This is a genomic window from Corallococcus sp. Z5C101001, assembly GCF_007352635.1.
GTDB lineage: Bacteria > Myxococcota > Myxococcia > Myxococcales > Myxococcaceae > Corallococcus > Corallococcus silvisoli.
In genome coordinates this window covers 1-57,209 of record NZ_VKLU01000002.1, presented here as the reverse complement: position 1 = coordinate 57,209, position 57,209 = coordinate 1, and the positions used below count along the sequence as shown (strand labels likewise).

The window sequence follows — 57,209 nt, the reverse complement described above, 5'->3', positions numbered from 1 at the left end:
CGCGAAGCTCCAGGGCCTGCACGTCGAGGCGCGCTACGTGCTGGCCAAGGCGCTCTACCGCATGGGGCTGTACCACTCGTCGCTGGGCGAGTTCTCGAAGATCCTCGCGGCGGGCCCGTCCACGAAGTTCTTCAAGTCGAGCCTGGAGTGGCTGTTCTTCATCAGCCGCAAGACGCAGAACGAGACGGTCATCCTGGATGAGATCGCCCGGTACGCGAACTACGAGTTCCCGGAGAAGTTCCGCAACGAGTTCCGCTACCTGCTGGCGCGCTACCACTTCGTGCGTGGCCGCGCGCTGGACCAGGTGGGCCAGATGGACAACGCGGACAAGTCCTTCGAGGAAGTGAAGCGCCTGGCGCTGACCATCCCGCGCACGGATGTGTTCTACCCGCGCGCGAAGTACCTGGAGGGCCTGGCCTTCTTCCGCAACGGCACGCGCAACAAGGACGCGGCGCTCAAGCGCGGCAACACGGACGTGCTGGCGTCGGTGGAGGCGATGAAGGAGGTGGTGCGCCTCACCCGTCCCATGGTGGGCCGCACCGGCGAGCAGGCGAAGCTGGACAAGTCGCTGCGCGAGCTGGCCTTCATGCAGCTGGCGCGCACGCACTACGGCATGCAGCAGAACCGCTTCTCCATCTTCTATCTGAACAAGGTGGAGCGCGGGAACACGCAGTGGCTGGAGGCCCTCTTCGAGTCCTCCTGGGCCAACTACCGCATCGGCCAGTACGAGCAGGCGCTGGGCAACCTCATCACCCTGTCGTCGCCCTTCTTCCGCGAGGAGTACTTCCCGGAGGCGCTCATCCTCAAGGCGGTCATCTATTACGAGAACTGCCGCTACCGGGAGTCCAACCTCATCCTCCAGGACTTCGAGCGCACCTACCTGCCCGTGCACGACGAGCTGGACGCGCTCGTGAAGAAGAACATGGACGCGAGCGAGTACTACACGGTGCTCGCCGAGGTGCAGAAGAAGAACAAGGACGGCCTGGAGAAGAACGGCACGGACGTGCTGCTGGAGCGCATCCTGCGGCTGGCCCTCACGGACCAGGACCTGAAGAAGACCAACGACTCCATCCTGGAGCTCGAAGGCGAGATGGACCTGTTCTCCAACAAGGGCGACACGTTCAAGTACTCGGAGCTGACCAAGCAGCTGCTGGAGGGCCTGAAGGTCCAGCGCACCAGCCTCATCGCCAAGGCCGGCATCATGGCCAAGGGCAAGCTGGAGACGGAGCTGGGCGCGCTCAAGCTGCTGCTCGCCAACGGCCTGCGCATCAAGTTCGAGACGACCACCAAGGAGAAGGAGTTCCTGGAGGAGCAGCTCAAGGCGGGCGGCCGCACGGCCATCGTCAAGAAGTACAAGTACTCCGTGGCGGTGCAGGACGACCAGCTCTACTGGCCGTACGAGGGCGAGTACTGGCGCGACGAGCTGGGCACGTACCAGTACACCCTGACCAAGGGCTGCATCGAGCGCGACACGGCCAACCGCAACATCCAGTCCGCGGAGGCGATGTAGACGCCTTCGGCTGACAGTGGGATTCTTCCCGGCCCGCCGGAGCGCCCTGCACGTGCGCTCCGGCGGTTTTGTCTTTTTCAACGGTCCTTCAGGACGAGGGGAGTTCGAGGGTGGCTCGGGAGGCGTCGCTGCGGGTGGTGTTCGGCATCGCCGTCCTGGATCTCATCGGGTTCGGCATCCTGATTCCCCAGCTGGGGGTGTACGGCGTGCGCTTTGGCGCGTCGCCGTTCGCGGTGGGGCTGCTCGTCGCGGTGTATTCGCTGATGCAGCTGGTGGCGGCGCCGGTGATGGGGCGGCTGTCGGACCGGTTCGGCCGGCGGCCGGTGCTGCTGGTGTCCCAGGTGGGGTCGCTCCTGGGCTACGTGCTGTTCGCCTTCGCGCACACGCTGCCGCTGCTGTTCCTGTCGCGCGTCATCGACGGCGTGTCCGGGGGCAACGTGTCCACGGCGCAGGCGGTGGTGGCGGACATCACGAAGCCGCACGAGCGCGCGCGGGGCATGGGCATCATCGGCGCGGCGTTCGGCCTGGGCTTCGTGCTGGGGCCGGCGCTGGGCGGCATCCTGGGGGCGTGGGGCGGCAACCTCGCCATCGGGCTGTTCGCGGCGGGGCTGTCCGCGCTCAACCTGCTCAACACCTGGTTCTTCCTCCCGGAGACGCGCCACGCCGGGTCGCCGTCCGCCACCGTGCGCTCCATGAAGGGCGCCACGGCCGTGATGACGCTGCCCGTCGTGGGCCGGTGCGTGGTGCTGGTGCTGCTCTACACGGTGGCCTTCGCGCAGATGGAGGGCACCTTCTCCGTGTACCTCTTGACGCGCTTCCTGTCGTCCGGGCCGGTGCCGCTGGAGGGCGGGTGGCTGGTGCACGCGGCGCTGCCGGACGCGGCCACCCTCAGGGAGGCCAGCCTGCGCTCCGGGGCGCTCTTCGCGGTGGTGGGGGTGCTGTCCGCGCTGGTGCAGGGCGGGCTGGTGCGCCGCCTGGTGGCGCCCGCGCACGGGCCGTCCGACGGGGCGGGGGGGAGGGGAGGGCGGGAGGCCCCGGTGGCCGTGGTGGGGTTCGGCCTGACGGCGGCGGGGCTGGCGCTCCTGCCGGTGGCCCCGTCGTACGGGTGGCTGTTCCCGGTGATGGGGCTGCTGGCGGTGGGGTCCGCGCTCGTCACGCCGTGCCTGTCCGCGCTGGTGTCCCTGCACGCGCCCTCCGAGCGCCAGGGGGCGGTGCTGGGCGCGTACCAGGCGAGCGGGTCGCTGGGCCGCATCGTCGGGCCGGCGCTGGGCGGGCTGCTCTTCACCCGGCTGGGCCCGGCGGCCCCCTACGGGACGGGCGCGGTGTTGGTGGCGTTGGGTGGACTTTTGGCACTGTCACTGGTCACTCAGGTGAGAATGTCGGGAGCGGGCGCGGAACAAAGCTCATAGGATGGGGACCATGGTGGGCAAGCCGCAGCACATCACCATCGCGTTCGACGTGATGGGGAGCGATCACGGCCCGGTTGAGGTGGTGCGAGGCGCCGCCCAGCTTTCGCTGGAGTCTCCGCACATCCACGCGTTGCTCGTGGGGGACCGGCCGGTCATCGACGAGGCCCTGGCGGGCATCAAGCACAACGGGGAGCGCATCTCCGTGCACCACGCGGGCGACTACGTGGGCATGGACGAGAAGCCCGGCGAGGCGCTGGCGCGCAAACCCGAGTCCTCCGTGGCGGTGGCCGCCCGGCTGGTGGCCGAGGGAGAGGCGCACGCGCTGGTGTCCGCGGGCAACACGGGCGCGGGCGTGCTCGCGTGCAAGCGCCACTTCCAGCTGATTCCCGGCGTGCGCCGCGCGGCGCTGGCCACGGTGTACCCGACGCGGGGCGTGCGCGGCGCGAAGCAGGATCCGTTCAGCCTCATCCTCGACGTGGGCGCCACGGTGGAGGCCACCGCGGAGGACCTGGTGGCGTTCGCCGTGATGGGCAGCGCCTATGCGCGCATCATCTCCCGCAACGAGCGGCCCAAGGTGGCGCTGCTGTCCAACGGCGTCGAGCCGCAGAAGGGCCCCCCGCGCGTGGTGGAGGCGCACCAGCGGCTGTCCCAGATGTCGGGGCTCAACTTCACGGGGAACGTGGAGGGCATCGACATTCCGCGCGGCACGGTGGACGTCATCGTGACGGACGGCTTCGTGGGCAACGTGTGCCTGAAGATGCTGGAGGGCGTGCACGACACGGTGATGGAGCTGGCCCAGTACGCCTACAAGGAGAGCCTGCGCTGGCGGGCGGGCCTGGCCATGCTGTCGAGTGGCATCGACCGGCTCAAGGACATCACGGACTGGGAGCAGTACGGCGGCGCGCCCATCCTCGGGTTCGACCGCATCTTCATCAAGGCGCACGGCCGCTCCAAGGCGCGCGCCATCGCGAACGCGGGCAAGGTGGCGGCGAAGGCGGTGGCGAACGAGCTGGGCACCGCCATCCAGGAGGGTCTCGCGCGGTGAGCCTGCCGGACCGCATCGACCCGCGTCCCCCCCGCCGCATCTACCGGTGGGACCTGGACAAGACGTACCTCCAGACGGACTTCGAGTCGCTGCGCGACCTGTTCCGCACCGCCTTCCAGAAGGCCCATGAGAAGGTCGCCGTGCCGGGGGCGTCCGCGCTCATCCGCGAGCTGGCCGAGCAGGGCGACTCGCGGCTGTGCATCGTGTCCGGCAGCCCCAAGCAGATGCGCGCGGTGCTGGAGGAGAAGCTCAAGCTGGACGGCGTCCAGTGGGATGAGTTCGTCCTCAAGGACAACGTGGGCAACCTGCTGCGCGGGCGCTTCCGGGCGCTCCGGGGGCAGGTGGGCTACAAGCTGCCGGCCATCCTGGAGAGCCGCGTCAACGCGCCGGTGGAGGCCGAGGAGGTCCTCTTCGGGGACGACGCGGAGGCGGACGCGTTCATCTATTCGCTCTACGCGGACCTCATCGCGGGCCGCGTGGACGAGCGCGTGCTGTCGCAGGTGCTGGAGGCGGGCGGGGTGTACCCGGACGACGCCGCGCGGGTGCAGGAGGCGTGGAAGAAGATCCCCATCGCGGACCCGGTGCGGCGCATCTTCATCCACCTGGACCGGCTGACCCCGCCCGCGCACTTCACGCCCTATGGCCCGCGCGTGGTGCCCATCTTCAACTACTTCCAGGCGGCGCTGGTGCTGCTGGCGGACGGCCACCTCACGGCGCCGCAGGTGCTGAAGATCGCCGTGGAGATGGTGCAGACGGCGGGGCACAACATCATCACGCTGTCGAACTCGTTCCAGGACCTGCTCCGGCGCGGGCTGCCGCTGCAGCAGGCGGCCATCGCGCTGTCCCAGGCGATGGAGGGGCCCAACGCGCTGCTCAAGGCCATGCGCCCCATGCCGGACATCCTGGCCGCGTTCAGCAAGCGCCTGGCCGCGCTGGGCACCCAGCCCCCCCCGCCGCGCGTCCAGGCGGTGGACTACGTGTCGCTCATCTCCCACGCGCTGCCTCGGACCCACAAGGGCCGCACCCTGAAGCCGCCGACGTCCTGAAGGACGCCGGGCGCAGGGGGCCGGGTGCCTGCCCGCCTGGGGGGCGTCCCGTCGGCCGGGGCCTCTGGATGGCGGGCCCCTGGCCGGCATGTGCGTGGGCGGGGTGTTATCCAATGGAAGCGCCTTCGATGGGCAGCGGGGCGTTTTTCCGGAGCCTGGGACGTTCCAGGCGCCCGGCGGGCGGGCGGGGGGCCCTGGCGGACCCCGGATGTCCCTGAAGAATGTCCTTAAGCGCGACCCCCATGGGTGGGAGGATGCGTGCTAGACGGCTGTCCCTTCCGAGGCGAATGACGCGAGACCCGACCCATCCCCCGCCCCCTGGCGGAACGCTGCCAGCCGCGCCCGGAGACGACGCGCGCGGAAAGGCCTCCTTCGAGGCGGCAGCGGCGGAGGGCCCCGGAGCCGCGCACGAGGTTCTTTCCATGTCTTCCCCCCTGGACCTGACGGGCCAGGAGGAGCGCACCGCGACCCCTGCGTCGGCGGACTCCTCCGAGCGCCCCAGCGAACACGAAACCCCTTCCCGGGCCCTCGAGGCCCCTTCCGAGCCCTCCTACTCCGCGGATGCGGGGGACGACGACGGGTTCGACGACGATGACGACACCGAGGACGCTGGCCCGGCCGAGCCCGAGGTGAGCGATGAAATCCAGCGCGCCACCGAAGCCCTGAAGGCCGCCGAGGCCGAGGATGCCCAGGCCGCCGCCGAGGCGGGGGAGGAGGCCGAGGAGCCCGAGGCCGTCATCCTGGAGCCGGAGCCGGAGCCCGCCGCGAACGAGCCGGAGCTGCAGGCGCCCACCACCACGCGCACGGGCGAGCCTGCGGAGATCGACCCGGACGAGATGGATCCGGACGCGCTCAAGGTCGTCCTGCGGCTGCACCAGCACGGGCACCAGGCGTACCTGGTGGGCGGCTGTGTGCGCGACCTGCTCCTGGGGCGCAAGCCAAAGGACTTCGACGTGGCCACCAGCGCCCACCCGGGCGAGGTGCGCGCCATCTTCCGCAACTGCCGCCTCATCGGACGGCGCTTCCGGCTGGCGCACGTCTACTTCAAGGGCGGGAAGATCGTGGAGGTGTCCACCTTCCGCGCCAACCCGACGGAGCTGGAGCCGGCGCCGGGGGCGGACGAGGGGCAGGGCGGCGAAGACCTGCTCATCACCCACGACAACGTCTTCGGCACGGCGCAGCAGGACGCGCGCCGCCGCGACTTCACCATCAACGGCCTGTTCTACGACGCGAGCGAAGGCCGGGTCATCGACTACGTGCGCGGACGGCGCGACCTGGATGAGCGCTTCATCCGGACGATTGGCGACCCGGAGATCCGCATGCGCGAGGACCCGGTGCGCATCCTGCGCGCGGTGCGCTTCGCGGCGAAGCTGGACCTGGACATCGAGTCGCGCACGTACGCGGCGATGGAGGGCGCGGTGGAGGACCTGCCGCGCTGCGCGCCCGCGCGCCTCCTGGAGGAGACCTTCCGCCTCATCCGCGGCGGGGTGTCCGCCCCGGCGCTGAAGCTGCTGGCGGCGCTGGACGCGCTGAAGCTGCTCCTGCCGCCGGTGGACGAGTACCTGCGGGTGCACGGCAAGGAGGGGGAGAAGACCTTCTACGCCTTCGCGCAGGCGCTGGATAAGCGCGTGTCGGCGGGCGAGGTGCTGGACGACGCGATCCTGCTGGCGACGCTGCTGGTGCCCATCAGCCGCGCGCAGCCGCCCGCGGAGGAGTCGCAGGACGAGGGCCGCGCGTCCGTGTCGCGCGTCATCGAGGACCTGCTCGCGGGCTTCGTGGAGGCCGCGAGGCTGCCGCGCCGCATCGCCGAGCGCTGCCGCATGCTGCTCCTGATGCAGCGCACGCTGTCCGGGGAGCGCCGCAAGAAGACGGGCGCCTTCCGCCGCCACCCGCTCTTCAACGAGGCGCTGGCCGTCTTCGCGATGACGGTGGAGGCGACGGGCGAGGGGCGCGAGGCGCTGGACGCGTGGCAGGCCGGAGAGGTGCCGCCGCCGCGCGCCGGGGCCAACGCCGGGGACTCCGAAGGCCCCCGCCGCAAGCGCCGCCGCCGCCGTCGGCGTCGCACCGGCAGTGGGAGCGGCGAGGGCAACGGTTCGGGCGCGGAGCGTCCGGCCTCCTCGGGCTCCGACGCGGGCGAAGGATAGTTCCCACCGGGCCGGAGCGCCTCCGCGCTTCGGCCCGTCGCGCGTCCACCGGAGGCCACGCGCGAGACAAGGAGCTCGGGCCGGATGCGTTCGTCCATCCGCGGCCACGCGAGCCGCGTGACGCCGGTCCCCGCGCCTACCGCTTCGGCTTCTCCACGGGTCGCTCGGAGCGGTGGTGGTCGTCATCCGAGGCCTCCGCCCCGGCGATGTCCGCCATGGTGATGGCCTTGCTTCCGAAGCGCGCGGCGATGCGGTCCATCGCCTCGTTCAGCTTCGATGACTTGGGCGCCGCCGCGGGGAACAACCCCAGCTGTGCTTCGTCCTCGTCCAACTGCACGCTCACGCCCGTGAGCCGCAGCGCCTTGCCCTCGTGCGCGCGCTCCAGCAGCTCCAGCGCCGCGCGGTAGAGCAGCTGACCGTCGTCCGTGGCCTCGCGCAGCGTGGTCCGCCGGGTGATGAGCGTGAAGTCCGCGAACTTCAACTTGAGCTGCACCACGCGGCCCTTCAGGGACGCCCGCCGCAGCCGCCTCGCCACCCGCAGCGCCTGCGCGTGCACGTGCGGCTTCAGCGCCTCCAGCCCCGTCAGGTCCTCCTCGAACGTGTCCTCCGCGCCCACGCTCTTGGCCGCCCGGTCCGGCACCACGTCCCGCGCGTCGATGCCGTGCGACAGCTCCCACAGGTGCTTGCCGCTGCTCGCGCCGAAGCGCTCCTCCAGCCAGGACAGCTCCCGCTCGGCCACGTCCCCGATGCTGTTGAGCCCCGCGCGCTTCATCGCCTCTTCCGTCTTGGGCCCCACCCCCCACAGCCGGGACACCGGCAGCCCCGCCAGGAAGGCCACCGTCTCCTCCGGCCGCACCTCGCGCTGGCCGTTGGGCTTCGCCAGGTCGGAGGCGATCTTCGCCACGAACTTCGCCGTCGCGATGCCCGCGGACGCCGGAAGGTTCAGCTCGTGGGCGATCTCCTTGCGGATCCGCTTCGCGATGTCCGCCGCCGCGCCGAACAGCCCCACCGACGCCGTGACGTCCAGGAACGCCTCGTCCAGGGACAGGGGCTCGATGAGCGGCGTGTACCGCTCGAAGATGGCGAAGACCTGCTCGCTCGCTTCGGCGTAGGCGGAGAAGCGCGGCTTCACGACGATGGCGTGCGGGGCCTGCTTCACCGCCCGGGCCATGGGCATCGCGCTTCTCACCCCGAAGGGGCGCACCTCGTAGGACGCGGCCACCACCACGCCGCGCTGCGCATGCCCGCCGACGATGACCGGCTTGCCCCTCAGGGACGGGTTGTCGCGCTGCTCGACGGACGCATAGAAGGCGTCCATGTCCACGTGGAGGATGGCTCGCATGGCGTGAGTCACTCTAGTGGCCCCCTCTGACAGTGCGAGCCATGAAGACCCTTACCGAATACCTCTGGTTCGAGACACAGGCCCGGCGTGAACTGGTGCGCCTCACCGACACCGTGGCCGCCCTGGTGAAGAAGAGCGGCATCCAGGAGGGCATGGTGCTGGTGTCCGCCATGCACATCACCGCGGGCGTCTTCGTCAACGACGACGAGCCCGGCCTCCACGAGGACATCTGGGAGTGGCTCCAGCACCTGGCGCCCTCCGGCCCCGACTACCGCCACCACCGCACCGGCGAGGACAACGGCGACGCGCACCTGAAGTCCATGCTCGTCCACCCTCAGGTGCTGATTCCCGTCACCGCCGGCAAGCTGGACCTGGGCCCCTGGCAGCAGGTGTTCTACGCGGAGTTCGACGGCCAGCGCCGCAAGCGCGTCATCGTCAAGGTGATGGGGGCCTAGGCCGCCCCGTCCGCCACCGGCCACGTCAGGCCATGCCGCCCCAGCTCCGCCACCAGCTCCCCCGGCAGCGGGCTCTCCACCTTCACGGGCGCCTTCGTCACGGGGTGCGGCACGGTGAGCGAGCGGGCGTGCAGGAAGAACCGCCCCAGCTCCGGCGCCTCGCGGCCGCCATAGAGCGCGTCCCCCACCAGCGGGGCGCCCACGCCGGCCAGGTGCGCTCGCACCTGGTGCAGCACGCCGGTGAGGATGCGCACCTCCACGAGGCTGTAGTCCCCGGCCCTCGACAGGACGCGGAAGTGGGACAGCGCTTCGCGGGCATCCTCGGCGCCGTAGGGGGCGGGCTCCACGCGGTCCGGGTGGCGCGGGTGGTGACGCAGGGGCACCTCCACCTCGCCCTCGTCCGCCAGCGGGCCCGTCACCAGCGCCAGGTAGCGCTTGTCCACCTCGCGGCCGCTGAAGGACTCGCGCACGGCGGTCCACGCCTCCCGCGTGCGGGCCGCCGCGACGACGCCGGACGTCTCCACGTCCAGGCGGTGGCAGAGGCCGCCCTCGCGCGGGTCCTGCGAGGCCTGGGCGCACTCGGGGTAGCGCGCCACCAGGGCGTTGGCCACCGTGCCCGTCTCACCCGGGTGCAGGGGGTGCGAGGGCCGGCCCGCGGGCTTGTCCACGAAGAGCAGCGACGCGTCCTCGTGCAGCACGACGAGCGGGAAGTCCGTGTCCGGCACGGCCTCGCGCGGCGCCTCCTCCACCGTCACCGAGACCTTCTGGCCGGCGGTCACGGTGAGGCCCTTCTTCGCGGGGCGGCCATCCACGCGCACCTGGCCCTCCTCGAAGAGGCGCTTCATGCGCGCGCGGGACAGGCCCAGGGCCTCGCCCACGAACAGGTCCACGCGCTGGCCCGCCTTCGCGGCGTCCACGGTGAGGGTGTGCGTTGTCGCGGTGCTCACTCGGAGAGGGCCTCGTAGACTTCCTCGGCCGTCTGGAACCGGTCGTCCGGCTCCTTGCGGATGAGGCGATGGGCCACCCGCGCCAGCTGCGGGTCGCCATGCAGGTTGAGCGCGAGCAGTGGCGGTGCCTCCGTCTCCAGCACCTGGCGCCACAGCTCGTGCGGCGTTTTCGCGTCGAACGGCGGACGCCCGCTCATCAGCTCGTACAGGATGACGCCCAGGCTGTACAGGTCCGCGCGCCCGTCGAGCGGCTCTCCCAGGATCTGCTCCGGGGCCATGTACCGGTAGGTGCCCACCAGCTTGCCGTCCGCGGTGATGCCCGCGTCGTCCGCGAGGAACTTCGCCAGCCCGAAGTCCATCAGCCGCACCTGACGGTCGTCGTCCACCATGATGTTGGACGGCTTCAAGTCGCGGTGCACCAGCCCGTGGCCGTGGATGTACGCCAGCGCCTCGCACACCTGGAGCATCGCGTCCTTCAGCTTGCCCATGCGCTCCGGACGGTTGAGGTCCGCCATGCGGGGCGCGGCGGGGCGCGGCGGGGTCGCGGGCTTGCGCGCGGGCTCACGGCGCGGATCCACCGGCAGGTCGACCGAATCCGAGTCGTCGTCGGCCCCCGCTCCGCTGAAGCTGGCCAGGTCCTCGCTGGGAGCCTCCTCCGCGAACGCATCCAGTCCGAAGGTGCCGTCGTCCTCCAGGACGGCGTCCTCGTCCGAGTCGTCGTCCGGGCCGTCGACGCTGCCGAAGTCGTCGTCCGCGGTGCGGCGGATGGACAGCGGCCCGCGGGACGAAGGCGTGGGCGTGTGCAGGTCGTTGAAGCTCACGTCCAGGTAGTGGCGCAGCGTGAGCCCTTCGATGAGCTCCATGGCCAGGTACGGCTGGCCCGCGTGGACGCCCGCCTCGAAGACCTTCACCACGTTGGGGTGGGCCAGGTCCGCCAGCGTCTCGAATTCGCGCGCGAGCCTCCGGGCCGCGCGGTCGTCCAGCGACGGACCCGTCGACAGGAGCTTCAGCGCGACCTCGTCGTTGCTGCGGCGGTCCAGGGCCCGATAGACGGTCCCGGCCCCGCCACTGCCGAGCGTCTCCAGCACGCGGTAGGGACCAATGGCCTTGGGGGGCATGGGAGCGCGGATCCTACGGAGCACGTCACGTCACGGTCAAACACGCTGAACGGTCCCCGAGCGCCCCTCGCTCCCTGGCTCGGGGGACGTTCACTTTTTCAGGGGGACCGTGGGTGAACTTCATGGTCATGTAAACCTGGAAGTCGCGGCTCGTCCGGACGTCATTCGGGTTCGACGTCGGGCCCCGGGGGCGTTTCACTTTTCCCTCGAACCATGGGAAAGCTCACCAGTCATGCAACTGGGGAAGTACCAGCTGGTGCGGAAGCTCGCCTCCGGGGGCATGGCGGAGGTGTTCCTCGCGAAGGCGGCCGGGCCTCGGGGCTTCGAGAAGACCCTGGTGCTCAAGCGCATCCTGCCCCACCTGGCGGAGGACGAGGCGTTCGTGGAGATGTTCCTGGGCGAGGCGAAGCTGGCCGCCCAGTTGGACCACCCGAACGTGGTGCAGATCTTCGACTTCGGTGAGGCGGACGGCAGCTACTTCCTGGCGATGGAGTACATCGACGGGCCCACGCTGCGCCGGCTCATCAAGCGGTCGGTGGCGCAAGGGGTCCCGCTGCCGTGGGGCGTGTGCGCGAAGATGGTGGCCGCGGCGGCCGAAGGGCTGGCGTTCGCGCACGCACTGAAGGACTCGGAGACGGGGGCCCCGCTGGGGCTGGTCCACCGCGACATCTCTCCGGAGAACGTGCTGGTCTCCCGGCAGGGCGCGGTGAAGGTCGTGGACTTCGGCATCGCGAAGGTGACGGGGCAGGGGCCCCGCACGCAGACGGGCGTGGTGAAGGGCAAGGTGGCGTACATGCCGCCGGAGCAGCTCCAGGCCCGGTCCATGGACGGGCGCGTGGACGTGTACGCGCTGGGGATGGTGCTCTACGAGCTGCTCACCGGCGTGCGCCCCTTCGAGGCGACGACGGATGTGGGGATGATGCAGGCCATCCTCTTCGAACCCTTCGTGCCCGCGGTGGCCCGGAGGTCGGACCTGCCGGAGGCGCTGCAACGCATCCTGGAGCGGGCCCTCGCGAAGGACCGGGACCAGCGGTATCCGGACTGCCGCGCGTTCCAGGCGGACCTGGAGCGCTTCGTGATGTCTCTGGGGGAGCCGGTGGGCGCGTACGAGATCGCCCAGCTGGTGGTGCGGGTGTCCGAGCACGTCCCCGTGGCGCCCACGCCGCCGCTCCCCGTGAGGCAGCCAGGGCGCGGCCCGGAGACCGCGGTGCTGCAGCCCGCGGGCGAGACTCCGGCGGCGCCCGTGGCGATGGAGGCTCCCCTCGAGCCGAGCCAGTCGCGAGCGCTGACCACCCCCGTGTCACCGCGTGAGGGGCACGGCGGACGCGCCGCGCGAAGGTCCGTGGCTGGAGCGGCCCCGCAGGGCGACCAGGGGCCCGTCGCCGCGCCTTCGGCGCCCTCCGAGGGCTCCACGGCTCCACGGCTTCCGCTGTCGTTGCGGCCGACAGTGCCGATGACGCCGGTGGAGGAGCCGCGGGCTTCGTCGGCGCCGACCGTTCCGATGACGCCCTCGGTGTCCGAGCGCGGGCCGCGCTCCAGTCGCCGGGCCCGGCTCGTCGTGGGCGCGGCGTTGGGCCTGCTGGTGTCGGCGGGGGGCTGGCTGCTCCTGGGGCGGAGCGGGAGCGTCGCTCCGGCGCCAGGTGCGCGCGCCGTGGAGGCGACCGGGGCCGACAGTTCGGAGGCTCCCTCCAGGCGCGCCGGGCCGCCGGCGCTCGCGGCCCCGCCAGTCCAGCCTCCGGCCGTGGCCGTGGTGGAACACGTCGACGCGGGGATGCCCCCCGGCGCGCAGGTCTCGGGCGAGGGAGACGGGCCCCCATCCGCGACGGAGGCCTCGCTCATGGCTGGGCGCACGGCCCAGCCCGCCGCGGAGTCCCCGGCCGTGCGGGCTGCCTCGGTGGAGGCGGGGACGCGCGAGCGGGGGAGTCCGGCTCCCGCACGACCGGTGGCGGTCCGCCGGATCGACCGACCCAGGGGACGGGTGGAGTTCCGGATCCGCCCCTACGCGAGCATCTACCTGGATGGGAAGCCGATGGGGCAGACGCCCTTCGCGGCCATCGAGGTCCCGGAAGGGACCCACTGGGTGCGCGTCGTGAACAAGGATCTGGGCAAGGACCTGAGCCAGCGCTTCGAGGTGAAGGCGGGGCAGGACAACATCTTCAAGCTCAACTTGCTGACGGAATGATCGGGAGGGGGGCCCTCCGTGGCCGCGTCCCCACCTCCCGAGCCGGTTCGGTCAGAAGGACAGGTGCACCACCGTGCCCTTGTCGCCGACCGCCCAGACGTTCGTGGGGGAAGGCCCGTCGATGGAGTACAGCAGGTTCCCGCTTCCACCGTCGAAGTCCAGGCTCCAGGCTCCCTCGCTGTAGCGGTAGATGTCCTTCGATGCGGCCACGTACACCACGCTCTTGGAATGGGCGACCACGGAGGTGAACGTGCCCTTGAACGCCCCGCTGCCAGTGATGTTCGGGAGGGGGCGCCAGACGCCATGGTCGCGGGCCAGGATCTGGCCGGTGCTGGTGGTCGCGAAGGCATGGCCTCCATGCAGCACGTGGACGTCCTGGATGATGCCGGTCACGCCCCCATCCGGGTCGAGGGGCTCTTCCTGCCAGCCGCCCGACGCCGGGACATGGCGGAAGGCCCGCGGGAGGTATGACGTCACCCCGCCATCGAATTCGATGGACAGCGGCACCCCGCCCACGGCGACCATCGAGTCCTCGGTTCCGGCGCCTGAGATGGCGCGCAGCTCGCCGACGACCTGATTGATCCGCACCGGGGCCGCCGGCGGCGCCCAGCGCACGACGCTCCCGTCATCCGATACGGCGTAGATCGTGGGTGACTCGCCGTCCACGCCTTCGAAGCCGGTGAGCCCTCGAAGGTTTCCCGTGACGCCCGGAACCTGGGTGATGGTGCAGCCGGTACCGAGCGTCCTCATCGCCAGGGAGCCCGCGGCGCCCGCCAGGAACAGTCGTCCCGTGTGACTGGCCCACAGGGCCTGCCAGGTGCCAGCACAGCTTGTCTGCGCGGCGATCGTGTTGCCCACCACATGGGCCATCCGGCCCCCGTCCCCCACGACCCACGCACGGTCCTGTCCGTAGCCCGCCACCGCATCCCACCGCGCGGTCCCCGCATCGGGCATCTGCCGCCAGCCCGCGTTGCCTGAGCAGAAGGTGTTGTCCACCTGGCCGTCGCAGTCGTTGTCCAACCGGTCGCACACCTCTGGGAGGCCCAAGGCCACGAAGGGGGAGCTCTCATCGCAGTCGCCGGCGGTGAGGCTCGCGCCCGCGATGGGGGGCGAGCAGGCATTGCCCACGAAGGTCCCGCTCTGTCCGTCGCCATCCTCATCCACGAACCAGGCCGGGCCCCGCTCGTAGCTGACGCACTCCGCGTCGAGCTGATCCGCGCGACAGCTCCGGACGCCAGCGCAAGCGGCGCCCTCGACACACGCCGAGCCCACGCCGAACTCCGAATCCTTCGCACCGTCGCAGTTTTCGTCCTTGCCGTCACAGCGGGTCTCCGCCTGGCCTGGATGGACGGTGGGATCCTGATCGTCGCAGTCCGTGCCGCCCTCGGCCGCGGTGACGTAGCCGTCGTTGTCCTGGTCCGTCGCGGACACCACGACGGTCTCACTGCCCACCGCCCCCGGCCTGACCTGGAGCCGCTGGGTCCAATGGCTCACGACTTGGGTTCCACAAGCGCCTTCGTGGGCGGTGGCGAGCAGCTCCAGCGAATCGCCCTGCCTCGGCGAAAGCAGGACGCGAAGCTGGCGCGGAAGCTCCCGGGTCACCCGGGAGGGGCCGGTCAGCTGGAGGGCCCCCAGCGCTTCGTGGGCGGAGTCCCGAAGCAAAAGGTCGATGCAGCCCGGATTGAAGCCACGGGCCTCGATGGCCACCACCACCGCCCTGTCGCAGGTGGCGTCATCCGCCAGCCGCAGGACGTCCTCGCGCGCGCCCAGGTCGCGCCCCCTGCAAAGCCTTTGGAGCCGGACCGCCTCGTCGCCAGGCACCGTGCAGCCCAGGCCCAGCCACACCCCGGCCGCCATCGCGAGCCATGCCTTCATGGCGTCCCTTCCGAAGCCACGCTGCCCTGCCCGAGCACGTACGTGGTGACCGCGCCGGCCGCCGCCGCGATCGCCGCGCCAAAGAGGATGTTCGCGACCAGGGCCTGGGGACGCGCGTCCTCCAGGCTCCTGTTCGCGTCCTGCGTCAGCTCCGCGTCGCGCGCGGCGCGCACGTTGCTTCGGGACTGGAGCCCGAAGTAGCTCCCCACCCCTCCCGCCACCACGCCCGTGCCCAGCAGCACCAGGGCCACGGAGGGGAGCCGGTGGGAAGGTGACCGCCGCGCGTCCGACTTCAGGTCCACGCCGGGTGGCGTTGCCGGCCTGGAGGACTCCGCCGAGGGCGTGAGCACGGAAGGCGCCGCGGCCACCCGCATGGGCGCGTCCTGGGCGCGGGCCTCCTCCTCCGGAGCGGGGGCTGGCGCGCGCGGGGAGGGCGGGACCGGCTCTCCGGGACGCGAGGTCGCCGACCGCGCCAGGGCAGGGCGGGCGCGCTGGAGTTCGCGCCGGACCGCCTCGAAGTCGCCCACCACCTTCGGCGAGACCTTCACCGGCAGCGTCGCCTCGGGGTCCAGCGACAGCCCCTCCCGGAACGACGCCAGGGCCTTCTCTCTCCGGCCCAGGTCCGCCTGCAGCAGCCCTTCATAGACAGCCGACGCGCTCCGCTCGCCCTCCGAGCGCGCCAGGCGCTTCGCCCGGGTCACCGCCGACAGCGCTTGTTCATACTCCAGAGCGTCGTAGAGCCGGGCGACCTCCGCCATCGCATCCTGGAAGGCGCGGGACGACTCCGGGGCCGCCGAAGTCCTGGGCTCCCCCGCCTGCCCCGCGGCCGGGCCCGCTCCGACGAGGCACAGGCTCAGCACCCCGGCCAGCAGCTGGGAGGAGGGAAGGGCATGAGGAGTTTTCATGGAAGCCCACTTTAGCCGCTCTCTTCCCCCCACTGAACCATTCAGCCCCGCCAGATGACCACTCGCCGCAGGAGAGGGACCGAGCGGCCACGCGCCCGTGGACGCGACGCGACGCCGCCGCTAGGGTGCGCGGCTTCATGGATCGCCCCACCGTGTTGCCCACCGCTCTCGAGGTCCAGGTCAAGGCCCGGCCACTCCCGCGCCACGTGGGCATCATCATGGACGGCAACGGTCGCTGGGCGGAGCTTCGCGGCCAGCCTCGCCTGGAGGGGCACCGCGAGGGCAGCGTGAGCGTCCGGGAGGTCACCCGGGCCGCCCGCCGGGTGGGAGTCCAGGCGCTCACCCTCTACGCCTTCTCCTCCCAGAACTGGGCCCGTCCCCCGGAAGAGGTCGCCGGGCTGATGGAGCTGCTGCGCGAGTACCTGGAGTCCGAGCGCGCGGAGATCCTCGACAACGGCATCCGCCTCAACGCCATTGGCGAGGTGGACAAGCTGCCCCGCTACGTGCGCGAGCCCCTGGAGCGCCTGCGGGCCGACTCCGCCCACAACACCGGGATGGTCCTCACCCTGGCGCTCTCCTACGGCGGCCGCGAGGAGCTGCTGCGCGCGGCGCGCGACCTGGCCGAGGCCGCCGCCCGCGGCGAGCTGGACCCCGCGCGCCTGGAGGCGCACGACCTGGAGTCGCGGCTGTGGACCGCCGGGCTGCCGCCGGTGGACCTGATCGTGCGCACCAGCGGCGAGCTTCGGATCTCCAACTTCCTGCTCTGGCAACTGGCGTACGCCGAGCTGTGCTTCACCGACGCCCTGTGGCCTGACTTCCGCACCGAAGAGTTCCTGCGCTGCCTGTCGCAGTACCAGGGCCGCGAGCGGCGCTTCGGGCTGACGTCCGCCCAGGTCAACCGGGACGACACCCCCCAGCGGGCCAAGGCGTGAACGAGAAGAACAAGAACCTCCTCATCCGGGCCGTCACTGGCGTCACCCTGCTGCCGCTGGTGCTCCTGCTGCTGTTCCTGGGCGGGTGGTACAGCGCCGTGCTCCTGGGCGCCGCCGCGGCCGTCTGCACCGGCGAGTACTACCTCATCACCCAGAAGCGGCTGGGCGCCGCCGCCTGGGTGGGAATGGCCGCCGCCTTCCTCATGCCGCTGCTCCCCCTGCGGGACGCCGCGCGCACCGGCGAGACGGCCTTCTGGGTGACGTCCGTCTTCTTCTTCTTCGCGTGGATCTACAACCTGTTCCGGGGCGCGCTCGCGGAGGCCCCCGTCCGCGCCGCCCACCTCGTCACGGGCTTCCTCTACGGCGCCATCGGCCTCACCGCGCTGTCCGCGCTGCGGCTGCTGCCCGGCGAGGGCCTCGCGTGGGTCATCTGCGCGCTGACCATCACCTGGGCCAACGACACGCTCGCCTACTTCGCGGGGCGCTTCCTCGGGAAGCACAAGCTCTACCCCGCGGTCAGCCCCAACAAGACGTGGGAGGGCTTCTTCGGCGGCATGGTCGGCTCGGTGCTGGGCATGTTCATCGCCAAGGTGGGCTTCTTCCCCATCTTCACCGTGTGGGACTGTGTGCTGCTGGGGATCGCCGGCGGCCTGCTGGGACCCGTGGGCGACCTGTGCGAGTCCATGCTCAAGCGCGCCTACGGGGTGAAGGACTCCGGAAAACTCATCCCCGGACATGGCGGCGTGCTCGACCGCATCGACGCGCTGGTGTTCAACGCGCCGCTGGTGTTCGTCTATGTGCAGTTCGTGAGGCACTTGCTGCCGTAAGTGCCCGATTTCGCGCCTGCCCGCCCGCCGCGCGACCTGCGTTGCGCGTTGTCGGTATCAGGGGGCGCGATTACTCTTCCGGCCATGCTCCAGAACCTCGGGTACTTCATCCTCTTGCTGGGCGTGCTCGTGACGGTGCACGAGCTTGGCCACTTCCTCGTGGCCAAGGCCTGCGGGGTGAAGGTCCTCAAGTTCTCCATCGGGTTCGGGCCGAAGCTCATCGGCTTCACCAAGGGTGAGACGGAGTATCAGGTGGCGCTGCTGCCCCTGGGCGGCTTCGTGAAGATGGCCGGCGACCTGCCCCACGAGGAGCTGTCGCCGGAGGAGGCGTCGCGGGGCTTCCTGGCGCAGCCGCCCTGGAAGCGCGGCCTCATCGTGCTGGCGGGCCCGGCCTTCAACCTGCTGTTCCCCATCCTCGTCTACTTCTTCGTCTTCCTGGGCCCCCAGCAGACGCTGTCCACGCGCGTGGGCATGGTGTCGCCGGACATGGCCGCCGCCGCCGCGGGCATCCGCCCCGGAGACCGCATCCTCTCCGTGGAGGGCGAGCCCGTCCGCACCTTCGACGACATGCGCGACGCGTTCGTCGGCAAGTTCGACCGGCCGGTGCCCATCACCCTGGAGCGCGAGGGCCAGCAGCGCGTGGTGGAGGTGACGCCGGAGAAGAGCTCGGAGACGTCCCCGGTGGACACCGTCGAGCGCGGAATGATTGGCGTGAGCCCCTATCCGCAGCCGCCGGTGGTGGGGGTGCCCGAGGACTCCGCCGCCGCGGCCGCGGGGCTCAAGACCTTCGACCGCGTGCTCGCCGTCAACGGCGTGCACGTCCAGGACGAGGCCGCCCTCTACCGTGAGGTGGCCAAGGTGCCGGAAGGCACCCCCATGGCGCTGACGGTCGCGCGCCTCCAGCCCGTGTCGGTGGGCGCCGTCACCGGCCGGATGCCGGAGGTGGTGAAGGTGTCCCTGCCGCGCCAGTCCGGAGAGGGCGCGGCGGCGCTGGGCGCGGAGGCGGTGGACCTGTACGTGGCGAGCGTGGCCCCCGGCAGCGTGGCGGAAGGCGCGGGCCTCGTTCCGGGCGACCGCATCGTGGCCATCAACGGCATGCCGCTGAAGTCCTTCAACAAGCTGGCGACGGTGCTCAATGGCCTGCAGGCCCAGCCCTTCACGCTCACGTGGCGCGGCGAGAAGGGCGAGCGCACGGAGAAGCTGGCGCAGGCCCCGCTCAAGACGCGCGATGACTATGGTCAGACCAGCGCCCCGCTGGTGTTCGGCGTGCGCCCCTGGGGCTTCAGCACCGCGGACCTGCCGCCGGTGGAGAAGGTGACCATCGACCTGGGCCCCGTGGCGGCGTTCAAGGAAGCCGCGCTCATCGTCCCGAAGATCGTCGGGCAGATGGTCCAGGTGCTGGGCGGGCTGGTGGTGGGCAAGGTGTCGCCCAGCACGATTGGCGGCCCCATCATGATGTACCAGCTGGCCGCGAAGAGCGCCGAGCAGGGCATGGACAGCTTCCTCAACCTGATGGCCATCATCTCCATCAACCTGGGGGTGATGAACCTGCTGCCCATCCCGGTGCTGGACGGCTTCCACCTGCTGTCCGCGGCGTGGGAGGGCATCCGCCGCCGCCCCATCCCCGTGCGCGTGCGCGAGGTGGCGAACATGGTGGGCCTGGCGCTGCTCATCCTGCTGATGCTGCTGGCCGTGACCAACGACGTGACCCGCTAGCGAGGTGGTGATGCGAGGACGGACCGCGCTCGTGCTCCTGGGGATGGGACTGCTCGCTGGCTGCGCGTCGCGCGCGGCGAAGCCCCAGCCGCCGGAGACCTCCCCTGGCGGCGATGACGGCACGAAGGTGACGCGCCGGGAGAAGATGCCGCGCAACTACCTGGGGGAAGGACTCGCGTCCTTCTACGGCCCCGGCCTCCATGGCCGGCCCACCGCCAGCGGGGAGCGGTTCAACCAGAACGCGCTCACCGCCGCGCACCGCACGGAGCGCTTCGGCGCCTGCGTGAAGGTGCTGAACATGGAGAACGGCCGCCACGTGGAGGTGCGCGTCAATGACCGCGGCCCCTTCGTGGATGGCCGCGTCATCGACGTGTCGAAGGCCGCGGCGAAGGCGCTGGGCATGCTGGACACGGGCCTGGCGCGCGTGCGGCTGTACCGCTGCGCCACGCACGTGTCGCAGCTTCCGGTGGATTTCTGGGTGGCTCCGGCCTGAGCCGGGGCCCCTGACGAAGAACTCGAGAAGGGATGTCGCCTGTGTTGCTCGCGCTGGACACCTCCACGCTGACCTTGTCGCTCGCCCTGGTGGAACGCCGGGGGGAGGACGTGCGCGCGGTGGAGCACGTGGTGGTGCCTCCGCCCGAAAAGCAGAGCGAGGCGCTGCCCGGTGTCGTCGGGGAGCTGCTCCAGCGCCACGGCCTGAAGCTCCAGGACCTGGAGGGGCTGGCGGTGGGCCTGGGGCCGGGGTCCTTCACCGGCCTGCGCATCGGGCTGGCCACGGTGAAGGCGCTCGCCTACGCCACGGGCCTCAAGGTGGCCGGCGCGTCGTCGCTGGCGGCGGTGGCGCTGGAGGGGCCCGAGGGCGTGCCCCTGTTCTGCCTGGCGGTGGCGCGCAAGGACGACCTGTACCTGGGGGCCTACCGCCGCGTGGGCCACGCCGTGGAGGCGCTGGCGCCGGAGACCGCGATGTCGCCGGAGGAGGTGGCCCAGCGGATGGCCGCCGAACCTGAAGCGGTGGCGCTGGGGCCGGCCCTCGCGGACTACCGGCAGGCGCTGGAGAAGCACGGCGTCGCGCCGCACCGGCTCCTGTCCGGCCCCGCCTTCCCGTCCGCGGTGGAGGTGGGGCGCCTGGCGCGGCTGCCGGAGGCGTACTCCCAGCAGGCGCTCTTCGCCCTGGAGCCGCACTACGTCCGGGCGTCGGAGCCGGAGCGCAACCCCAAGTTCCCGCCGCTGCCGGGCCCCGCGCCCACCGCGCGGCTCAAGGAAGATTGAAGGGCTGCCCGTCAGGGGCGTGCGCGTCGTGCTCGCGCGCTGGGGGGCGGTGACGTAAAGGAGCCCATCATGAGAGAGAACCTTCGGATTGCCGTCGTGGGCGCCACGGGCGTGGTGGGCCGCGAGGTGCTGGCCGCGCTGTATGCCCGCGACGTGCCCATGGAGCAGGTGCGGGCCTTCGGTTCGGAGCGCTCCAAGGGCCTGGAGGTGGAGTACGGCGAGGACTCGCTGGAGGTGGAGCAGGCCTCCGCGGACGCCTTCCGCGGCATCCACGTGGTCCTGCTGGCCACGCCGGCCGAGGCGTCCCGCACGCTGGCCCCGGCCGCGCAGGCCGCGGGGGCCTGGGTGGTGGACGCGAGCAGCGCCTTCCGGAGCGACGGCAACGTGCCGCTCATCCTGCCGGGCTTCAACCTGGAGGCCCTGGGGCCGGGCTTCAGCTTCAAGGGCCGGGTGGTGAGCCTGCCGGGCATCATCACCAGCGCCACCGTGCACCTGGTGGAGCCCCTGCGCCGCGCGTTCGGCGTGGTGCGCGCGCAGGTGACGGCGCTGATGGGCGCCTCCAGCGCGGGCGTGCGCGGCATCGCGGAGCTGGAGAAGCAGACGGCGGACCTGCTGTCCGGCCGTGAACCAGAGCCGCAGGTCTTCCCGCACCGCGTGGGCTTCAACCTGGTGCCCCAGGTGGGCGGCTTCATGGTGAACAGCCCCTGGACGGAAGAGGAGGGCGGCTGGACGCTGGAGGCCGCGCGCCTGTTCTCCGCCCTGGGGGAGACGCCCGTACTCGCCGGCACCGCGGTGCAGGTGCCCACCTTCCACGGCCACGGCCTCACCGTGAACGTGCAGCTCAAGAAGCCCGGCCCGGTGGAGCAGGTGCGCGCCGCCCTGAAGACGTCCCCGGCGCTCAAGGTCCTGGATGCCCCGGGCGAGCGCATCTACCCCATGCCCATGCTGGTGATGAGCGACCCGGCCGTCCATGTGGGCCGGGTGCGCGCCTTCCCCCAGGCCCCGGAGTGGGTGACGCTCTTCGCGTCGGTGGACAACGCCGGCCGGGCCGCCGCCCACCTGGTGGATGCCGGCCTGAAGCTCGCCGAGCGCCCCGCCTGACAATTTGGCAAAGCCCCCGGGGACGCCTTGCCTGTTTGGCGCGCGAACCCGGGGTTTTCGCTGGGAAACGGGCTGTCTGGACGGGGGTTGTGGGTGGCCCCGCCCTTGCTAGCCTCTTCGTTCATCCATGCGCCTTCTCATTACGGCTCTCCTGCTCGTCGCGTCCACGGCCGTGGCCCAGAGTGGGCCTACCGTGACGTTCACGAGCTCGTCCTCCACCTCGGGCCTGACCATCCTCGTGCCCAAGAGCGATTGCGGCACACAGCGTCGCTTCAGCTTCACGCGCAGCGGGAACATCTGTGGCGGATCGCTCTTCATCTATGTCACCGAGAAGAGCTGCGGTTCGGAGCCCGGCACCACGGACCTCAAGCTGGAGACGCTGTCAAACTCCAGCGCGACGAGCGGCACGTTGATCTTCAGCGTGGCGGATCTGCTCGCCGCGAGGGGAGCCGGGTCGACGTGCGACACGCAGGCGGCGGATATCTCCTTCAACCTGTGCGCGTCCGCGCGCCAGACGAACAGCCTGCTGGAGTGCCAGACGGCCTACACCAGCGTCGGCACGCCGGCCTTCGTGGTGGATTACGACCCTGAACCGCCCGCGACCCCCGTCATCGCCAAGGTCATCGTGCGTGACTCGGCGCTGTCGGTGCAGGTGGATGGGGCGGAGGATGACTCCACCATCGCGGTGGAGGCGGCGATGGTGGCGGCGACGAGCAGCGACGCGGGTACGGGCGACGCGGGCACGGGCGATGCCGGGACGCAGGATGCCGGAACGGATGACGCGGGCACCGCCGACGCGGGTCCGGACGCTGGCGGGCAGGGGTTGGTGGGCGCGCTGGCGGTGGAGGGCACCACGGGGCCGGTGACGCGCGTCACGAAGGCCGCGGGCGAGGGCAACGTCGTGCTCACCGGCCTGGTGAACGGCGTGACGTACCGGATTCAGGCGACCGTCACGGACGCCGCGGGCAACGTGAGTCCTGGCTCCGCCACGGTGGACGCCACGCCGGTGAAGAGCAATGGTCTGTTCGATAAGTACATCGAGGACGGCGGCGAGGAGCGCGGCGGTTGTGCCGCGACCGGTGGAGGCATCGCTGGCGGCGCGGTGCTGGCCGCGCTGAGCCTCTGGCTGTCGTCTCGGAGGAAGGTGTCATGAGCAGCAGGGCAGTGGGCCTGGGAGTCGCGGCGCTTCTCTTGGCGGTTCCAGCGGTGGCGCAGGAGGTGACGACGCCCACGCGCTCACCGCGCACCGGCGCGGTGCTCTTCCGAGGGGGCGGCTACAAGCCACGCATCGACAGCGAGAAGGCCCTCAACGGCGCGACGCCGTACGAGGACACCTTCGGGGATTCGTCGCTGCTGCTCATCGAAGCGGAGCTGCAGCGGTTCTTCTACCAGGGCATCGGCACGGCGGGCCTCGGGCTGTCGGCGGGCTACGCGGAGAAGTACGCCAACGCGCTGCTCGATGACGGCACCCCGGCCGCGGACAAGTCGGCGCTGAAGGTGGTGCCCCTGCAGCTCAACGCCTTCTACAAGTTCGACTACGCGGCCTTCCGCTGGGGCATCCCGCTGGTGCCGTACGGCAAGCTGGGGCTCGTCCTGACTCCGTGGTGGATGACCAAGGGCACGGGCACCGAGATCGTCGATGGCAACAAGGCCAGCGGCGCCAAGTGGGGCTACGCGGCCACCGCCGGCGTGTCGTTCCTCCTGGACGTGCTGGAGCCGCGCTTCGCTCGCGACTTCGACTCCGACCTGGGTGTCAACCACTCGTACCTCTTCGCCGAATACACCTACGCGGAAGTGAACAACTTCGGCGGCAAGGGCCTGAACCTGGGGAGCCGGCGCTGGAGTTTCGGGTTGGCGTTGGATTACTAACGGTACGCCCATGGCGTCCCGTCCCCGCGCGCTCCCATCCCCGCTTCCGCTGTTCCTGCTGATGGCCGCCGTGGGGCTGGGAACCTCCGCCTGCCACGGCGTCCGGCCCGACCTGGGGCCGGAGCGCACGCTGGAGGCGGGCGTCCCCGAGTCCTTCGGCTCCCAGTCCCCGAAGGCGCCCACGGTCACCTGGGACTTCGGGGACGGAACGCCGCCCCAGACGGCCGCGGGCGCGCGCCATGCGTGGGCCACCGCGGGCCGCTACACGGTGCGGGCGCTCGACGGGCAGAAGGAGCTGGCCCGGGTGGTGCTCACGGTGGTGCCGCGTCCGGTGCTCCGCGCGGTGCCGGCGGACGCGCAGACGGTGCTCTGGGTGCCTCGCCTGCGCGGCAACGTGGAAGGGCTGATGGGCTTCTACGAGCGGATGGTGGGCGCCGCGAATGCCCGCCGCACGCTGGAGGACGCGCCGCTGGTGCCGCTCTTGCTGCGCGGCGTGTCCGGCGGCCGCTCGGAGGTGGACCCCGAGGAGGGCTTCGGCTTCTTCCTGCTGCCGGACTTCGACGGCGTGGTGGCGCTGCTGGGGGTGACGGACCCGAAGGCGGCCATCGCGGCGGTGTCGCGCGAGCTGCGGAGCGCGGGCCATCAGGTGCTGCCCCGCGAGGACGGAAGCGCGCGGGTGGATCCGGTGGATGGCGGCCGGTCCATGCTGCTGTTCGCGGACCGAGGCTACGTGTACCTCGCGGTGCCGGATTCGCCGGACGCGCCCGCGCCTGGGGAGACGGTGAAGGCGCTGGCGGCGGTGGAGGAGTCGGCGGACGTGGAGCGCGTGCGCCGCCACGTGGAGGCGCTGTCCGGGCCGGGCATGGCGGAGAACGTGCTCCTGGCGGAGCTGCGCGCCAAGGTGCGCGATGGCAGCGTGTTCCTCTTCTCCTCGCCGCCGGTGCCAGAGGCGGAGAAGGAGGACATGCCGGTGCGCGGCTTCTTCGGCGCGCTGGCGGTGCAGGCGGATCAGGCGGAGCTGGACGGCTTCCTGTCGTCGTCGCGACCGCTGCTGGGCGAGACGCGGGGCCCGGCCTCCGCGCTGCTGGGGCGCGCGGCGGTGGGGCCGGTGGCGGCGGCGCAGTTGTCGGTACCTCCGGAGGAGCTGGCGAGGCTGGTGTTCGGCTCGCCGCGGTCGCCCCGGCGCGAGCGGACGCTGGAGCGCTGGCGCAAGCAGGGGCTGGACGCGGAGCCGCTGCTCAAGGCGCTGCGCGGCGACGTGGCCATGCTCGTCTACTTCGACGCGGCGGCCTTCTTCCAGAGCTTCGTCCGCAACCCGCGCCCCGCGCCCAAGGGCACCGTGGTGATGGAGGCGGGCCTCACCGGTCTCGAGCCCGTGCTCAAGCTCGTCCAGAAGCAGCTTGAGGACAACGCGCTCGTCTTCCAGAAGGAGGCGCAGGGCAACACCACGCGCTTCCGCACGCGGCTGCTGGAGCAGCCGGTGTCGCTCACGCTCACCCCGGAGCGCGCGACGCTGGAGGCGGGCGAGGTGCTCTCCGGCCGCGAGTCGGGGGACGTGGGCCGGACGCTGCGCACGCGCTTCGGCGGGGATGCGTTCGGCCCGGGCCACCTGTCGCTGATGGTGGACATGGGGCAGCTGAAGGCGGACCTCGCGAGCGCGCGTTCGGTGCCGGGCGTGGGGGCGGCGCAGCTGATGGCGAGCCAGGTGTTCGTGACGGCGCTGCTGGAGCGGCTCACGCCGTTCGAATACGGGTTCCTCGACTTCTCTCCCACGGAGGGTGGGGGCCGGCTCCAGGGCCGCGTGGTGCTGCGCGAGCGCTAGGGACGCCAGGAGGCGCACAAGGACATGTCCATCACGGTGCTGTACTTCGCCGCGGCCCGCGAGCGCGCGGGGGTGTCGCGGGAATCCCTGGACGTGCCGCCCGGCGCTCGCGTGGCGGATGTGCTCGCGCTGCTCTCCGCGCTGCACCCGTCGCTGGCGCCGCTGCTGCCGCACCTGCGCGTGGCGGTGGAGCAGCAGTTCGTGGGGCTGGACTCGCCGGTGTCCCCGAACGCGGAGCTGGCGCTGATTCCGCCCGTGGCCGGCGGGGCTCCGGGCCTCTTCGCGGTGGTGGACCGTCCGCTCCAGCTCGCCCAGGTGGTGGACGCGGTGGCGGGGGAGACGGCCGGTGGGCTGGTGACGTTCTCCGGCGCCGTGCGCAACCAGACGCAGGGCCGGCGCGTCCTCCGGCTGGAATATGAGGCCTACGCCCCCATGGCGGAGGCGAAGCTCGAGGAGATTGGCGAGGAGGTCGCGCGTTCCTGGCCGGGCACGCGGTTGGCCATCGTGCACCGCGTGGGCACGCTCGTGCCGGGGGAGCTGGCCGTGGTCATCGCGGCGGCCTCCGCGCACCGCAAGGAGGCCTTCCGCGGCTGTGAGCACGCCATCGAGCGGCTCAAGCAGGATGTGCCCATCTGGAAGAAGGAGTTCTTCGAGGACGGCGAGGTCTGGGTGGGGCTGGGGCCCTAGCTAGCGCACGCCGAAGCTCGCGGGGACGGTGACGCGCGTGCCGCCGTCCTGCTTCTGCGTCGTCTTCTCCGCCTCCGTCAGCGGACGCAGCGGCTGATCCAAGCCCATCGCCTTGCGCCGGGCCTCTTCCTTGTCATGGGCGGCCTGCAACGCCCGCGCGTTGTTCGCGGCGATGCGCGCCGGGTCCGGCCCCATGGCGAGGAACGCGATGGGCGCGCTCAGGAAGAGGATGGCCACGGTGATGAGCCACGCCACGTCGCGAACGCGGAAGCGGCCCGCGCGCTCCTTCACCACCGAGGGCTGCACGAGCAGCCTCAGCTCGCCCTCCATCAGGCGCAGCGTCATGCCCTCGCGCAGCTCCACCGACGCGCGGCCCGGCGCGCCCGTCAGCTCGTCCGGGGCCACCGGCTGGAAGGCGTCGTCCTTGAGGCGCTTCTCCACGCGGGCGGACGGGGGCACGTGGATGCGCCAGCCCTTCGGCGTGCGCTCGGCGAGCAGGAAGGGCTCCTCTGGCAGCGTGAAGCCGTAGAGGGGCAGGGGGGCCGTCTCGTCGGGCGCGGCGTGGACCTGGCCCAGCTCGGGGCCATAGCTCCAGGCCTCCGCCAGGGAGGTGCCCCAGTACAGCTCGCAGAAGAGTCCGCCGTCCGCCACGGAGGCGGAGGGCGCGGAAGGGGTGGGCATGGTCGGGCGGGAGCATAGGGCCTTCGGAGCCTCGGGGCCCGGCTTCCCACGCCCGGGCGTCCCCCGGCCGACGGGCGGCCGGACGCTCAGGCCCCCGTCAGGTCCTTGAGGAGCGTCTCCAGCGTCTCGAAGTGCAGCGGCTTCACCAGGTGCGCGTCGAAGCCCGCGGCCTTGGAGCGCTGACGGTCGGATTCCTGGCCGTAGCCCGTCACCGCCACCAGCTTCAGGGGGCGCGGCTCCTCCTGCTGGCGCAACAGCCTCGCCAGCTCATAGCCGTCCATCACGGGCAAGCCGATGTCCAGGAGCGCGATTTCAGGGCGGAAGTCCTTCGCCGCCTCCAGGCCGCTGGGGCCGTCGTAGGCCACGTGCGTCGCGCACCCCAGGAACTCGAGCGATTCGGAGAGCACGTCCGCCGCGTCCCGGTTGTCATCCACGATGAGCACGCGCGCGCTCACCTGGGCGGGCGCGGGCGTCATCCGGGCCCCGGGCTGGAGCGTGGGCAGCGCGGCAGGGGCTTCCGCCTCCAGCGCGGGCAGCCGCACGGTGAAGGTGCTGCCGCGCCCCCGGCCCGCGCTCTGGGCGCTGATGGTTCCCCCGTGCAGCGTCACCAGGCTGCGCGCGATGGCGAGCCCCAACCCCAGCCCGCCCTGGGAGCGGTCCAGCGCCTGGTGCTCCTGGACGAAGAGGTCGAACACGCGCGGCAGCATCTCCGGCGCGATGCCCACGCCGGTGTCGCGCACGCTGACGACCAGCTCCTGGCCCTCGCGCGTGCCCGTCACGGCCAGGAAGCTGCCCGGCTCGGTGTACTTGGCGGCGTTGGTGAGCAGGTTGGCGAACACCTGCGCGAGCCGCGTGGGGTCCGCGTCCAGGTCGGTGCCGTGCTCGGGGAGGTCCACCTCCAGCGTGTGCTGGCGCTGCTCGATGAGGGGGCTCGTCTGCTCGATGGCCTTGGCCACCACGTCGGTGAGCGAGGTGCGCTCGCGCTTGAGGGTGACCTTGCCCCGGGTGACGCGGCTGACGTCCAGCAGGTCGTCCACCATGCGCACCAGGTGCGTCACCTGCCGCTCGATGAGGGTGCGCTCGCGCTCCGCGGCGGTGTCGCCCCGCAGGCGCATGAGCTGGAGCGCGGTGAGGATGGGGGCCAGGGGGTTGCGCAGCTCGTGGCCGAGCATCGCCAGGAACTCGTCCTTGGCGCGGTTGGCGGACTCCGCCTCGCGCCGCGCGGTGGCCAGCTCCGTCACGTCGAAGACCACCACGATGATGGCCTCCACCTGCCCCTGGGGGTCGCTCATGGGCTGGTAGACGAAGTCGAAGAAGATCTCCTGCGACGCCAGCTCCGGCGAGTGGCTGAAGACGACGCGCAGGGAGCGCCCGATGTAGGGCTCGTTCGTGCGGTAGACGGTGTCCAGCAACTCGTAGATGCCCTGGTGGGCCAGGTCCGGCAGGGCGTCCCGGATGCCCTTGCCCATCACGTCGCGGTTCGCGATGAGCCTCAGGTAGTTCTGGTTGGCGAACTCGTAGACGTGCTCCGGGCCGCGCAGGATGGCGATGCCCACGGGCGCGTGCTGGAAGATGCGCGCCAGCCGCTCGCCGTGCGCGGCCTCCAGCTTGCGCAGCCGGGAGCGGGTGAACTGCGCGGTGACCCGCGACAGCAGCTCGCGGGTGGAGAAGGGCTTCACCAGGTAGTCATCCGCGCCCGCGGACAGTCCCTCCTCCTGGGCCTCCTCTCCCGCGCGGGCGGACAGGAGGATGACGGGCACCGTGCGGGTGCGCTCGTCGGCGCGCAGCGCCTGGAGCAGCCCGAAGCCGTCCAGGCGCGGCATCATCACGTCGGACAGGATGAGGTCCGGCGGACGGGCGAGCGCGGCCTCCAGCGCGGCCTCGCCGTCCCCGACCGCCTCCACCGTCCAGTGGGCGCCCAGCAGCCGGCTCACGTACTCGCGCATGTCCGCGTTGTCGTCCGCGAGCAGCACGCGCCCGCGCTCCTCCAGCGCGCGCGCGGAAGCGCCGCCGTCCGCCGGCGGTCCGGTGTCCTCGTCGGGCACGGGGGGCGTCCCCACGAGCCACCCCAGGGCGTCGCGCACGTAGGGGTCCGTGCCCGCCGAGAGCGGACGGTGGCCGCGCGCGGACGTCACCTGCTCCGAGGGCAGATGCGCGAAGCCGGTGGGGATGCGAACGGTGAAGGTGGTGCCCTGGTCCAGCTCGCTCTGGACGGTGAGGGTGCCCCCGTGCAGGCGCACCAGCTCATGCACCAGCGCCAGTCCGATGCCGGAGCCTTCGTGGGAGCGCGCGCGGGCGCCGTGGACGCGATGGAAGCGCTCGAAGAGCCGGGGCAGTTCGTGCGCGGGGATGCCCGTGCCGGTGTCGGTGACGCACAGCTCGATGTGCCCGTCCCGCCACGCCTGCGCCACGCGGATGGTGCCCGTGAACGTGAACTTCAGCGCGTTGGACACCAGGTTGAGGACGATCTTCTCCCACATCTCGTGGTCCACCCAGGCCGGCTCCGGCAGGGGCGGACAGTCCACGTCGAGCACCAGGCCCGCGCGCTCGATGGCGGAGCGGAAGGCGCTGGCGAGCCCGGCGGTGAGGGACGCGAGGTCGGTGGGTTCGTAGGCGGCCCGCACGCGTCCGGCCTCGATGCGCGCGAAGTCCAGCAGCGTGTTGACCAGCTTGCGCAGGCGCACGGCGTTGCGGTGCACCGTCTCCAGCGACTCGCCCTGGAGCGTCCGCTGGGGGCTGGAGAGGGCGTCCTCGGTGGGCCCCAACAAGAGCGTGAGCGGCGTGCGCAGCTCGTGGCTGATGTTGCTGAAGAACGCCGTCTTCGCGCGGTCCAGCGCGGCGAGCGCTTCCGCGCGCTGGCGCTCCTCCTCGTAGGCGCGGGCGTTGGCGACCACGGCGGCGACCTGCTCGGCGGTGAGCTGGAAGAAGGCGTGGTAGTTCGCGTCGAGCAGGCGCCGGGGGCTGACGCCGCCCACGAGGAAGCCGGAGGGCTGGGATTGGCCGGGCCGCGTCAGGGCCCGCACCACGGCGAGCGCTGGCGGGCTGTTCCAGCGGCCCCCAGGCAGGCCTCCGATGCGCTGGGCCAGCCCCTCCACGACGACGGCCTCGCGTGAGCGGGCGGCCTGGGCGAAGGGCCAGTCGGCGGCGGACTCGGCGGAGAGGGATTGCTGGACGGGCAGTGCCTCCAGCACGGCGTCGGGCAGCAGGCTGCTGCCCGCGCGGCGCGCGGTGTCTCCGTTCGCGTCCAGCAGGTAGAGCAGGGTGAAGGGCAGGTCCAGGTCGTTGTCCGCGAACACCTCCAGGCAGGTGCGGCACGCCTGGTCGGGGGACTTCGCGTCGGCGGAGCGGGCCGCCAGGTCGCGCAGCATGCGCAGCTGCCGGTCGTGCTGCACCTCCTCCGTGGTTTCGCGCACGGTGACAAGCACGCCGCCGACGCCGCCCTGTTCGTTGGGGATGGGGCTGTACGAGAACGTGTGGAACGTCTCTTCGGTGAAGCCCCGGCTGTTGATGAAGAGCGCCAGGTTCTCGCTCCACGTCGCGGGGCCTCCCTCCAGCACGCCTCGCGCCATGGGGCCGACGACGTCCCAGATCTCCCGCCACATCGCTTCGCCGGGGGCGCCCAGCGAGCCGGGGTGCTTGTTGCCGAGCACCGGGCGGTAGGCGTCGTTGTAGACCTGGATCATCTCAGGGCCCCACCACATGAGCATGGGGAACCGGTTGTTGAGCACGACGCCGACCATCGTCTTCAAGCTGACGGGCCAGTCGCGCGAGGGACCCAGCGGCGTCCGGGACCAGTCCAGCGAGCGCACCAGCGCGCCCATCTCACCGCCGCCCGCGAAGTGGTGCTCCTCGGAGGGGGGGCGGGATGGGGGCAAGGGCAGGGGCATGCGGTTCTCTTGGCGGCGCGAGGTGAGGGGGACTGCCTCGGCTTCTGCTTCTATTGGTGCACGTGGGCGCTCGCAATCAACGGCGTTGATCGCATCCGTGAGCCAGCAGCCATTGGCAAGGGCGGCTGCTCCCTGGTTGGTGGGGAGCGGAGCGGCCGGACCCGTGGGTCAGGGCGGGGCTGGCGTCGCGACAGGCGCCGCTTCCCGAACGGGGCTCGCGGCCCCCGCGTCCTGGCCCGGAGGACTTGAGGCGAGCCCGGGCTTTCCCGCGCTGGGGCCCGGAGAACCGGAAGCGACGCCGGGCGCTCCCCCGTCCGGGAGAGGGAGAGTGGCGACTCCAGGCCTGCCCGAGTCCTGGCCCGGAGGACCCGAGGCCACGCCGAGCGGACCGGCGACTGGCACCGCGGAACCCGAGGCCACGCTGTTCGACCCCGGGCTCGGTGCGGGTGAAGCCGAGGCCACGCCGAGCGCCCCCGCGTCCTGCGCCGGAGGACCCGAGGCCACGCTGTTCGACCCGGTGCCCTGTGCGGGTGAAGCCGAGGCCACGCCGAGCGCCCCCGCGTCCTGGAGAGCACTCGTCGCGACTCCAGCGGGCCCTGCGTCCTGAGGCGGCACCACCGCGACCCTGGGCGCGCCCGCGTCCTGAACCGGCGGCGCTACCGCGGCGCTGGCGGGCGTGCCCGCGTCCTGGACAAGGAGCCCGGTGCCCGCGGCAGGCGGCGTCACGGCGAGCCCAGGTGTGCCCGCGTCCTGCCCCGGTGGCGCCAGGGCCACCGCGGTCGCTCCCACCGGCTTCGGCGGCACGGGGCTCGTCCCCGCGTCCGACCCCGTGAGCACGGGGGCGGAGACAGACGCCGCCACGCCGCCCGTCCCGGTGCGCGGAGCCTCCGGCGCCGGCGATGGCAGCGCGCGACGGATCTCCGCGCCCGCCGTGGCCACGATGCCAATCGACAGGAAGAGGAACCCCGCCGTCTGCGCGACCGTCTCCACGCGCGGAGGGATGCGCCGGCCGCTCACCGCCTCGATGGCGAGCAGCAGCACCCGGCCCCCGTCCAGCCCTGGCACCGGCACCAGCGTCAGCATCGCGAGCGCCACGGAGGCCGCGACCAGCGCGCGCACCAGCGCATCCAGGCCGGACGAAGTGGCCGACGCGACGTCGGACGACTCCTGGCGCATCAGCGCCCCCGGTCCAGCCCGGCCCACGAGCTCCGGTCCACGCACCATCGTCACCAACGTGGACATCGCCTCGGACGCCACGCGCCCGGTGTGCACGAGGGACTGGGTGAACGCCTCGGCCGGCGCGTGCGTGCGGAACACGTACTGCTGGCTCACGCCAATGCGCCCCGCGCCGCGCTCATCCGCCCGGGGCTTCACCGTCACCGTGCGCGGCTCGCCGTGCCGCTCCACGGACAACTCCAACTGCCGGCCCACGCCGTCCGCCACCCGCGACACGAAGTCCGACCAGCTCGCCAGCGGCTTGCCGTCCACGCGCACCAGCCGGTCTCCCGGCAACAGCTGTGCCCGCGCCGCTTCCGACCCCGGCAGCACCGTGCCCACCGTCAGCGGCACCACCACGTGCGTCCCCGACGAATACAGGGCGAACAGCAGCCCCAGCGCCACCGCGTAGTTCGCCACCGGCCCCGCCAGGATGATGGCCATCCGCTTGAGCGGTCCCAGCGTGCCGAACCCCGTCGTGTCCTCGTCCGCGGAGCGGTGCGGGTTCATCCCCTGCAGGTTCGCGGACGCGCCCAGCGGCACCGCGCCCAGCACGAACTGCGTCCCGCCCAGCCGGAACGACAGGAGCGGCGGCCCGAAGCCCACGGTGAAGCGCGGCACCCGCACGCCCAGCAGGCGCGCGGCCACCAGGTGCCCCAGCTCATGCACGATGAGCAGCGCCCCGAGCGCCAGGAGGACGAACAGGTAGTGCATTCAGCGAGGCCCCGGGCGACTACAGCTTGCGGCGCTTCCCGGTGCGCTTGTAGGTCAGGTAGTCGGACAGGATGGTGCCGTGGTCGAAGCACAGGTCCTTGGGCAGCGCGTCCACGGTGAACGTCCGCGCCTCCGCCGCGTCGTCCGCGCCCACCGGCTCGCCCGTCGCCTTCGCGATGAACACCGTCGAAATCGTGTGCAGCCGCGGGTCGCGCTTCGGATCCGAATAGCTGAAGAACTGCTCCTCCAGCGTCACGTCCAGGCCTGTCTCCTCCTTCGCCTCGCGGACGGCCGCATGGTCCAAGGGCTCGCCCTCGTCCACGAAGCCGCCTGGCAGCGCCCAGCCCATGGGCGGATTGGCGCGGCGGATGAGGACGATGCGCTCGCCGGGCAACTCGATGATGCAGTCCACGGTGGGTTTGGGGTTGCGGTATTCAGGCATGGCGTCGCACTCTACCCCCGCCCCTTCGCGAGCGCCCGCTCCGGATGCCGCCCGTGGGCGATGGTGCGTGCCGTGTCTACCCTCCAACGCCTCTGTGTCGCGGTCCTCGCTGCGTCCGCGCTCCTGACGGGCTGCCTGCCGTACAGCCAGAACGAGGGCGAGTACGAACTCATCCCCACGGAGACGCTGCGCGACGACTGCGGGCTCCTGGCGCGCATCCGGGGCGAGCTCCAGCTGAACCTTCAAATCTCCGGCCGCGTGGTGCGCGCCGACTTCGGCGTGGAGAACATGCAGCTGCTGGGCTTCTTTCTCGAGGAGGGCCAGGCGTTCACCGCCGACGGCAGCGTGGCCAATGTCAGCACCACGACGGAGGACAAGGAGTGCCTGCTCGACCAGGTCCGGGTGCACCTGGACGCCACCACTGTCTGCTCGACGCAGTTCAGTGGTCAACTGCGGCTCACCTACGACGCCAACAACGACACGAACTGCACCTGCGAGCTGTGGCTCCGCTTCGACGGCGTTCAGGACGGCACCCGCTGTGGAGGGAATCCTTGAGATAGCGCCAAGGGGTTCCTAGAACAGGAGGGCGGTTCCCACGCGCAGCTGGAGGGACGTCCATGGCAGACACGCAGGAAATCGTCTCGGTCCTGACCGAATCCCGCGTCTTCCCCCCGCCCGAGGACTTCTCCCGGCGGGCCCACATCCGCGGCATGCAGGACTATCAGCGGCTGTGGGACGAGGCCGCGAAGGATCCGGAGAAGTACTGGGGCGACCGCGCCCGCGAGGAGCTCTTCTGGAAGCAGCCCTTCCAGACGGTGCTGGACTGGAAGCCGCCCCACGCGCGCTGGTTCGTGGAGGGCAAGACCAACCTCGCCTACAACTGCCTGGACCGGCACCTGCCGAAGCTCCACGACAAGCCCGCCATCCTCTTCGAGGGCGAGCCCGGCGACCGCAGGACGGTCACCTACGGCGAGCTGTCCCAGCAGGTGAACCGGCTGGCCAATGGCCTCAAGTCCCTGGGCGTGAAGAAGGGCGACCGCGTGGGCATCTACATGCCCATGGTGCCGGAGGCGGCCGTCGCGATGCTCGCGTGCGCGCGGGTGGGCGCGGTGCACTCGGTGGTGTTCGGCGGCTTCTCCGCCGAAGCGCTCCAGGACCGCATGAAGGACGCGGGCGCGAAGGTGCTGCTCACCGCGGACGGCGGCTGGCGCAAGGGCGCGGTGGTGCCGCTGATGAAGAACGTGGAGGCCGCGCTCCCGCAGGCCCCCAGCATCGAGAAGGTCGTCGTGCTCACGCGCACCGGCGACGGGAAGCTGCCGCAAGGGCCGAAGTTCGTGGCGTGGGACGCGCTGCTGAAGGCCCAGTCCGACGTCTGCGAGCCCGAGTGGGTGGAGAGCGAACACCCGCTGTTCATCCTCTACACCTCCGGCTCCACCGGGAAGCCCAAGGGCGTGCTGCACACCACGGGCGGCTACGCGATGAACGCGTCGCTCACCACGCGCTGGGTGTTCGACCTGCGCGACGACGACATCTACTGGTGCACCGCGGACGTGGGCTGGGTGACGGGCCACACGTACGTCGTCTACGGCCCGCTGATGAACGGCGTCACCACGGTCATCTACGAAGGCGCGCCCACGCAGCCGGGGCCGGACCGCTTCTGGGACATCATCGAGCGCTACAAGGCCACCATCCTCTACACCGCGCCCACCGCCATCCGCGCCTTCATGCGCCTGGGCGACGCTCCGGTGAAGAAGCACGACCTGTCCTCGCTGCGCCTGCTGGGCAGCGTGGGGGAGCCCATCAACCCCGAGGCCTGGATGTGGTACCGCGACGTCATCGGAGGGGGCCGCTGCCCCGTCGTGGACACGTGGTGGCAGACGGAGACCGGCGGCATCATGATCTCCCCGCTGCCCGGCGCCACGCCCACCAAGCCCGGCTCCGCCACCTTCCCGCTGCCCGGCATCCACGCGGAGATATTGGACCGCGAGGGCAAGCGCGTGCCGAAGGGGCAGGGGGGCCTGCTCTTCGTGACCAAGCCCTGGCCGTCCATGCTGCGCACCGTGTACGGAGACCCGGAGCGGTACGTGAACACGTACTTCAGCGAGCTGCCCGGCATGTACTTCACCGGCGACGGCGCCCGCACGGACGCGGACGGCTACGTGTGGCTGATGGGCCGCGTGGACGACGTGGTGAACGTCGCGGGCCACCGCCTGGGCACCGCGGAGGTGGAGAGCGCGCTCGTCGCGCACCCCAAGGTGTCCGAGGCCGCGGTGGTGGGTCGCCCGGACGACCTGAAGGGCACGGCGCTCGTGGCCTTCGTGACGCTCAAGCAGGGCCACGCGCCCTCGGAGGCGCTCAAGAAGGAGCTGGCCACGCACGTGGGCAAGGAGATTGGCGCCATCGCCCGGCCGGATGAGATCCGCTTCGCCGAAGGGCTGCCCAAGACGCGCTCCGGGAAGATCATGCGCCGGCTCTTGCGCGACGTGGCCGCGGGCAGGCCGTCGTCACAGGACACCACCACGCTGGAGGACCTCAACGTGTTGGCCGCGCTGCGCCAGGGCGACGAGTAGCGCCCGGCCAGCGGAGCGGCTGCCCTACGCGTCCTTGCGGGGGCGGCCGTGCTTGTCCCGCACGTTTTCCCGGTCCGCCTTGCTCCACCAGATGCGCGAGCTCCACAGGGCGGGGCCCAGGACGACCGTGAGGACGAAGAACACCACCAGGCCCACCACGATCTCCGTCACGGCTTCCTCCAAAGGGAGTCCTGGGGCCAGGGGCGGCCCAGGGACTGTGAACGGCAACCCTATCGTCCCCGGGGCGGCGGTGCCATGCGTCGCGAGGGCCGGGAAGTAGCGCGGCGCTCGGCGGCCATTGGCTTCACGCATGGAGCCCGGGCGCCAGACGGTCGGGCAACCTGCCCGGGCGGGCAGGGGCCGAAGGTCCTGCTAGATTGCGCCGCCATGACCCGATTCCCCTCGACCCTCTTCGCCGCGCTGCCGCTCACGGCGGTGCTCGTCGCCCCCGTCGCGGATGCATGCACCAGCATGCTGGTGACGAAGGGCGCCACGTCGGACGGCTCCACGTTCATCACCTACGCGGCGGACGCACACGAGCTGTACGGCGAGCTGTACTACACGCCCGCGCGCCGCCACGCGGCCGGCGCCATGCGCGACGTCGTGGAGTGGGACACCGGCAAGTTCCTGGGGCGCATCCAGGAGCTGCCCGCCACCTATTCGGTGGTGGGCAACATGAACGAGCACCAGCTCTCCATCAGCGAGTCCACCTTCACGGGCCGCAAGGAGCTGGAGGGGCCCGCGGGCCTCATCGACTACGGCTCGCTCATCTACATCGCGCTGGAGCGCGCGAAGACGGCGCGCGAGGCCATCCAGGTGATGACCGGGCTGGTCGCGGAGTACGGCTACGCCTCCACGGGCGAGACGTTCTCCATCGCCGACCCGAAGGAGGCGTGGATCCTGGAGCTGATTGGCAAGGGCGAGGGCCAGAAGGGCGCGGTGTGGGTGGCCCGCAAGCTGCCGGACGGCTTCATCTCCGCGCACGCCAACCAGTCGCGCATCCGCCAGTTCCCGCTCAATGACCCCGCCACGACGCTGTACTCGCCGGACGTCATCTCCTTCGCGCGCGCGAAGGGCTGGTACACCGGCGCGGACAAGGACTTCAGCTTCGCGGACACGTACCACCCGCTGGACTTCGGGGGGCAGCGCTTCAGCGAGGCGCGCGTGTGGAGCATCTTCCGCCGCGCGGCCCCGTCGCTGAAGCTGGGCATCGAGTTCGCGGACGGCGCGGACCCCAGCAAGCGGCTGCCCCTGTGGGTGAAGCCGGACAAGAAGGTGTCCGTGCAGGACGCGATGGCCCTCATGCGCGACCACTTCGAAGGCACGCCGCTGGACATGTCCAAGGACGTGGGCGCGGGCCCCTACGCGGTGCCCTACCGCTGGCGGCCGATGACCTGGGATGTGGACGGCAAGAGCTACGTGCACGAGCGCGCCATCTCCACGCAGCAGACGGGCTTCTCGTTCGTCGCGCAGATGCGCTCGTCGCTGCCGGACGCCATCGGCGGGGTGCTCTGGTTCGGCGTGGATGACACCTTCACCACCGTCTACACGCCCATGTACGCGGGCATCCGGCAGGCGCCGAAGAACTTCGCCCAGGGCGTGGCCAGCCGGGGTGACTTCTCCTGGGACTCGTCCTTCTGGGTCTTCAACTGGGTGTCGAACCAGGCCTACGGGCGCTGGAGCGACATGATCGTGGACGTGCAGAAGGCGCAGGGGGAGCTGGAGGGCCAGTTCCTGGCGGACCAGGCCAACGTGGAGAGCATCGCGCAGGTGCTCTACAAGCGCACGCCGGAGCAGGCCCGCCAGTACCTCACCGAGTACTCCCTGCAGCAGGGCGACAAGGTGCACTCGCGCTGGCGCAAGCTGGGCGAGCAGCTGCTGGTGAAGTACATCGACGGCAACGTGCGTGACGCCACGGGCAAGGTCGGCCACCCCCGCTACCCGGACGCGTGGTACCGCCGCATCGCGGCCGACAACGGCAAGATGCTGGAGTCGCACGAGAAGCCCGAGCCGAAGCCCCAGGCCGAGCCCGTGGCGGCTCCCGCCCCCGCGCCCGCGGCGCCGGTTCAGCCCGCGGCCCCGGCCCAGCCGAAGCCGACCGTCGCTCCGGCGCCCTGAGCCGTCCTCGGCGGGGCCCGTGCACCGGAAGCGCGTCGCCGCGCGGGCCCCCGTCCGCGTGTCTGGAACATGGCGTGGCCTCCCGCGCGCCCTGGCGCCGTGACTCCCGGTATTGGAGCCGGGGCCGGGCGGGGTGCTTGCAGGGCGCCTTCGGTGCGGTGGCCCTGGCACGCGGCGCGGCGGTTCTCGCGTGTGTCGGTGGATGGCTTGTGGCAGTCAGGGCCCAGGGCAATCCCCCGTGCCCCTTCCCGAAGGACGGTTCCTTGAGTGACGCCCCCACAGTGACGGCCCTGCCGTTCCGGGATGACGAACTGGCGGACCTGCTCGTTCGGACGAGCCGCACGTTCGCGCTCGCCATCCCGCTGCTCGACGAGCCCCTGCGCCGCGAGGTGGGCCTGGGCTACCTGCTCCTGCGCGTCGCCGACACGCTGGAGGACGCGGCCCCCTGGACGCGCGAGGCGCGGCGCGAGGCGCTGGCCGGCTTCGAGTCCCTGCTCCAGGAAGCCCCGGAGGCCGACGCCGGGGCGATGTCGCGGGAGTGGCTGTCCCGCCGCCCCAGCGAGAACGCGGGCTACCTGGATCTCCTCGGGCGCACCCCTTCGTTGCTGGCGAGCCTGGATGCGCTGCGCCCGGAGGCCGGCGCCATCCTGCGCCACTTCGTGCTGAAGACGGTGCAGGGCATGCGCAAGGTGCTCGCGGGCGCCACCGCCGGCGGGCAGTTGACGCTCGATTCACTCCAGTCCCTGCGTGACTATTGCTACATCGTGGCGGGACTGGTCGGCGAGCTGCTCACGGAGCTGTTCGTCCTGGATCCGCGCCTCGCGCCGTTCTCGCCTCACCTGCGGTCGCTGGCCCCGCTGTTCGGCGAGGGCTTGCAGCTGGTCAACATCCTCAAGGACGCGCGGCAGGACCGCCAGGAGGGCCGCCTGTGGCTGCCGGAGCGCGTGCGGCTCCAGGACGTGGAGCGGCTGGCGGGCGAGGACCTGGTCGCGGCCGCACGCTACGTGCGGGCCCTGCACCTGGCGGGGGCGCCCCGGGACGTGCTCGCCTTCACCACGCTGCCCTTGCTGCTGGCCCAGGCCACGCTGGAGCTGCTGGTGCGCGACGGCGCCGGCGCCAAGGTGTCGCGCGCGGTGGTCACCGCCCAGATGAACATGCTCCACGCCGCGCTGGAGCGGGGCATGCTCCCCGCGTCCGTGGAGGCGCTCGCCGGCCCCCCGCCCGGCGGCCCCTGAAAAGTGTTGCCCACGACGCAACTCGGGCGCGCTGGCGCCGGATAATTCCGATGCTGGTGTTCCCCCTCGGGAGTCGTGCCCCTCATGAACTGCGCCCGCTCTGCTCCGGCGGTCATCGTGTACTTCCCCGCGCGTTCAGGCGCGACGCCGCTGCGGGTTCAGCGCCGCGCGGTCCGGGGAGAGGTGAGGGGGCTGCCCTTCGCCGCCACGCGTCAGCGCGGGCTGTGGACGTTCCAGACGCCCTCGGGGCCGGAGCGGTGGTTGCCGGGCCGGGTCCGGGGGCAGGAGCGGATGCATGCGTTCCTGGTGGAGGTGCTGGGGTTCGGCGCGCTCATCCAGGGCTATGACATGGCGGCGGACACGCGCAGCGACTCGATTCCCGGGCACCCGGACTTCGCCAAGAACTTCGACCTGTTCCTCCACCACTACGCGGGCGCGCTGCTCAAGCACATGGCGCCGGAAGCGGCGTTCGGCCGGGCGTTGGGGCAGGTGGTGATGCTCAACGGCCAGCAGTGGGCCGGGCTGGGCTTCACGCTGACGGACGCGGGCCAGCGGTTGGTGGATGCGTGGCTCGCGGAGCAGGGCGTGGTGCTGGGCCCTCCGGCCTGAGGTCCGGCGGCGTCCGGCTCAGGCCGCGCGCTTGAGGGCGGTGCTCCTCGAAGCGGCCGGGGCGGCCATGGGCGCGGCGGATGGCGTCGCACCCGTCCGCGTTGTTCCGGGCGGCGCGAAGCCATGGCGGGGCAGGGGGCATGGTGGGGCGGGCATGGGAGCCTGTCCGGCCGCCTGCTTCCGGAGGGGCCCCTGGGAGACCCTGGGCGGACGGCGGGAGTCCGGATATGGGTAGGGCGATGACTGCCCTGGCCTACCCCATGCCGCTGTGTGTCGCGCCGATGATGGACTGGACGGACCGGCACTGCCGGTACTTCTTCCGCCAGATTTCGCGGCGCACGCTGCTCTACACGGAGATGGTGACCACGGGCGCGGTGTTGCACGGCAAGCGCGACCGCCTGCTGGGCTTCACGCCGGACGAGCACCCGGTGGCCCTCCAGTTGGGGGGCTCGGAGCCCGCGGACCTGGCGGCCTCGGCGCGCATTGGCGAGGAGTGGGGCTACGACGAGATCAACCTCAATGTCGGCTGCCCCAGCGACCGCGTGCAGTCCGGCCGGTTTGGTGCGTGCCTGATGGCGGAGCCGGACCTGGTGGCCCGGGGCGTGGCCGCCATGCGCGAGGCCGTGCGCATCCCGGTGACGGTGAAGTCGCGCATCGCCATCGACGACATGGAGGAGTGGCCGACGCTGGAGGACTTCGTGCGGCGCGTCTCCGCGGCCGGTTGCACGCGCTTCATCGTGCACGCGCGCAAGGCGTGGTTGCAGGGCCTGAGCCCCAAGGAGAACCGGGACGTGCCGCCGCTGCGCTACGAGCTGGTGCACCGGCTGAAGGCGGAGTACCCGCACCTGGACATCACGCTCAACGGCGGCGTGAAGACGCTGGACGCGGCGGCCGAGCACCTGGGCCGCGTGGACGGCGTGATGATGGGGCGCGCGCCCTACGAGTCGCCGTACCTGCTGGCGGACGCCGACCGGCGCTTCTTCGGGAGCACGCAGGTCCCCCTCACGCGACACGAGGTGGTGGACGCGATGATGCCGTACATCGAAACGCAGCGGAGCCAGGGCGCCCCGCTGGGGGCCATCACCCGGCACATGCTGGGCCTCTTCCAGGGGCTGCAGGGCGCGCGCGCCTGGCGCCGCCACCTGAGTGAGAACGCCCACAAGGACGGCGCGGGGCCCGAGGTGGTGCTCGCCGCCGCCGCGAAGGTGCCGCGCGAAGCCTCCCTCCAGGCCGTGGCCTGACGCGGGAGGGGGCGCATGGCGGTGCCGGAGTTCCAGAGGGTGGTGGCTCGGAGGCTCGTGTTGAGGCGGCTGCGCGCGGAGGACCTGGGCGCGCTGGTGGCCTACCGGAACGACCCCGAGGTGGCGCGGTACCAGAGCTGGACGGACTACGACGCGAGCCGGGGACGCCAGCTCATCGAAGACATGCGCGGCCGGCAGCCCGGCGAGCCCGGCTGGTTCCAGTTCGCCATCGCGTCGAGGGACACCGACGTCCTCATGGGGGACTGCGCGCTGCGGGTGGACGCGGATGATCCACGGCTGGGAGAGATTGGCTTCACCCTGTCTCGCGAGCACCAGGGCCAGGGCCTGGGGACCGAGGCCGTGCGAACCCTGCTGGAGTATGTCTTTGGAACCCTGTCCCTGCACCGCGTCTTCGCCGTGACGGACGCGAAGAACATCGCCGCGGCCACCGTGCTGGAGCGCGTGGGCATGCGGCGGGAGGGGCACTTCATCGAGAACATCTTCTTCAAGGGCGCCTGGGGCGATGAGTTCCAGTACGCGCTGCTCGGCCGGGAGTGGGCCTCCACGCCGCGCTGATGCCCCGGCTTCTGGACCCCCTGTCGAACTGGAGGGTCTGACGCCGTGAGCCCTTGGAGGCCCGACCGCGTCCGTGCTGCCGCGGCATGCGCGCACGATTGTGAGTCCAGTCGGCCAGAATGGGATGGCCTGTTTTATGGATGCGATGTCTGGTTTCTGGGGACGGCTGTCGCACCACCGGCCTGTAATACCTGTCATCGTGAAACCCCATGGGTCATTGACCGGTCTCTCCCGGGTCGCGAGAGTGAGCGCAGGGGTGAGCCCATGCGCGTCGTCTTCATCAATCACCATCTGTTCCAGGACGGCGACACCTACGGGCTCATCTACGCCCTGGTGTTGAACCGGGCGCTCGCGGTGGACGCCCTGCGGATCGGCCTCTTCTGGATCAACGACGACCTGTATCAACCCGGCGTGCTGGGCGCCTCACAGGAGGTCCAGGACTACACCCGGAAGGTCCAGACGCGGCTGGGCTACTTCGAGTCCTTCGGGCAGCTGGGCCCCCAGCTCGTGCTCGCGCGCTGCCGCTTCCGCGACAACGTCGACGTCGTTGAATACGAGGGCGGTGACAACGAGCTGATCATCACCGCCAACCGGGAGATGTTCAAAAGCAACCCCCGGCTCGTGTCCCTCTTCCTCACGGGGGAGGAGAACGATCCGAGCCTGTGGCTCAAGTCGTTGGATGCCCAGCTCGACAGTCTGGTGAAGGTGGACCCGGCCACCCTCGCGTATGCCGCCGGGGTCCTCGGCTTCTCACTGGCGAAGCCCCTCTCCCGGAAGGATCACGAGCGCCTGCGCGACTACCTCAAGGCGCACTCCGGCTATGCCGAGGACTCCCTCCGTTTCCTCGTGAGGAGCCTGGGCCCGCGCACGCGGGAGGCGTTCAAGACCCTGGTGGGCTGGACGTTCTCGCTCGGGGACGAGGCGGAGGTCCAGTTCGCCTACATCAGCAAGTCCACGGACTACGTTCGCCAATGCATCACCGCGAGGGGCTTCGCGGTCGTGGCGGACGCGCTGCGCCGGGCCGTCCTCCACTGCACGCGGGACTACGCGGACGCCAACCAGCTGTTCCTCCGGCAGTTCATGACCGACCTGCTGGGGCGCAAGGACCCGGTCACCCGGATGGGGCTGCGCGAAGGCGAAGCGCCCGAACCCATCATCCTGCTGTTCTGGATTCGCGGCGCGAAGAAGGACGAGGCGAGCGCCATCCTGGGGGACTACGAGCGGGATGACTCGGGCAAGGCGCCCAGCCCTGGCAAGCCCCAACACCACACCAACGTGACCCTCTACAAGCAGGTCCGTCACATGGTGAAGGCGCTCTCCACCGAAACGAAGGTGCCCATCCTGTTCGTCCCCATCGGCGATGAGCTCGTGGAGGACTTCGGCTCGACCGTCGCGGACGCGTCCCGCACCGCGGCGCTGTCCAAGACCGCGCTGGAGCATGCCGCGCTCGTCCTCGGCATCTCGCTCAGCAAGCGCCTGACCGCGGAGGAATACAAGCGGCTCAGCATGTACCTGAACAAGCACTACGGGTACTCGGAAGAGGACGTCGGCACGCTGCTGAACCTGCGCAGCGGCTTCAAGAAGGGCGTCAAGGACCACAACCTCATCAAGTTCTTCGAGCGCGAACCCTTCAAGGGCAGGCCCATGGGCGCGCAGATCAACTTCCTGCTCCAGCTCGCCTCGCAGCACCGGGTCATCCAGGTCGGCATGCGGAGCGGTTCGATGGAGCGCCTGATGTATCTGGGCGTTCCGACGCTCTACTTCGACCGGACCAAGAGCCTCCCGGACCTTCCCAACCCGGTGGGTGCTTCCCGCATCAAGCAGCTGTGTCTCTTCGAGGGCGACAGCTTCACCGAGCTGATGGACTACTTCATGCGCTGCGACGCGGCGATGAACACGGCGAATCCCATCAAGGGCTATCCGCTCTTCTTCCAGATCGAAAACCGGGACACGGGCTTCCTCAAATACTCATCGATCAGCGAAAACCGAATCAACAAGATGATTGAAAAGCTCGCGGAGCATCACCTCCGTGACTACAACCAGCTCAAGCAGAAGGTCGTCCAGAAGGGCTTCCTGTCCTCCGACCAGTTCAATGAGTTGCGCAGGCAGATGCTCACGCTCGGAGGGCTGGAGGACGCGGAGGAGCAGAAGATGCTCTTCATGCTCTGGTTCACGATGAGCGTCTATCCCCGGTACGCCACGCTCCTGGGGACGGCGTCGTCTTCACGTCCTTCCGCCACGATGCCTGCGTCCAGTTCCTTCCAGTTCCGCTTCGACGAGCACCGGGCGATCCGGGCGTCGGAGATCGCCGCGAAGCGCAGTGAGCGCGCCCAGAAGAAGGGCCAGGGTGGGTCGTCCACGGCCTCGACGACGACCACTTCCACCGCCTCCTCGAGTTCAGGGGGCGGCGGCGGTAGCGCTGTCGCGGTGGTCGTGCCGCCTCCCCCCGCGGACTATCAGGTCGGCGATCTGATCCGCGTGGACTACATGGTCGCGTACGACGTCGTCGGGCGCATCACGGGCATCGACAACAACCTGGTCACCATGCGCATCGAACGGTGCTTCCGGCCCAACACGATGACGGAGTACACGGAGGGCGACGCGCGCGTCATCGTGAACACGTCCATGAGCTGGTACAAGAATCAGATCCTCCGCAGGGAGGGCTGAGCCGGCGGGGATGTGTCAGGCCGCGTCGGCTTCGGGTTCGACTCCCCGGCACTCGATGCTCTGGCTGAGCTTCCCAAGCTCATAGCGGCCCACGATGTTTCGCGCGATCTCCCGGGCCATGAGCCGGTAGACCGCCTGGGTGGGATGCGCCTTGTCGCTCGTCGCGACCGGGGTCGGGGGCAGCGGGGCGTACCGGTATGAGACCCGGGGGGCGTCCACCGCCACGAATGGCTTTGAACGGGCGTGGGGACTGGAGGGAGGGGGCGCGAGCCGGGGAATGGGCGGGCCGGGCACCAGGGGAGGGGCGGGGAGCGGCCCGACGTGGGGATAGTTCACGGGGACCCTTCCTGCCTGCGCTCCCGCCGTCAGGTGGTTCCTGTCCAGGGAGGCGTTGATCATCTTGAGGGCGGTGAACATGTCCACCAGCCGGAAGTGATTGGGATTGGCCGCCCCGACGAACTCCGCGAGCAGCGCGTTGAAGCTCATGGCTCCCTTGGTGAAACCCCACACGAGCTTCTCTGTCTTCTTCTTCGCGTAGCGCGCCGCGTCCGCGGGGTCCGGCAGGTTGATCAACAGGAAGTGGCCCTGGCCCGCGGTCGCGATGTGGAGCTCCCGGATGAGCCCGAACATCTCAAGGACGACCTGCTTCATCGTCGCGGGGTCTCGCTTGTTGGTCACCAGGTCGTTCAGCCCGAACCAGATGATGAACAGCGTCGTCCCGGACAGCGGGCACCGCGTCAGCTCCGCCCGGAAGCGGAGCACCTGCTGGCGAAACGTTCCGAGCCCGGTCGAGGGCCGGTCGGAGGCCCCCATCGCGCCGCCCTCGGCGTAGTTCACATAGGTGATGGGCCGGCCGAAGCCGGAGTCCTCGTTCGAATCCACGGTGAGCGAACGGTGGACCACGGTCGCCGCCACGCTCTCTTTCTTGGCGGTGGACTCCTCGTCGAACGGGTCCGCGCCCCGGAACATCGAGAGGCCGCCAGCCCACTCCCAGACGAAGTCCGTCCAGTTCTTCCCGTCGCTGAAGCGCCCGAGCTCGTTGACCTGCATGAGCCCGACGGTGTTCGCGAACCCGCCCAGCCCGGTGGCGGCCTTGTTGCCGATGTCCGACATGCTGTCGCCGAAGATGATCAGGTTGTCGATCTGGATGCGGGGCATGGAGGTCGCTCGCGCGTCGGGGGGCTCACCTTGAGCCCACGCCCGTGTTCACCCGGAGCGTACCCCCCGGTGGGAAGGAGATGGAAGCGCGTCTCCCCCGACCTCCCTGGCCTCGGTCCTCCCCGGGCTTCAGCGCGTGCGCTGCAGGTGGATCATCGCCTCATCGAGCAGCGCGGCCACGCCCCGGCGCACCACGTGCACCACCTTGTGGTGATGCGCGGGGGGGCCGTGCGTGTAGTGGCCAGACACCTTGTGGTGCAGCTCCGTGGCGCCCCACACCAGCACCAGGTCCGCCCACTCCAGGTCGCTCTTCGCGCGGTCGGAGGTCCGGCGCTCCGTGCCGTCCACCATGCGCAGGGAGATGTCTGCGCCCAGCTTCGCCTCCAGCTCCTCGCGCACCGCGGGCGAGCCGCCCACCACCACCACCCGGTGGACGCCGCGCTGGAGGCACATCTCCAGGAACGCCACCTCCGCGCGACGGTTGGCCGAACCGCCGCATCGCGCGCAGTGGCTGCGGGGCTCCACCCGCAGGGGCTCCCGGCCGCTCGCCGTCGCCACCTGGAGGCAGGCGGGATCCGCGCACACCTGGAAGAAACGCTCGGTCAGCAGCTCGGCCGCGCGCAGCAGCTTGGGCTCGCTCATGCGCGCCTTGCCTGGCCGCGTGAGCCCCGCCTCCTCCAGCACACCCCGGGCGCGGGCACGGGCGTCCATCAGCGTGACGCCTCGCTCCGCCAGCCACCCGTCGATGTCCCGATCCGCGCTCATCGCTTGGCCATCGGGATAGGAGTAGCGGCGAACAGCTCCGACTGCATCGGGACGGGCCCGGAGGGCTGCGCCAGCCCGAGCGCCTCGCGCACCGGACCGAAGCTCCGGCGGTGGATGGGCAGCACGCCCAAGGCCTGGATGGCCTGCACATGCTGCGCGGTGGGGTAGCCCTTGTGCGCCGCCAGCCCATAGCCGGGATAGCGCGCGTCCAGCTCGGCCATCAGCCGGTCGCGCGTCGTCTTCGCCAGCACGGACGCCGCCGCGATGCTCAGCGACAGCGAGTCCCCCTTGATGATGCCCCGCTGCGGAGCCGGGCACTGGGGAATCGTGCGCGCGTCCACCAGCACGTAGTCCGGCGTCAGCCCCAGCCCCTCCACCGCGCGGCGCATGGCGAGCAGGCCCGCGTGGTAGATGTTGAGCTGATCAATCTCCTCCACCTCCGCCCGGCCCACCGCCCACGCCACCACGTCGCGCTTGAGGGCCTCCGCCAGCGCCTCGCGCTTGTCCGGGTCCAGGATCTTCTTCGAGTCGTCCAGGCCCTTGAGCCGATAGCCCTTGGGCAGGATGGCCGCCGCCGCGACGACGGGGCCCGCGAGCGGGGCCATGCCCGCCTCGTCCACTCCCGCCACCTTCAGCAGGCCCTGCTCCCACAGCTCCGTCTCGAACTTCAGCAGGTGCCGCAGCCGCTGGCCCTCCGCCCGGTTCTTCTCCTGGCGCGTCCGCAGCCTGCGCGCGAGCGCCTGCGCCCCCTGGCGGGGATCCGCCTCCAGCGCTTCCAACAAGCCCTGGGGCACGGGCTGGGCCTGCGTGATGTACCGGCCAGTCAGCTCGGAGACCGAGCATTCGAGCAGCGCCTGCAAACTCTCTGCGGACATGGGGGACCTTCGGGATGGCCTACCCAGCGGGTAGCGCGGTTGCACGGCTTACTGGAGTGGGGGAACACCAGTGCCGCGACAACACGCATGGCCGCACGCCGTCAGAGCGGACGGACGGGCGGCTGGGCTGCGAGAGAGCCTGACCGACGCGGAGGCGCGCATGCGGACTTGACGCATGGCGTAAGTGGTACCGCGCACGGTGGGGTGTGCACAATCGCCGGACGGCCCGGGACGGCGGATTTCAGGCTCGCCCCGGTTCCCGCCGATGAAACAGCGACATCAGTCCTGCAACTGGAGTGTCACGCTGTCGGGAACAGGCGTGCAGTGACAGCCCTCACACGTCCACTCCACGCGCTCGGCGCGCGACACGTGCGTGCCCGCCGTGGCCATCACGCGGATGGGGCTGGGCGCGAGCGTCTCGTTGACGGCCGTGGTGACGCCGCGCTCGTCCGTCATGCCGGAGATGCTGACGTTGCTCTCCAGGTTCGTCGCCGTCACGGTGGCGCCCTGGACGAACGCGCCGTCCGAGGACATCACGCTCACGCGCAGCGACACCGGCTCCGCGCAGCTGTCCTCGTGGCGGTTCGCGCTGGGGGCCTCATCGCACCCTGCCACGAGCACGCTCGCGAGAAGTCCCACCATCCCCTGCATCCGCCAACGCTTCCCCATCCCCACGCCCCCAACCCGTCCCATGCGATGAATCTGATAACGGGGGACGGGGGCTGCAATGCGTGGTTCACGCTTGGGACGTCAGCCTCGAGTGGGCAAAACGGGCGGCCTCCGTGGCCGGATAGCGGTGCAGGATGTACCGGTAGATTTCCTCCGCGCGCGCCGCGTTTCCCATCTTCTCCCCTTGCACGCGCGCAAGCAGCACCAGCGCGCGGGGCGCGGTGGGGTCGTCGGGCGCCGTGTCGGCCGCGGCTTCCAACGCTTTGACCGACAGTGGGAAATCTCCTTCCACCGCCGCGGCCTGTCCGACGAACAGGTGATGCGAAGGCGAAAGCTTCAGGCGGGGCAGAACGTGCAGGTCGCCATACAGCGCCAGCGCCTTCGCCACATCGCGAGCGTCCACCGCCGCGGCGAGCGCGTCCATCTGCCGCGCGCGGGCCGCCGCGGTGTTGGGCGTGTCGGGGTCGTCGGCCTCCGGGGCCGGGGCCTCACGCAGCGCCGGGGGGGCGCGGTGAGGGGTGGCGTCGCCCAGCGTGGGCTCCAGGAAGTCGCGCGCGGGCAGGTAGCCCAGCGTGTCGCCGTGCACGTAGAGGACGAGCCCCAGCATGCTCGCGGTGGCGAAGGGCACCAGACTCGTCAGCGCCTCCGCGACGAGGTTGGGCAGGAGGAAGACGTCGAGGTCGAGCAGCACCTCCGCGCCCCAGTGCATCACGCCCTGGAGGAAGGCCAGCAGCAGGAACACTCCCGTCACGGTGGCCGCGTCGCGCCCCACCGCGCGGACGCACGCGAGCGTGCGCAGCGGATTCAGCGCGCTGAAGAGCGACTGGGACGTGGCGGCCAGCAACAGCGCCCAGGGCAACCACGCGAGGCCCACGAGCGCGAGCCCCCAGACGAACGGGTCCCCCCACACGGTCGGCACCCACAGGGCCTCCAGCGGGTGGGTGAGCCTCGCGAAGATCTCGCCTCCGGACGCCGGGGGCAGCAGGAGGGTGGCGCGGATGAGCGCGGGCAGGAAGACGCCCATGGTGACGCCCAGGCCGCGCAGCCCGGGCTGGAGGTTGTCCCGGAAGAGGTGGGTGAAGCCAGGGGACTCCGGCTCGGAGTCGCCCCGGGCCGTTCCTCGCACGAGCGCGAAGAAGGCGGCCCAGAAGACGCCCAGCGCGAGCGTCAGCGGCAATGCCTTGATGACGCGGAGCCCTCCTCCAAGCGACCGCAGGACGGCCAGCACCCCGCTGACCGCGATGAGCAGCTGGAGGCCCGGGACGGTGAAGGGAAAGCGCAGCGCGCCCGCGAGGCGCTCCCGGAAGGCGCGGTGGGAGCGGTGGCGCAGGAGCACGTTCGCCGTCCCCCCGCAGCCGCCGCAGGCGAAGTACTCCACCGGGCCCATGCGGCGGGCCTCCACGCACGCGGGGCACAGCAGGGCCTCGCAGTGCTCACAGCGCCAGCCGGCGGTGGCCGTGGGGTGGGCGGCGCAGGCGGTGGGGGGGATGGCGGCCATTCGGCCGTCAAGCCTACGCCGGGCCGGGAGTCTCGTCCCAGGGGGCGCCCAGCCAGGTCTGGAAGGCGGCCTTCTGCGCGTCGGTGGGGCGCTCCACGCGCTGGAGCCACACGGCGTCCGCCGGCTTCTGGCCCAGCACCACCGGCACCTCCAGCAGCCGGTCGCGGCGGAACAGCGTCACCCGCACGGTGTCTCCGGGGCGCTTGTCCTCGCAGCGGGCGATGAGCCCCGCGCCGTCCACGCGCCAGCCGTCCAGCGCCACCACGTCGTCCTCCGGGTACAGGCCGGCCTCCAGCGCGGGCGTCCCCTCCGGCACCGTGGAGAGCGTGGAGGAGCCGCGCAGGGTGACGCCCAGCCAGCCCTTCGGCTTGGGCTCGCCCTTGAGCCGCGGCGGCGTGCCGCCCTTGTCGTTGGGGGCTTCGCGCACGCGGAAGGACACCTCCAGCCCCACGTGCGCGAAGACGCCGTAGTCCAGGTCCTCCGTGGAGCGCACCGCGCGGTCGAAGAAGGGCGTCAGGTCCACGCCCGCGACCTCGCTCGCGGTCTTCTCCACGCCGTCCTCCGGGACGCCGGAGCCGTCGCCATGGCGTTGCCACAGCAACCGCATGACATCATCCAGGCTCTTCGCGTCGTGGGTGGCGCGACGCAGCTCCAGGTCCAGGAGCGCGCACACCACCTCTCCCTTGAGGTAGTAGGAGATGGCGCTGTTGGTGGAGTGTTCGTCCGGGCGGTAGTGCTTCACCCAGCTGACGAGCGACGCCTCGGTGAGCGTCTGCACGCGGCGGCCCGGGGTGGAGTGCAGCAGGCTGAACGTCTCCCCCAGCCGCGCCAGGTACCGCGACGCGGACATCAGGCCCGCGCGGCGCACCAGGAGGTTGTCGTAGTAGGCGGTGCCGCCCTCGAAGGCCCACAGCAGGGTGGTGTAGTTCTCCTGGGAGTAGTCGAACGGCACCAGCGCGCGCGGCTTCACCCGCTTGATGTTCCACAGGTGGAAGTACTCGTGCGCCACCAGCGTGAGGAAGTCCTCCCAGCCCCGGTGCGAGGACAGCCCGGTGCGCGGGAACAGCAGCGCGGTGGAGGCCTGGTGCTCCAGCCCTCCGCGGCCCTTGTCGGTGAGGTAGACGAGGAAGAGGTAGCGCTTCAGCGGCAGGCCTTCGTACATGCGCGCCTGCGTCTCGCAGATGCGCTGCATGTCCGCGCACAGCCGGTCCGCGTCCGGCACGCTGTCGCCCCACACCACGACCTCGTGGGGTACGCCCGCGGCGGTGAAGGTGAGCGGGGTGTGCGGCCCCACCTCGAAGGGGCTGTCCACGAGCGAGTCGTAGTCCGGCGCCTGGAACGTGGCCCCCTCGGAGTCCAGCGCGCAGAACGTGCGCCAGCCCGGGGGCGCGTCCACGGTGACGTGGTGGGGCAGGGCGCGCGTGCCCTCCGTGTAGAGGAACACGGTGGCGCCGTTGAAGTAGCCGTGGCTGCCGTCCAGGTGGCTGGTGCGCACGGTGAGCTCGTTCGCGTAGACGCGGTAGCGCAGCGTGACGGACCGCCCCCCCGCGTCCACGCTCCAGGTGCGCTTGTCCACGCGGCGCACCGGCACGGCCTGGCCGTCCGCCCCCACGGCGGTGACGTCCTGCACCTGGCGGGCGTACTCGCGCACCAGGTAGCTGCCCGGCGTCCACACCGGCATCACCGCTTCGAGCACGTCGGGCCCGGCGGGGAACGTCGCCTCCACCTCGAACAGGTGCGCATGCGGGCGGGGCATGGCGACGCGGTAGTGGACGGCTTGCGACATGGCCAGGGGCCTTTCTCTGGGGGGACGGCGGGGGTTACTTCGCGCGGACGAGCACGGCGCCGAAGAAGCCGTCGGTGCCGTGGGTGTGCGGGGCGAGCCGCAGGAAGGGGCCGGTGCCGAGCTTCGCGCCCAGCTCCGCGCCCAGGACCTCCGCCACCGGGCGCACGCTGAAGTCGGGGTGCTTGGACAGGAAGTCCTCCACCACCTCTTCGTTCTCCTCGCGCAGCACGCTGCACGTGCCGTAGATGAGCCGGCCGCCGGGCTTCACCAGCATGGCGAAGCGGGCGAGCAGGGCCTTCTGCCGGCCCACGTGCATCTCCAGGTCCTCTGGCGTGAGGCGGTAGCGGGCGTCCGGCTTGCGGCGGAAGGTGCCGGTGCCGCTGCACGGCGCGTCCACCAGCACGCGGTCCGCCAGGCCCTTGAGGGACGTGAGCGCGGCGTCCGCCTCCGGGCCCTCGTGGGGGATGAGCTGCGTGCGCACGTTGTGCACGCCGGCGCGGCGCGCGCGCTTGCGCAGGTCCTCCATGCGGCCTTCGTCCACGTCGAGCGCGTGCAGGTCGCCCCGGTTCTTCATCTGCGCGGCCAGCTGCAGCGTCTTGCCGCCCGCGCCCGCGCAGGCGTCCACTACGCGGGTGGGCGGCGCGTCCACGAGCATGCCCAGCAGCTGGCTGCCCTCGTCTTGGATCTCCATCCAGCCGTCCTTGAAGTTCTGGAGGGAGAAAATGTTGAGCCGCGTCTCCAGCACGATGCCGAAGGGGGACAGGGCCGTGGGCCTCGTGGACTCCACGTCCTCCTGGGCGAGGCGCTCCTGGAGCTGGGCCCGGTCGCCCTTGAGCGCGTTGACGCGGGCGATGAGGGGGGCGCGCTCGTTCATCGCCTCGGCGGCGCGCGCGGCGTCCTTGCCGAAGACGGCGCGGAAGCGGTCGGCGAGGAAGTCCGGCAGCGACGCGGCGATGGGGAAGCGCTTCGCCTCGGGCAGCGCGTCCAGCTCCGCGGCGGCATCCGGGAGGCGGTCGAGCACGGTGATGTCCGGCCCGGTGAGTCCGCTGGTGCGCGCGACGTAGGTGGGGTCCTCGCCATGGAGGATGCGGGACGCGGCGAGCCGCATGACGTCCTGGCGGGTGCCGTCCAGCACGTCGAAGTTCCGGTGGGAGCGCTCCAGCAGGAAGTCCACGGTGCGCTGGCGGCGCAGCAGCGCGTAGACGCGCTCGGCCACGGCGCGGCGCTCGGTGGAGTAGAGCAGCGTCTTGCGGCGCAGCACGAACTCCAGGGCGCGGTCGGACAGGCGGCCCTCGCGGCGCACGCCGCCGTAGGCCTCCAGGCAGGCCTGGAGGATGAGGTCCTCGCGCAGGGGGCGGTTCGGGTTGGGGCGCGCGCGTTCGTGCTGGGCGCGGCTCATCTTCGGTTTGTCGGAGCGTCCGCCGGCTTCCTTGCGCTTCGGGCCGCCGGGGCGGGACGAGCGGGGCCCGCCGGGCTTGGAGGCGGCACCGCGGGAAGGTCCAGGCTTGCGAGTCGTGGCCATGTGGCAGGGGCCTTTGCATCCCCTGGGCCACGTTGACAAGCAGGGAACGCAAAAGACGCCCCCGGAAGGCCCTGGAGGGACCGGGCGGAGGCGTCCGGGGGCCTTCCCCGGGCCCTGGGGCACCGAGGTCCACCCCAGGGGGCCGGGGGCGGGCCTCGCGCGACGCCAGGGCGCTCCCAGGCCCGAGGGAGGGGCCCGGCGGGTGGGGTCAGCGGCTCCGGCGCCGACGGCGGGCGAGCCCCGCGACCAGGGCCGCGCCCGCGGGAATCAGGGCGACGGACGGGCCCGCGGCGCAGCCTCCACCCGGGGTCGGGGTCGAGGCCTCCCCTGGCGTGACGCCGGGCGTCGTGGGCGTGGAGGGCAGCTCCGGGCTCGGCGACGGGTCGGAGGGGGTGGGGACGGGGTCCTGGCCGGGGTCGGGGTCGGGGGTGCCGGGGTCGGGCGTGCCGCTGGCCGTCACGGTGACGACGGTGGTGGCGGTCAGGGGGGATGCGCCCTGGACGGTGGCGGTGGTGGTCACGGTGTAGGTGCCCGCCTGGGCGAAGACGTGCTGTGCCTGGGGGCCCTGCGCGGTGGCGCCGTCGCCGAAGTCCCAGGTGACGGTGGCGTTCGCCTGGGAGGCCGTCGCGGTGAACGAGGCCGTGTGGGGCGCGGTGCCGTTGGCGCTGTCGACGGCGACGTTCAGCGTGCCCTGGGGCTGTTCGGGCTGCGCGGGCAGCTGCTTGTCGAGGGTGAACGTGTCGAGGATGCCGCCGTCCGTCTTCACGAGCTTCGCCGTGAGGGTGCCACCCACGACGTTCACGTCGAGGAAGCCGTGGGCCGCGTCGTCGCGCACGACGCTCCAGGACGGGCGCGACGTGGTGAACGTGCGCAGCGTGGCGCCACCGCCGCCGACGACGAGGTAGGGAACGCCCTGCTCGTTCTTGCCGGCCTCGGCGTCACCGAGCATGGGCTTGCTGCGCTCGTAGTCGTGGTCATGGCCGGTGAGGACCAGATCCACGCCGTACTTCTCGAACAGGGGGCCGAACTGGCGGCGCAGGGTGAGCTGGGAGCCGTGCTCGCCGCTGGACCAGGGCGGGTGGTGGAAGAAGGCGATCTTCCACGGCTGCGTCGTGGAGGCGAGGTCCTTCTCCACGAAGGCCTTCTGAGCGTCGAGCGTGCACTTGGACGCGGAGGCGAGCCCGATGGCGCAGTTCGAGTCGATGGACACGAAGTGCACGTGGCCCCAGTCGAACGAGTAGTAGCGCTCGGAGCCCGCGGGGTTGTTGGTGGGCAGGTAGAGGTTGTCCAGGTACGGCTGGGCCTCCTTGGTCACGTACTCGTGGTTGCCGGGCGTGGCGAACATGGGCACCTGCGCGAGCAGGGCGGCCATGGGGGTGAAGAGGTTGTTCTGGAACTCGGCCTCGGTGCCGGACGAGTAGGCGTTGTCACCCAGGGCGACGAAGAGCTCCGGCTTGTTGGCGAGCATGGCGGCGGCCACCTGTTTCTGGTCGCTGCCGCCGGTGCCGAAGTCGCCCACGGCGGCGAAGTGCACATGCCGGGTGCCTGGCACGGGGGCGGTGGTGAAGGTCTTCGCGGGGGTTGTCTCACCGCAGGCCTCCACGGAATACGTATAGGTGGTGGCGGGCGAGAGGCCGGTGAGGACCACGGCGTGGATTCTCGCGGTGTCGGTGGACCGGGCTGTCTGGGTGGGAGTGCCCACGCCATAGCGCACCTCGGAGGCGGCGCAGTTCGCGGTCAGCCGGAAGGCCACGGTCGCGGTGTCGGGGCCCACGCGCTGGAGATAGGGGTCGCGCGGCAGGGCGATCGCCTCACACGAGGCGAGGCACGCGGCAAGCAGGGCAGCCAGGGCGGCGAGCGAAAGGGACTTCGTCCGGTCCATGCATCCTCCGGCCCGAGACATTCGGGACCGGGGCCCAACCGTTCATCGTCCAACGTTCATCCGAAAGACAGACTTCAAGGGGAGGCAGGGTGGCGGGCGTTGGCCATGGCGGGGTGCTGGCCAGAGGGGCAGCTCACGTGGGCGTCAGGTTCGGGGGGCGCTGGCCTTGCAGGGTCCGGAGGCTGCGTTACGGCTGAAGACATGACCGAAGTCCACGCGAAGCCTCGTGAGTACACCCTGCCGGAAGGGTGCCCCGTGTGCGAGTCGGACCTGCCGGTGCGGGTCTCGGCGAGCGGCCCGAACGCGGTCTGTACGCACTGCGGCTGGAGGGGCCGTCCGTTCATCACCGTGACGCACCAGGGCCTGCGCGTGTCGTACGACGACGGCGCGAGGGCCTGAGCCACGGGAGTCCTGTCAGCGACGCTGGGGCTGCGCCGTGAGGAGGTGCGGTGCGAGTGTTCCGCGGTGAGGGCACCCCGGTGTCAGGAATGGACGGCGGCTCCGACAAGTGAGCGGGTTCGGAGACGTTCGTCGGGATGCCGGCGCCATCGGGAGAGCACGGATGCCAGCGACGAAGGTGGAGCAGACCGCATGTGGAGACTGCGGTCGCGCCGTCGACCTGTACTGCGGGCAGGCCACGCTCGGAGGTCTCAGGTACTGGGCCTCATCCCGGTGTGAATCCTGTGGGGGGCAGCGCGAGATGGACGGCTTTGGGATACCGCCAGAGCCATTCCTCCAGGCGCTGCTCCGGGAGGAGGGGACTTGGGGACTGGCTGTTCATGACTCGGGCCGCCGGATCGTGCTCGCCATGAGGCTCCTGAGGTCGGAGTTGCGGTTGTCTCTCGCTGAAACAGGTGCGCTGCGGGCTCGGATTCCCGGCGTCGTGCGGGAAGGGACCCGGGCGGAGATGCAGTGGCTGAAGCAGCTACTGGATGCGCAAGGAGTCGAATCCGCCGTGGTTCCAGTGGCGGTCCATCAGGGCTGAGCGCCGTGAATGAGCGCAGGTGAAGCCACCTGTGCGCACGGATCAACCCCGCCAGTGCTGGCTCAATTGGAGCGGGGCGCGGTTCTCTTTGTTCGCAGAGGGTGTCCGCGTGGACACGGATGCGTTCACGCGGTTCGCCGGGAGGCGAGCTTGACGCGGTTCTACAAGAGCTTCCCGGCTTCACTCCGCGATCATCGACGAGTCTGCGTCTCTTCCACGCACCCGGAACGTCAATGATCCGCCCCCTCATCGTCGTTGCCACTCTGCTGATGCTCGGTTCCGCTCCCAGCACACCGACGCGCGGCGGCGCACCCGTTGCCGACTCCGTTGCAGCGGCGTGGAGGGCGCGGGTCGAGCTTGCGACGAAGCGTCTCGAGGGCGCCCGGCTCGACGCGTGCGACCGCGCCGTCGAGCTGGCCTTCAAGTCAGTCGAAGTGAGCACGAAAGACAATCAGCGCAGGTTTGGCCTCGTGATTGAAATCGAAGGCAAGGCGATGCTCGTGGCGTGGTCCTACAATGGCCAGAAGCTGGTCGACTTCAGCATTGGCGCCCTGCCTCCGCAGTGGTTCCTCCGGCAGGTGGCGGGCCAGAAGACTCTCACGGTGCTGCCTGCGGAGCTCGATTGCGCCCTCGACCTCTGCCCTCCTTCGCCACTCGCGAACGGTCCATGTCCTGGCGAATGAAGTCGTGGCGTTCCTTGGGGTCGGAGAGGGTGTGGGTGGGTCGTGGAAATTGCGCTGAATGCACGAGTCAGCCCTGGTTCTCGGCCGTTGAAAGAGACTCTGCCCATAGAGCAGGTGGGGGGACACTACCGCTTGTTGTACTCACCCGGTTTGGTCGAGGGGCTCGCCGCGGGGGATGAGATTGAGCTGGTGGGTGACGGGGGCTTCACGGTGCTGTGTCTTTGTATTTGTTTGGAGGGGTGTTTTCTTATGGGTGGTCCGGACGGTCTTCGGGAGCGGGTTGATATGGTGGGGCTGGTTGCTTGCGCCAGAGGCATGGCTGAGATTGTGGGTGTTGTTGAGGTTTCGGATTCCGACTTGATGGATGAGATTGATTTTATACTCTTTGGGCCAAGAATGCTCTGGGCGTGTGCGAGAGATGGGCTTGTGACTGAGAGAGAGGCGGCTCAAGTCGTTGTGGCCCGATTGGAGACGTGGATGGCTGCTCGAGCTAGTTGTTCGCGTTCATTGGAGCGAGAGGTGGATTTGACGGAAGTTGTTCGTGGTGTTGAGCGAGTTCTGAGCCCTAGCCTTTCTTGATTGGAATGGTGGTGGCGTGTTGCGTTGTAGGTGAAATTTGGTTGCTCCTATGGCTGTAGTTCGGAAGAGAGCGCAGTCATCCTCCTGCTGGAGGAGTAGGCGGGGGAGGAGCGAGACTTTCCATACGGTAGCCCTTCGGTAACCGTCCGGCCGACGATGTGCCGTGCGGGATTGCCGGGGGAGCGGGGCACGGCGGACGCTCTTGGACATGTCGAGACAGGTGGCGAGTCCGGAGTGGGCGTGCGTCGCGGAGGCCTTCGAGTGGGAGGGTGGATTCAACGGGTCGTCGCAACACTCGATGCCGAGGAGTTGCGATGGGTGCAAAGAATCGTCGACGCTCTGACAAAGCTGGCCGCCCTCCTATGTCGTCGCCCGGTCGTCCCTCCGTGGGACGGCGTGAGCACCGGCAACGTTTCTGGGGGGCGATCGCCCAGGGGATGTCGAGCGAAGATGCCGGCAGAGCGGCTGGCGTGTCGCCGGTGGTGGGATGCAGGTGGTTTCGCGAGGGTGGCGGAATGCCCTCCTGCAAGTTGGCCCCGTTGACGGGGCGGTACCTCTCGTTCGCCGAGCGAGAAGAAGTCGCGATTCTCCACGCCCAGCACCTCGGAGTTCGTGCGATTGCGCGTCGGCTTCGACGTTCTGCCTCGACCA

46 protein-coding genes (1 of these 46 running past the window's edge) are annotated in these 57,209 nt (G+C 70.9%); 28 read left to right on the top strand and 18 right to left on the bottom strand.

Annotated elements, in window-relative coordinates:
• The 5 genes from gltC to pcnB all read left to right on the top strand — a co-directional run.
• Positions 1–1,510 carry the 3' portion of an adventurous gliding motility protein GltC gene (gltC, locus tag FOF48_RS05855; RefSeq protein WP_186001807.1) on the top strand. 518 nt of this gene lie to the left of the window's left edge, so only the last 1,510 of its 2,028 coding nucleotides appear in the window; its start codon lies beyond the left edge, outside the window; it ends in the stop codon at positions 1,508–1,510.
• Positions 1,511–1,620: 110 nt separating this feature from the next.
• Positions 1,621–2,919, top strand: a complete 1,299-nt coding sequence (locus FOF48_RS05850) for an MFS transporter (protein ID WP_143899177.1) — start codon at positions 1,621–1,623, stop codon at positions 2,917–2,919.
• A gap of 10 nt (positions 2,920–2,929) precedes the next feature.
• The gene (gene plsX / locus FOF48_RS05845) at positions 2,930–3,964 is read left to right on the top strand and encodes a phosphate acyltransferase PlsX (RefSeq protein WP_143899176.1); all 1,035 of its coding nucleotides are present in this window, start codon (positions 2,930–2,932) and stop codon (positions 3,962–3,964) included.
• Complete coding sequence (locus tag FOF48_RS05840; protein ID WP_143899175.1) at positions 3,961–5,010, top strand: phosphatase domain-containing protein; 1,050 nt, start codon at positions 3,961–3,963, stop codon at positions 5,008–5,010. The genes plsX and FOF48_RS05840 overlap by 4 nt, the downstream gene beginning before the upstream one ends.
• 422 nt (positions 5,011–5,432) lie before the next feature.
• Positions 5,433–7,154, top strand: a complete 1,722-nt coding sequence (gene pcnB / locus FOF48_RS05835) for a polynucleotide adenylyltransferase PcnB (protein WP_143899174.1) — start codon at positions 5,433–5,435, stop codon at positions 7,152–7,154.
• A gap of 136 nt (positions 7,155–7,290) precedes the next feature.
• On the opposite strand, the gene FOF48_RS05830 is transcribed toward pcnB, so the two are convergent.
• On the bottom strand, positions 7,291–8,496 hold the full coding sequence (locus tag FOF48_RS05830) for a DNA polymerase IV (RefSeq protein ID WP_143899173.1): 1,206 nt from the start codon (positions 8,494–8,496) through the stop codon (positions 7,291–7,293).
• 41 nt (positions 8,497–8,537) lie between these two features.
• Here FOF48_RS05830 and FOF48_RS05825 point away from each other — a divergent pair, with 41 nt between their 5' ends.
• Complete coding sequence (locus tag FOF48_RS05825; protein ID WP_143899172.1) at positions 8,538–8,951, top strand: secondary thiamine-phosphate synthase enzyme YjbQ; 414 nt, start codon at positions 8,538–8,540, stop codon at positions 8,949–8,951.
• On the opposite strand, the gene FOF48_RS05820 is transcribed toward FOF48_RS05825, so the two are convergent.
• Positions 8,948–9,898, bottom strand: a complete 951-nt coding sequence (locus FOF48_RS05820) for an RluA family pseudouridine synthase (protein WP_143899171.1) — start codon at positions 9,896–9,898, stop codon at positions 8,948–8,950. The genes FOF48_RS05825 and FOF48_RS05820 overlap by 4 nt on opposite strands.
• Positions 9,895–11,016, bottom strand: coding sequence for a serine/threonine-protein kinase (locus tag FOF48_RS05815; protein ID WP_143899170.1), 1,122 nt, complete (start codon positions 11,014–11,016; stop codon positions 9,895–9,897). Before FOF48_RS05815 ends, FOF48_RS05820 begins: the two co-directional genes overlap by 4 nt.
• A gap of 232 nt (positions 11,017–11,248) precedes the next feature.
• Here FOF48_RS05815 and FOF48_RS05810 point away from each other — a divergent pair, with 232 nt between their 5' ends.
• The gene (locus FOF48_RS05810; protein WP_143899169.1) at positions 11,249–13,198 is read left to right on the top strand and encodes a protein kinase; all 1,950 of its coding nucleotides are present in this window, start codon (positions 11,249–11,251) and stop codon (positions 13,196–13,198) included.
• A gap of 51 nt (positions 13,199–13,249) precedes the next feature.
• Here FOF48_RS05810 and FOF48_RS37495 read toward each other — a convergent pair whose 3' ends face one another.
• Both FOF48_RS37495 and FOF48_RS05800 read right to left on the bottom strand, forming a co-directional pair.
• Positions 13,250–15,073 (bottom strand): putative metal-binding motif-containing protein, encoded by a 1,824-nt coding sequence (locus tag FOF48_RS37495; protein ID WP_143899168.1) that lies wholly within the window; start codon positions 15,071–15,073, stop codon positions 13,250–13,252.
• Positions 15,070–15,978 carry a tetratricopeptide repeat protein gene (locus FOF48_RS05800; protein WP_255441948.1) on the bottom strand — a complete coding sequence of 303 codons (909 nt, stop codon included), beginning with the start codon at positions 15,976–15,978 and terminating at the stop codon, positions 15,070–15,072. The genes FOF48_RS37495 and FOF48_RS05800 overlap by 4 nt, the downstream gene beginning before the upstream one ends.
• Before the next feature lie 137 nt (positions 15,979–16,115).
• Between FOF48_RS05800 and uppS the strand changes: the two genes are divergently transcribed.
• From uppS to FOF48_RS05750, 10 genes are all read left to right on the top strand, one after another.
• Positions 16,116–16,910 (top strand): polyprenyl diphosphate synthase, encoded by a 795-nt coding sequence (gene uppS, locus FOF48_RS05795; RefSeq protein WP_143899167.1) that lies wholly within the window; start codon positions 16,116–16,118, stop codon positions 16,908–16,910.
• Entirely contained in the window at positions 16,907–17,737 is an 831-nt protein-coding gene (locus tag FOF48_RS05790) for a phosphatidate cytidylyltransferase (protein ID WP_143899166.1), read from the top strand. Before uppS ends, FOF48_RS05790 begins: the two co-directional genes overlap by 4 nt.
• Before the next feature lie 84 nt (positions 17,738–17,821).
• Positions 17,822–19,453, top strand: a complete 1,632-nt coding sequence (rseP, locus tag FOF48_RS05785) for an RIP metalloprotease RseP (RefSeq protein WP_143899165.1) — start codon at positions 17,822–17,824, stop codon at positions 19,451–19,453.
• Between the two features lie 10 nt (positions 19,454–19,463).
• Positions 19,464–19,946: a septal ring lytic transglycosylase RlpA family protein gene (locus tag FOF48_RS05780; protein ID WP_143899164.1), complete on the top strand. Its 483-nt coding sequence runs from the start codon at positions 19,464–19,466 to the stop codon at positions 19,944–19,946.
• A gap of 32 nt (positions 19,947–19,978) precedes the next feature.
• Positions 19,979–20,722, top strand: coding sequence for a tRNA (adenosine(37)-N6)-threonylcarbamoyltransferase complex dimerization subunit type 1 TsaB (tsaB, locus tag FOF48_RS05775; protein WP_143899163.1), 744 nt, complete (start codon positions 19,979–19,981; stop codon positions 20,720–20,722).
• A 69-nt stretch (positions 20,723–20,791) separates the two neighbouring features.
• Positions 20,792–21,823, top strand: coding sequence for an aspartate-semialdehyde dehydrogenase (locus tag FOF48_RS05770; RefSeq protein ID WP_143899162.1), 1,032 nt, complete (start codon positions 20,792–20,794; stop codon positions 21,821–21,823).
• Between the two features lie 127 nt (positions 21,824–21,950).
• On the top strand, positions 21,951–22,976 hold the full coding sequence (locus tag FOF48_RS05765) for an MXAN_2561 family MXYO-CTERM-anchored protein (RefSeq protein ID WP_328700781.1): 1,026 nt from the start codon (positions 21,951–21,953) through the stop codon (positions 22,974–22,976).
• Positions 22,973–23,692: an MXAN_2562 family outer membrane beta-barrel protein gene (locus FOF48_RS05760; protein ID WP_143899160.1), complete on the top strand. Its 720-nt coding sequence runs from the start codon at positions 22,973–22,975 to the stop codon at positions 23,690–23,692. The genes FOF48_RS05765 and FOF48_RS05760 overlap by 4 nt, the downstream gene beginning before the upstream one ends.
• A gap of 10 nt (positions 23,693–23,702) precedes the next feature.
• A complete protein-coding gene (locus FOF48_RS05755) occupies positions 23,703–25,514 on the top strand; it encodes a PKD domain-containing protein (protein ID WP_143899159.1) in 1,812 nt (603 codons plus the stop codon).
• A 24-nt stretch (positions 25,515–25,538) separates the two neighbouring features.
• Positions 25,539–26,201, top strand: a complete 663-nt coding sequence (locus FOF48_RS05750) for a molybdenum cofactor biosynthesis protein MoaE (protein WP_143899158.1) — start codon at positions 25,539–25,541, stop codon at positions 26,199–26,201.
• Here the strand turns inward: FOF48_RS05750 and FOF48_RS05745 are convergent, their stop codons facing one another.
• The 4 genes from FOF48_RS05745 to FOF48_RS05730 form a co-directional block, all read right to left on the bottom strand.
• A complete protein-coding gene (locus FOF48_RS05745) occupies positions 26,202–26,882 on the bottom strand; it encodes a hypothetical protein (protein WP_143899157.1) in 681 nt (226 codons plus the stop codon).
• Between the two features lie 86 nt (positions 26,883–26,968).
• Positions 26,969–30,769 (bottom strand): ATP-binding protein, encoded by a 3,801-nt coding sequence (locus FOF48_RS05740; RefSeq protein ID WP_143899156.1) that lies wholly within the window; start codon positions 30,767–30,769, stop codon positions 26,969–26,971.
• Between the two features lie 168 nt (positions 30,770–30,937).
• Positions 30,938–32,698, bottom strand: a complete 1,761-nt coding sequence (locus tag FOF48_RS05735; RefSeq protein WP_255441944.1) for a site-2 protease family protein — start codon at positions 32,696–32,698, stop codon at positions 30,938–30,940.
• Between the two features lie 19 nt (positions 32,699–32,717).
• The gene (locus FOF48_RS05730) at positions 32,718–33,140 is read right to left on the bottom strand and encodes an NUDIX hydrolase (RefSeq protein ID WP_143899155.1); all 423 of its coding nucleotides are present in this window, start codon (positions 33,138–33,140) and stop codon (positions 32,718–32,720) included.
• A 72-nt stretch (positions 33,141–33,212) separates the two neighbouring features.
• Here FOF48_RS05730 and FOF48_RS05725 point away from each other — a divergent pair, with 72 nt between their 5' ends.
• Both FOF48_RS05725 and acs read left to right on the top strand, forming a co-directional pair.
• Positions 33,213–33,695 (top strand): hypothetical protein, encoded by a 483-nt coding sequence (locus FOF48_RS05725; RefSeq protein ID WP_255441942.1) that lies wholly within the window; start codon positions 33,213–33,215, stop codon positions 33,693–33,695.
• Between the two features lie 62 nt (positions 33,696–33,757).
• Positions 33,758–35,710 carry an acetate--CoA ligase gene (gene acs, locus FOF48_RS05720; RefSeq protein WP_143899153.1) on the top strand — a complete coding sequence of 651 codons (1,953 nt, stop codon included), beginning with the start codon at positions 33,758–33,760 and terminating at the stop codon, positions 35,708–35,710.
• Positions 35,711–35,734: 24 nt separating this feature from the next.
• Here acs and FOF48_RS36360 read toward each other — a convergent pair whose 3' ends face one another.
• Entirely contained in the window at positions 35,735–35,881 is a 147-nt protein-coding gene (locus FOF48_RS36360) for a hypothetical protein (protein ID WP_161664171.1), read from the bottom strand.
• Positions 35,882–36,097: 216 nt separating this feature from the next.
• Between FOF48_RS36360 and FOF48_RS05715 the strand changes: the two genes are divergently transcribed.
• The 6 genes from FOF48_RS05715 to FOF48_RS05690 all read left to right on the top strand — a co-directional run bounded on the left by FOF48_RS05715 (position 36,098) and on the right by FOF48_RS05690 (position 44,156).
• Positions 36,098–37,828 (top strand): dipeptidase, encoded by a 1,731-nt coding sequence (locus FOF48_RS05715; RefSeq protein ID WP_143899152.1) that lies wholly within the window; start codon positions 36,098–36,100, stop codon positions 37,826–37,828.
• A gap of 263 nt (positions 37,829–38,091) precedes the next feature.
• Positions 38,092–39,063 carry a squalene/phytoene synthase family protein gene (locus tag FOF48_RS05710; protein WP_161664169.1) on the top strand — a complete coding sequence of 324 codons (972 nt, stop codon included), beginning with the start codon at positions 38,092–38,094 and terminating at the stop codon, positions 39,061–39,063.
• Positions 39,064–39,147: 84 nt separating this feature from the next.
• Positions 39,148–39,672, top strand: a complete 525-nt coding sequence (locus FOF48_RS05705) for a hypothetical protein (RefSeq protein WP_143899150.1) — start codon at positions 39,148–39,150, stop codon at positions 39,670–39,672.
• Between the two features lie 239 nt (positions 39,673–39,911).
• Positions 39,912–40,913: a tRNA dihydrouridine(20/20a) synthase DusA gene (dusA, locus tag FOF48_RS05700; RefSeq protein WP_143899149.1), complete on the top strand. Its 1,002-nt coding sequence runs from the start codon at positions 39,912–39,914 to the stop codon at positions 40,911–40,913.
• 15 nt (positions 40,914–40,928) lie between these two features.
• Entirely contained in the window at positions 40,929–41,489 is a 561-nt protein-coding gene (locus tag FOF48_RS05695; RefSeq protein WP_143899148.1) for a GNAT family N-acetyltransferase, read from the top strand.
• A 264-nt stretch (positions 41,490–41,753) separates the two neighbouring features.
• The gene (locus FOF48_RS05690) at positions 41,754–44,156 is read left to right on the top strand and encodes a hypothetical protein (protein ID WP_143899147.1); all 2,403 of its coding nucleotides are present in this window, start codon (positions 41,754–41,756) and stop codon (positions 44,154–44,156) included.
• 15 nt (positions 44,157–44,171) lie between these two features.
• Here the strand turns inward: FOF48_RS05690 and FOF48_RS05685 are convergent, their stop codons facing one another.
• From FOF48_RS05685 to FOF48_RS05650, 8 genes are all read right to left on the bottom strand, one after another.
• Entirely contained in the window at positions 44,172–45,314 is a 1,143-nt protein-coding gene (locus tag FOF48_RS05685; RefSeq protein ID WP_143899146.1) for an SGNH/GDSL hydrolase family protein, read from the bottom strand.
• 129 nt (positions 45,315–45,443) lie between these two features.
• Positions 45,444–46,079: a hypothetical protein gene (locus tag FOF48_RS05680; RefSeq protein WP_143899145.1), complete on the bottom strand. Its 636-nt coding sequence runs from the start codon at positions 46,077–46,079 to the stop codon at positions 45,444–45,446.
• Complete coding sequence (locus FOF48_RS05675; protein ID WP_143899144.1) at positions 46,076–46,954, bottom strand: ribonuclease HII; 879 nt, start codon at positions 46,952–46,954, stop codon at positions 46,076–46,078. The genes FOF48_RS05680 and FOF48_RS05675 overlap by 4 nt, the downstream gene beginning before the upstream one ends.
• Before the next feature lie 279 nt (positions 46,955–47,233).
• A complete protein-coding gene (locus FOF48_RS05670; RefSeq protein WP_235685422.1) occupies positions 47,234–47,596 on the bottom strand; it encodes a carboxypeptidase-like regulatory domain-containing protein in 363 nt (120 codons plus the stop codon).
• A gap of 94 nt (positions 47,597–47,690) precedes the next feature.
• Complete coding sequence (locus FOF48_RS05665) at positions 47,691–49,121, bottom strand: hypothetical protein (protein ID WP_143899143.1); 1,431 nt, start codon at positions 49,119–49,121, stop codon at positions 47,691–47,693.
• 13 nt (positions 49,122–49,134) lie between these two features.
• A complete protein-coding gene (locus FOF48_RS05660) occupies positions 49,135–50,907 on the bottom strand; it encodes a M61 family metallopeptidase (RefSeq protein ID WP_143899142.1) in 1,773 nt (590 codons plus the stop codon).
• Between the two features lie 34 nt (positions 50,908–50,941).
• Complete coding sequence (locus tag FOF48_RS05655) at positions 50,942–52,306, bottom strand: RsmB/NOP family class I SAM-dependent RNA methyltransferase (protein WP_370456550.1); 1,365 nt, start codon at positions 52,304–52,306, stop codon at positions 50,942–50,944.
• 331 nt (positions 52,307–52,637) lie between these two features.
• Entirely contained in the window at positions 52,638–54,311 is a 1,674-nt protein-coding gene (locus FOF48_RS05650; protein ID WP_143899140.1) for a metallophosphoesterase, read from the bottom strand.
• A gap of 201 nt (positions 54,312–54,512) precedes the next feature.
• Here FOF48_RS05650 and FOF48_RS05645 point away from each other — a divergent pair, with 201 nt between their 5' ends.
• The 3 genes from FOF48_RS05645 to FOF48_RS36735 all read left to right on the top strand — a co-directional run.
• Positions 54,513–54,710 carry a hypothetical protein gene (locus FOF48_RS05645; RefSeq protein ID WP_143899139.1) on the top strand — a complete coding sequence of 66 codons (198 nt, stop codon included), beginning with the start codon at positions 54,513–54,515 and terminating at the stop codon, positions 54,708–54,710.
• A gap of 819 nt (positions 54,711–55,529) precedes the next feature.
• Complete coding sequence (locus FOF48_RS05640) at positions 55,530–55,979, top strand: hypothetical protein (RefSeq protein ID WP_143899138.1); 450 nt, start codon at positions 55,530–55,532, stop codon at positions 55,977–55,979.
• Positions 55,980–56,872: 893 nt separating this feature from the next.
• A partial coding sequence (locus FOF48_RS36735; protein ID WP_143899137.1) for a helix-turn-helix domain-containing protein occupies positions 56,873–57,209 on the top strand: 337 nt, incomplete at its 3' end.

What these genes read in the sequence shown, in the direction of transcription:
- plsX (WP_143899176.1), top strand. Translation starts at nt 2,930, where the DNA reads ATGGTGGGCAAGCCGCAGCACATCACCATCGCGTTCGACGTGATGGGG.
- pcnB (WP_143899174.1), top strand. Translation starts at nt 5,433, where the DNA reads ATGTCTTCCCCCCTGGACCTGACGGGCCAGGAGGAGCGCACCGCGACC.
- FOF48_RS05830 (WP_143899173.1), bottom strand. Translation starts at nt 8,496, where the DNA reads ATGCGAGCCATCCTCCACGTGGACATGGACGCCTTCTATGCGTCCGTC.
- FOF48_RS05825 (WP_143899172.1), top strand. Translation starts at nt 8,538, where the DNA reads ATGAAGACCCTTACCGAATACCTCTGGTTCGAGACACAGGCCCGGCGT.
- FOF48_RS05815 (WP_143899170.1), bottom strand. Translation starts at nt 11,016, where the DNA reads ATGCCCCCCAAGGCCATTGGTCCCTACCGCGTGCTGGAGACGCTCGGC.
- FOF48_RS05810 (WP_143899169.1), top strand. Translation starts at nt 11,249, where the DNA reads ATGCAACTGGGGAAGTACCAGCTGGTGCGGAAGCTCGCCTCCGGGGGC.
- FOF48_RS37495 (WP_143899168.1), bottom strand. Translation starts at nt 15,073, where the DNA reads ATGAAGGCATGGCTCGCGATGGCGGCCGGGGTGTGGCTGGGCCTGGGC.
- FOF48_RS05800 (WP_255441948.1), bottom strand. Translation starts at nt 15,978, where the DNA reads ATGAAAACTCCTCATGCCCTTCCCTCCTCCCAGCTGCTGGCCGGGGTG.
- uppS (WP_143899167.1), top strand. Translation starts at nt 16,116, where the DNA reads ATGGATCGCCCCACCGTGTTGCCCACCGCTCTCGAGGTCCAGGTCAAG.
- rseP (WP_143899165.1), top strand. Translation starts at nt 17,822, where the DNA reads ATGCTCCAGAACCTCGGGTACTTCATCCTCTTGCTGGGCGTGCTCGTG.
- FOF48_RS05780 (WP_143899164.1), top strand. Translation starts at nt 19,464, where the DNA reads ATGCGAGGACGGACCGCGCTCGTGCTCCTGGGGATGGGACTGCTCGCT.
- tsaB (WP_143899163.1), top strand. Translation starts at nt 19,979, where the DNA reads ATGTCGCCTGTGTTGCTCGCGCTGGACACCTCCACGCTGACCTTGTCG.
- FOF48_RS05770 (WP_143899162.1), top strand. Translation starts at nt 20,792, where the DNA reads ATGAGAGAGAACCTTCGGATTGCCGTCGTGGGCGCCACGGGCGTGGTG.
- FOF48_RS05765 (WP_328700781.1), top strand. Translation starts at nt 21,951, where the DNA reads ATGCGCCTTCTCATTACGGCTCTCCTGCTCGTCGCGTCCACGGCCGTG.
- FOF48_RS05760 (WP_143899160.1), top strand. Translation starts at nt 22,973, where the DNA reads ATGAGCAGCAGGGCAGTGGGCCTGGGAGTCGCGGCGCTTCTCTTGGCG.
- FOF48_RS05755 (WP_143899159.1), top strand. Translation starts at nt 23,703, where the DNA reads ATGGCGTCCCGTCCCCGCGCGCTCCCATCCCCGCTTCCGCTGTTCCTG.
- FOF48_RS05750 (WP_143899158.1), top strand. Translation starts at nt 25,539, where the DNA reads ATGTCCATCACGGTGCTGTACTTCGCCGCGGCCCGCGAGCGCGCGGGG.
- FOF48_RS05745 (WP_143899157.1), bottom strand. Translation starts at nt 26,882, where the DNA reads ATGCCCACCCCTTCCGCGCCCTCCGCCTCCGTGGCGGACGGCGGACTC.
- FOF48_RS05740 (WP_143899156.1), bottom strand. Translation starts at nt 30,769, where the DNA reads ATGCCCCTGCCCTTGCCCCCATCCCGCCCCCCCTCCGAGGAGCACCAC.
- FOF48_RS05735 (WP_255441944.1), bottom strand. Translation starts at nt 32,698, where the DNA reads ATGCACTACCTGTTCGTCCTCCTGGCGCTCGGGGCGCTGCTCATCGTG.
- FOF48_RS05730 (WP_143899155.1), bottom strand. Translation starts at nt 33,140, where the DNA reads ATGCCTGAATACCGCAACCCCAAACCCACCGTGGACTGCATCATCGAG.
- acs (WP_143899153.1), top strand. Translation starts at nt 33,758, where the DNA reads ATGGCAGACACGCAGGAAATCGTCTCGGTCCTGACCGAATCCCGCGTC.
- FOF48_RS05715 (WP_143899152.1), top strand. Translation starts at nt 36,098, where the DNA reads ATGACCCGATTCCCCTCGACCCTCTTCGCCGCGCTGCCGCTCACGGCG.
- FOF48_RS05705 (WP_143899150.1), top strand. Translation starts at nt 39,148, where the DNA reads ATGAACTGCGCCCGCTCTGCTCCGGCGGTCATCGTGTACTTCCCCGCG.
- dusA (WP_143899149.1), top strand. Translation starts at nt 39,912, where the DNA reads ATGACTGCCCTGGCCTACCCCATGCCGCTGTGTGTCGCGCCGATGATG.
- FOF48_RS05695 (WP_143899148.1), top strand. Translation starts at nt 40,929, where the DNA reads ATGGCGGTGCCGGAGTTCCAGAGGGTGGTGGCTCGGAGGCTCGTGTTG.
- FOF48_RS05690 (WP_143899147.1), top strand. Translation starts at nt 41,754, where the DNA reads ATGCGCGTCGTCTTCATCAATCACCATCTGTTCCAGGACGGCGACACC.
- FOF48_RS05685 (WP_143899146.1), bottom strand. Translation starts at nt 45,314, where the DNA reads ATGCCCCGCATCCAGATCGACAACCTGATCATCTTCGGCGACAGCATG.
- FOF48_RS05680 (WP_143899145.1), bottom strand. Translation starts at nt 46,079, where the DNA reads ATGAGCGCGGATCGGGACATCGACGGGTGGCTGGCGGAGCGAGGCGTC.
- FOF48_RS05675 (WP_143899144.1), bottom strand. Translation starts at nt 46,954, where the DNA reads ATGTCCGCAGAGAGTTTGCAGGCGCTGCTCGAATGCTCGGTCTCCGAG.
- FOF48_RS05670 (WP_235685422.1), bottom strand. Translation starts at nt 47,596, where the DNA reads ATGGTGGGACTTCTCGCGAGCGTGCTCGTGGCAGGGTGCGATGAGGCC.
- FOF48_RS05665 (WP_143899143.1), bottom strand. Translation starts at nt 49,121, where the DNA reads ATGGCCGCCATCCCCCCCACCGCCTGCGCCGCCCACCCCACGGCCACC.
- FOF48_RS05660 (WP_143899142.1), bottom strand. Translation starts at nt 50,907, where the DNA reads ATGTCGCAAGCCGTCCACTACCGCGTCGCCATGCCCCGCCCGCATGCG.
- FOF48_RS05655 (WP_370456550.1), bottom strand. Translation starts at nt 52,306, where the DNA reads ATGAGCCGCGCCCAGCACGAACGCGCGCGCCCCAACCCGAACCGCCCC.
- FOF48_RS05650 (WP_143899140.1), bottom strand. Translation starts at nt 54,311, where the DNA reads ATGGACCGGACGAAGTCCCTTTCGCTCGCCGCCCTGGCTGCCCTGCTT.
- FOF48_RS05645 (WP_143899139.1), top strand. Translation starts at nt 54,513, where the DNA reads ATGACCGAAGTCCACGCGAAGCCTCGTGAGTACACCCTGCCGGAAGGG.
- FOF48_RS05640 (WP_143899138.1), top strand. Translation starts at nt 55,530, where the DNA reads ATGATCCGCCCCCTCATCGTCGTTGCCACTCTGCTGATGCTCGGTTCC.